Annotated in this window: 47 protein-coding genes and 2 pseudogenes (2 of these 49 running past the window's edge); 26 read left to right on the forward strand and 23 right to left on the reverse strand. The window is 47.9% G+C overall.

What is annotated here, in order from left to right:
- A protein-coding gene (locus M0L20_RS23205; RefSeq protein ID WP_248479382.1) for a hybrid sensor histidine kinase/response regulator transcription factor crosses the window boundary here: on the reverse strand, positions 1–2,058 show its 5' portion. 2,088 nt of this gene lie to the left of the window's left edge; 2,058 of the gene's 4,146 nt are visible here — the first part of the coding sequence; its start codon is at positions 2,056–2,058; its stop codon lies beyond the left edge, outside the window.
- Positions 2,059–2,936: 878 nt separating this feature from the next.
- On the opposite strand from M0L20_RS23205, the gene M0L20_RS23210 reads away from it, so the two are divergent.
- The 11 genes from M0L20_RS23210 (at position 2,937) to M0L20_RS23260 (ending at position 21,608) form a co-directional block, all read left to right on the forward strand.
- Positions 2,937–4,649: a tetratricopeptide repeat protein gene (locus M0L20_RS23210; protein WP_248479384.1), complete on the forward strand. Its 1,713-nt coding sequence runs from the start codon at positions 2,937–2,939 to the stop codon at positions 4,647–4,649.
- A gap of 270 nt (positions 4,650–4,919) precedes the next feature.
- Positions 4,920–5,594: a response regulator transcription factor gene (locus M0L20_RS23215; protein ID WP_248479386.1), complete on the forward strand. Its 675-nt coding sequence runs from the start codon at positions 4,920–4,922 to the stop codon at positions 5,592–5,594.
- Between the two features lie 2 nt (positions 5,595–5,596).
- Positions 5,597–6,985, forward strand: a complete 1,389-nt coding sequence (locus M0L20_RS23220) for a HAMP domain-containing sensor histidine kinase (protein WP_248479388.1) — start codon at positions 5,597–5,599, stop codon at positions 6,983–6,985.
- A gap of 85 nt (positions 6,986–7,070) precedes the next feature.
- The gene (locus M0L20_RS23225; RefSeq protein ID WP_248479390.1) at positions 7,071–8,510 is read left to right on the forward strand and encodes a TolC family protein; all 1,440 of its coding nucleotides are present in this window, start codon (positions 7,071–7,073) and stop codon (positions 8,508–8,510) included.
- Positions 8,511–8,515: 5 nt separating this feature from the next.
- Complete coding sequence (locus M0L20_RS23230) at positions 8,516–11,773, forward strand: efflux RND transporter permease subunit (protein ID WP_248479391.1); 3,258 nt, start codon at positions 8,516–8,518, stop codon at positions 11,771–11,773.
- Between the two features lie 13 nt (positions 11,774–11,786).
- Complete coding sequence (locus M0L20_RS23235; RefSeq protein ID WP_248479392.1) at positions 11,787–12,920, forward strand: efflux RND transporter periplasmic adaptor subunit; 1,134 nt, start codon at positions 11,787–11,789, stop codon at positions 12,918–12,920.
- Between the two features lie 1,059 nt (positions 12,921–13,979).
- Complete coding sequence (locus tag M0L20_RS23240; RefSeq protein WP_248479393.1) at positions 13,980–14,861, forward strand: ATP-binding cassette domain-containing protein; 882 nt, start codon at positions 13,980–13,982, stop codon at positions 14,859–14,861.
- A 113-nt stretch (positions 14,862–14,974) separates the two neighbouring features.
- The gene (locus M0L20_RS23245; RefSeq protein WP_248479394.1) at positions 14,975–17,695 is read left to right on the forward strand and encodes an ABC transporter permease; all 2,721 of its coding nucleotides are present in this window, start codon (positions 14,975–14,977) and stop codon (positions 17,693–17,695) included.
- A gap of 333 nt (positions 17,696–18,028) precedes the next feature.
- On the forward strand, positions 18,029–18,448 hold the full coding sequence (locus tag M0L20_RS23250; RefSeq protein WP_248479395.1) for a BLUF domain-containing protein: 420 nt from the start codon (positions 18,029–18,031) through the stop codon (positions 18,446–18,448).
- Between the two features lie 69 nt (positions 18,449–18,517).
- On the forward strand, positions 18,518–18,940 hold the full coding sequence (locus M0L20_RS23255) for a BLUF domain-containing protein (protein ID WP_232563100.1): 423 nt from the start codon (positions 18,518–18,520) through the stop codon (positions 18,938–18,940).
- Between the two features lie 127 nt (positions 18,941–19,067).
- Positions 19,068–21,608: an ATP-binding protein gene (locus tag M0L20_RS23260; protein WP_248479396.1), complete on the forward strand. Its 2,541-nt coding sequence runs from the start codon at positions 19,068–19,070 to the stop codon at positions 21,606–21,608.
- A 46-nt stretch (positions 21,609–21,654) separates the two neighbouring features.
- On the opposite strand, the gene M0L20_RS23265 is transcribed toward M0L20_RS23260, so the two are convergent.
- The 5 genes from M0L20_RS23265 to M0L20_RS23285 all read right to left on the reverse strand — a co-directional run bounded on the left by M0L20_RS23265 (position 21,655) and on the right by M0L20_RS23285 (position 25,663).
- The gene (locus M0L20_RS23265; RefSeq protein ID WP_248479398.1) at positions 21,655–22,383 is read right to left on the reverse strand and encodes a hypothetical protein; all 729 of its coding nucleotides are present in this window, start codon (positions 22,381–22,383) and stop codon (positions 21,655–21,657) included.
- Positions 22,384–22,535: 152 nt separating this feature from the next.
- Positions 22,536–22,976 carry a response regulator gene (locus tag M0L20_RS23270; protein ID WP_232563103.1) on the reverse strand — a complete coding sequence of 147 codons (441 nt, stop codon included), beginning with the start codon at positions 22,974–22,976 and terminating at the stop codon, positions 22,536–22,538.
- A gap of 480 nt (positions 22,977–23,456) precedes the next feature.
- The gene (locus M0L20_RS23275) at positions 23,457–24,584 is read right to left on the reverse strand and encodes a sensor histidine kinase (RefSeq protein WP_248479399.1); all 1,128 of its coding nucleotides are present in this window, start codon (positions 24,582–24,584) and stop codon (positions 23,457–23,459) included.
- A gap of 260 nt (positions 24,585–24,844) precedes the next feature.
- A complete protein-coding gene (locus M0L20_RS23280; RefSeq protein WP_248479401.1) occupies positions 24,845–25,096 on the reverse strand; it encodes a hypothetical protein in 252 nt (83 codons plus the stop codon).
- A gap of 204 nt (positions 25,097–25,300) precedes the next feature.
- On the reverse strand, positions 25,301–25,663 hold the full coding sequence (locus M0L20_RS23285) for a hypothetical protein (protein ID WP_248479403.1): 363 nt from the start codon (positions 25,661–25,663) through the stop codon (positions 25,301–25,303).
- A 255-nt stretch (positions 25,664–25,918) separates the two neighbouring features.
- On the opposite strand from M0L20_RS23285, the gene M0L20_RS23290 reads away from it, so the two are divergent.
- The 6 genes from M0L20_RS23290 (at position 25,919) to M0L20_RS23315 (ending at position 31,447) form a co-directional block, all read left to right on the forward strand.
- Positions 25,919–26,467, forward strand: coding sequence for a DNA-3-methyladenine glycosylase I (locus tag M0L20_RS23290; protein WP_248479405.1), 549 nt, complete (start codon positions 25,919–25,921; stop codon positions 26,465–26,467).
- Between the two features lie 506 nt (positions 26,468–26,973).
- A complete protein-coding gene (locus tag M0L20_RS23295) occupies positions 26,974–27,270 on the forward strand; it encodes an HPF/RaiA family ribosome-associated protein (RefSeq protein ID WP_248479407.1) in 297 nt (98 codons plus the stop codon).
- 99 nt (positions 27,271–27,369) lie between these two features.
- Entirely contained in the window at positions 27,370–28,569 is a 1,200-nt protein-coding gene (locus M0L20_RS23300) for a baeRF7 domain-containing protein (RefSeq protein WP_248479409.1), read from the forward strand.
- 67 nt (positions 28,570–28,636) lie between these two features.
- Positions 28,637–29,701, forward strand: a complete 1,065-nt coding sequence (locus M0L20_RS23305; RefSeq protein ID WP_248479410.1) for an AI-2E family transporter — start codon at positions 28,637–28,639, stop codon at positions 29,699–29,701.
- A 97-nt stretch (positions 29,702–29,798) separates the two neighbouring features.
- Positions 29,799–30,521 carry a DUF3784 domain-containing protein gene (locus tag M0L20_RS23310; RefSeq protein WP_248479411.1) on the forward strand — a complete coding sequence of 241 codons (723 nt, stop codon included), beginning with the start codon at positions 29,799–29,801 and terminating at the stop codon, positions 30,519–30,521.
- 137 nt (positions 30,522–30,658) lie between these two features.
- Positions 30,659–31,447, forward strand: coding sequence for a hypothetical protein (locus tag M0L20_RS23315; RefSeq protein ID WP_232563112.1), 789 nt, complete (start codon positions 30,659–30,661; stop codon positions 31,445–31,447).
- Between the two features lie 22 nt (positions 31,448–31,469).
- Here the strand turns inward: M0L20_RS23315 and aac(6') are convergent, their stop codons facing one another.
- The 10 genes from aac(6') to M0L20_RS23365 all read right to left on the reverse strand — a co-directional run bounded on the left by aac(6') (position 31,470) and on the right by M0L20_RS23365 (position 42,248).
- The gene (gene aac(6'), locus M0L20_RS23320) at positions 31,470–31,913 is read right to left on the reverse strand and encodes an aminoglycoside 6'-N-acetyltransferase (RefSeq protein ID WP_248479412.1); all 444 of its coding nucleotides are present in this window, start codon (positions 31,911–31,913) and stop codon (positions 31,470–31,472) included.
- A gap of 53 nt (positions 31,914–31,966) precedes the next feature.
- Positions 31,967–33,034, reverse strand: coding sequence for a DUF3592 domain-containing protein (locus M0L20_RS23325; protein ID WP_248479413.1), 1,068 nt, complete (start codon positions 33,032–33,034; stop codon positions 31,967–31,969).
- A 19-nt stretch (positions 33,035–33,053) separates the two neighbouring features.
- Positions 33,054–33,788: a hypothetical protein gene (locus M0L20_RS23330; protein WP_248479414.1), complete on the reverse strand. Its 735-nt coding sequence runs from the start codon at positions 33,786–33,788 to the stop codon at positions 33,054–33,056.
- 40 nt (positions 33,789–33,828) lie between these two features.
- On the reverse strand, positions 33,829–34,473 hold the full coding sequence (locus M0L20_RS23335; protein ID WP_248479415.1) for a response regulator transcription factor: 645 nt from the start codon (positions 34,471–34,473) through the stop codon (positions 33,829–33,831).
- A 76-nt stretch (positions 34,474–34,549) separates the two neighbouring features.
- On the reverse strand, positions 34,550–36,469 hold the full coding sequence (locus tag M0L20_RS23340) for a tetratricopeptide repeat-containing sensor histidine kinase (RefSeq protein WP_248479416.1): 1,920 nt from the start codon (positions 36,467–36,469) through the stop codon (positions 34,550–34,552).
- A gap of 337 nt (positions 36,470–36,806) precedes the next feature.
- A complete protein-coding gene (locus M0L20_RS23345) occupies positions 36,807–37,649 on the reverse strand; it encodes a class I SAM-dependent methyltransferase (RefSeq protein ID WP_248479418.1) in 843 nt (280 codons plus the stop codon).
- Between the two features lie 382 nt (positions 37,650–38,031).
- Positions 38,032–38,442 carry a hypothetical protein gene (locus tag M0L20_RS23350; protein WP_248479420.1) on the reverse strand — a complete coding sequence of 137 codons (411 nt, stop codon included), beginning with the start codon at positions 38,440–38,442 and terminating at the stop codon, positions 38,032–38,034.
- A 30-nt stretch (positions 38,443–38,472) separates the two neighbouring features.
- Positions 38,473–40,323 carry a glycoside hydrolase family 2 protein gene (locus tag M0L20_RS23355; protein WP_248479422.1) on the reverse strand — a complete coding sequence of 617 codons (1,851 nt, stop codon included), beginning with the start codon at positions 40,321–40,323 and terminating at the stop codon, positions 38,473–38,475.
- A gap of 268 nt (positions 40,324–40,591) precedes the next feature.
- A complete protein-coding gene (locus M0L20_RS23360) occupies positions 40,592–41,083 on the reverse strand; it encodes a hypothetical protein (RefSeq protein WP_248479424.1) in 492 nt (163 codons plus the stop codon).
- A 13-nt stretch (positions 41,084–41,096) separates the two neighbouring features.
- Positions 41,097–42,248: a zinc-dependent alcohol dehydrogenase gene (locus M0L20_RS23365; protein ID WP_248479426.1), complete on the reverse strand. Its 1,152-nt coding sequence runs from the start codon at positions 42,246–42,248 to the stop codon at positions 41,097–41,099.
- Positions 42,249–42,679: 431 nt separating this feature from the next.
- On the opposite strand from M0L20_RS23365, the gene M0L20_RS23370 reads away from it, so the two are divergent.
- Entirely contained in the window at positions 42,680–42,925 is a 246-nt protein-coding gene (locus tag M0L20_RS23370; protein WP_232563123.1) for a hypothetical protein, read from the forward strand.
- A gap of 118 nt (positions 42,926–43,043) precedes the next feature.
- Here M0L20_RS23370 and M0L20_RS23375 read toward each other — a convergent pair whose 3' ends face one another.
- The 3 genes from M0L20_RS23375 to M0L20_RS23385 all read right to left on the reverse strand — a co-directional run bounded on the left by M0L20_RS23375 (position 43,044) and on the right by M0L20_RS23385 (position 44,670).
- Positions 43,044–43,895: an SGNH/GDSL hydrolase family protein gene (locus M0L20_RS23375; RefSeq protein WP_248479429.1), complete on the reverse strand. Its 852-nt coding sequence runs from the start codon at positions 43,893–43,895 to the stop codon at positions 43,044–43,046.
- 102 nt (positions 43,896–43,997) lie between these two features.
- Positions 43,998–44,342, reverse strand: coding sequence for a DUF1493 family protein (locus M0L20_RS23380; protein WP_248479430.1), 345 nt, complete (start codon positions 44,340–44,342; stop codon positions 43,998–44,000).
- A 4-nt stretch (positions 44,343–44,346) separates the two neighbouring features.
- Positions 44,347–44,670, reverse strand: coding sequence for a response regulator (locus M0L20_RS23385; RefSeq protein ID WP_248479431.1), 324 nt, complete (start codon positions 44,668–44,670; stop codon positions 44,347–44,349).
- A 447-nt stretch (positions 44,671–45,117) separates the two neighbouring features.
- Between M0L20_RS23385 and M0L20_RS23390 the strand changes: the two genes are divergently transcribed.
- Positions 45,118–45,858, forward strand: coding sequence for a succinate dehydrogenase/fumarate reductase iron-sulfur subunit (locus M0L20_RS23390; RefSeq protein ID WP_248479432.1), 741 nt, complete (start codon positions 45,118–45,120; stop codon positions 45,856–45,858).
- A gap of 185 nt (positions 45,859–46,043) precedes the next feature.
- On the opposite strand, the gene M0L20_RS23395 is transcribed toward M0L20_RS23390, so the two are convergent.
- The gene (locus M0L20_RS23395) at positions 46,044–46,625 is read right to left on the reverse strand and encodes an outer membrane beta-barrel protein (protein WP_248479433.1); all 582 of its coding nucleotides are present in this window, start codon (positions 46,623–46,625) and stop codon (positions 46,044–46,046) included.
- Between the two features lie 309 nt (positions 46,626–46,934).
- On the opposite strand from M0L20_RS23395, the gene M0L20_RS23400 reads away from it, so the two are divergent.
- From M0L20_RS23400 to M0L20_RS23430, 6 genes and pseudogenes are all read left to right on the forward strand, one after another.
- Complete coding sequence (locus M0L20_RS23400) at positions 46,935–47,135, forward strand: hypothetical protein (protein WP_232563129.1); 201 nt, start codon at positions 46,935–46,937, stop codon at positions 47,133–47,135.
- 224 nt (positions 47,136–47,359) lie between these two features.
- Positions 47,360–47,641 carry a hypothetical protein gene (locus tag M0L20_RS23405; RefSeq protein WP_248479434.1) on the forward strand — a complete coding sequence of 94 codons (282 nt, stop codon included), beginning with the start codon at positions 47,360–47,362 and terminating at the stop codon, positions 47,639–47,641.
- Between the two features lie 488 nt (positions 47,642–48,129).
- A complete protein-coding gene (locus tag M0L20_RS23410) occupies positions 48,130–48,993 on the forward strand; it encodes a manganese catalase family protein (RefSeq protein ID WP_232563131.1) in 864 nt (287 codons plus the stop codon).
- Positions 48,994–49,251: 258 nt separating this feature from the next.
- Positions 49,252–53,514, forward strand: coding sequence for a malto-oligosyltrehalose synthase (gene treY / locus M0L20_RS23415; protein WP_248479435.1), 4,263 nt, complete (start codon positions 49,252–49,254; stop codon positions 53,512–53,514).
- 38 nt (positions 53,515–53,552) lie between these two features.
- Entirely contained in the window at positions 53,553–54,521 is a 969-nt protein-coding gene (locus tag M0L20_RS23420; RefSeq protein ID WP_248479436.1) for a TIGR03885 family FMN-dependent LLM class oxidoreductase, read from the forward strand.
- 121 nt (positions 54,522–54,642) lie between these two features.
- Positions 54,643–55,401: pseudogene (locus M0L20_RS23430) on the forward strand (FRG domain-containing protein).
- Positions 55,402–55,484: 83 nt separating this feature from the next.
- On the opposite strand, the gene M0L20_RS23435 reads toward M0L20_RS23430, so the two are convergent.
- From M0L20_RS23435 to M0L20_RS23440, 3 genes and pseudogenes are all read right to left on the reverse strand, one after another.
- On the reverse strand, positions 55,485–56,480 hold the full coding sequence (locus M0L20_RS23435; protein WP_248479439.1) for a YhdH/YhfP family quinone oxidoreductase: 996 nt from the start codon (positions 56,478–56,480) through the stop codon (positions 55,485–55,487).
- Between the two features lie 59 nt (positions 56,481–56,539).
- Positions 56,540–56,608 (reverse strand): hypothetical protein, encoded by a 69-nt coding sequence (locus M0L20_RS30365; RefSeq protein ID WP_354004264.1) that lies wholly within the window; start codon positions 56,606–56,608, stop codon positions 56,540–56,542.
- 56 nt (positions 56,609–56,664) lie between these two features.
- A pseudogene (locus M0L20_RS23440) lies at positions 56,665–56,910 on the reverse strand (alcohol dehydrogenase catalytic domain-containing protein); the annotation flags it as partial.
- Between the two features lie 87 nt (positions 56,911–56,997).
- Between M0L20_RS23440 and M0L20_RS23445 the strand changes: the two are divergent.
- Positions 56,998–57,671: the 5' portion of a helix-turn-helix domain-containing protein gene (locus M0L20_RS23445; protein ID WP_248479441.1), read on the forward strand. It continues 178 nt past the right edge of the window; the window shows 674 of its 852 coding nt (coding positions 1–674); the start codon lies at positions 56,998–57,000; the stop codon falls past the right edge of the window.

Here is a 57,671-nt window from a genome sequence, read left to right on the forward strand (position 1 = left end):
GTTGCGACTGGCATCGAACTGACGAAAGGAGACCAGACGCAAGGGTAAGGCGGGTAGGGCGGGCTCGGCGTCAAAATCACGGGGATCGAAGGCAGTCACCCCGTTGAGTCCCCCGAAGTAAAGCCGTCCCTGCGCATCCTGATAATGGGCAATGCGGTTAAATTCGTTGTGGGTGATGCCTTCCTGCTCTGTGTAAGTACGGGTAGTGAGCCGAACCGGATCGAACTGCATGATACCGTTGTCGCTACTAAGCCAAAGATGGCCTCGCCGGTCGGCATACACCGCGTAAATGTTATCGTTGTTCAGGCCATCGGCCCGTCTGAATTGGCGATAGCGGCTTTGGGAGCGATCCCAGCGAACCAATCCGGCATTGGCCGTTGCCAGCCAGAAAAGCCCGCGTGGGTCCTGGTAAAAATGCTGATAGCTGTCGGCGGGTAATTTAAAAGAGCCTTTGCCCCCACTCCAGTAGCGGGCCGTAACGCCCTTTCGGGGATCGACCGTGTAGAGCCCTGTGCTAGCACACAGCCAAAGGGTGCCTTGCCGATCGGTATTGATGTGGAGTACATAGGCCTGCGCTAATTCAGGAAACTGATTGTAATCCCGGAAGGCAGTAACCTGGTTTGTGGTCGGGTCAACCACCCACAAACCGGGTTCGCCACCGGCCAGCAACCGGCGGGGATTGTTCGAAAAGGGGTGAATGGTCCAGATGGTTCCCGGACCGGGTATAGAGGTCACAGTGCGTTTCGTGGTTCGGTAATCGTAGGCGATCAGCGTGTAGCCCTCGCACAAATAAAGTTTACCATCCAAGTTTCCGCTCAAACTAACCAGCGACCGGGGCCTATCCAGCAGTAGGTGGGCCGATGCCCCCGAACGGTTGCTGGCAAATAAACCTATGCCGTTCTCCAGATTCGTGTAGAGCGTGTCGCCCACGGCGGTAATGCCCCGAACGGCGGGTTGTTTTCCGGTACCGGACTGGTAGAACAAACGCTCGAAATAGTGCTGGTTGAGCCGCATCTGGTAGAGGCCAAAGCTGGTTCCTAACCAAAAACTTCCGTTTCGGTCGCGAAAAAAACTTCGGTCATCAAGAAGACCACTGGCTAGTTGATCACTGACATCGAGGGCAATCCGGTCGGCCGAATCATGCAACTGGTACCCATTCCAAATCCGTCCGCTTTGATCAAAGGCGTAAGCAACACGTTGTTGCAATTTATTCGGTTGGAGAATAGTACGGGATCGCTCCTGCCGACGCCCCGATTCATCGATTTTGTACAGTTGTCCTTTGTACGGATACTTTTCGTCTTCTTCAACCCAGTAAAAGAATTCGGTACCAGCATGGCGCTGACCTAAACAGGTATGAATTGGTCCAGAGTGGACGTATGCATGCAGCACGCGTCCGTCCGGTGTTAGTTCCACTAATTGGCTCCTGTTGGCAATCGCCCAAACGGTATTTCGGGTGGTAACAGCCGCCAGCATCAGGGTTTTGTACCGGGGTAACGGCACAGTCTTTAAACCCGACTTTGGATGGTAGACATTTAATTTGGCGGGCTGATAATCGATGAAAAAGATTGTTCCGTCAGGGCTATTCAGGAGCCGTATCTGCGGCAATACCGGGGGATGATTGCGTCGGGTCTGGTTGAAGCGTTTCTCGAAGGAGGTCGCTACGCCTGTCAGGGGATTAAAAATGGTAATGGCCGATTTACCCTCAGGACCTAAGAGCCACAACAGTCCGTCGGCGTCCTGAGCGATGGATTGAATATCGTCAAAACCAAGCCCGTTTTTTCCCCGGGTATAAGTCGTAAACGTAGTCCCGTCGAAGCGGTTAAGCCCAAACCGGGTACCAAACCACATAAAATCTTGGCGATCCTGAAGGATAGCGTTCACTTCACGATGAGCCAGACCCTGCTCGGGGCCATAGCGTTGAACAAACGCTCCGAAATGCTGCCCTCCGGCCAATGAGCAGCAGCCAAGCAGCAAGGTATTGATCAAGCTAATTAATAGCCAATGGATATGCTTTACTATTTGATGCTGTTGATAGGTTGGCAACGTAAGGTAGGCCATTCGTTTACTATGTACTTCAAGTATGAGATTAAGTTGCTTTCCTACCCTCCCTTTTGCCTGCATAAATGAATCAGGCTTTTCTCCGCTGATAGCAAATGGCTAAGCCAGATAGGACAGCACGGTGATCGAGTCAAACCGAATGAGCATCTCATGGAATCGCTCGTCTTGAATACCCCGATTTGTAGTAGTAAAGTATTATTATTTTGTTTCTATCTGATACGAGTCGGCAAAGATTCAACTCGTTGGGCGAAATATGCACATTTTTGACTAAAACATGATCATATTTCTATTGTCTGAATTCTAGCTTTGAGCAATCATCCAATGTATAGGAGTTCCCCTTTTTACTCTGATCAATCTCAAGCCTATTGCGCCTTTGCTTACCCGCTCGTTTCGTGCATACCCAAACACCTAATCGTAGCTGACTTATCTGGCTGATCAAAAAAACTAGGTCAGCTAAGTCCGGCAAAGACCTCTCGGCAACCTTAAAGGCGACGGCAGTAGTAAAACCCGAGGCCGTTTTTATTACTGCCGAAGACAACGCGGAGATCCTGTATCCAGCCGGTCAAACCATTCTTACGACCGAGAAATAAGGAGGCCGCTACAGTGAAAGTTTACACGTTTAAGAAGCTTGTTTGACACAGGCCAGACAAGGCTAGGATAGATCCTTCTTTGACAGGATTAAAAGGATTTCCAGGATTCGCTGAACTGGATATTTTACAAAATAAATCTTTAAAATCCTGTTAATCCTGTCAAACATATAGCTTACTTCTAAGCCAATTCTAAGTAGTCTTTAAGCTTTCTCTTAAGTCTAAGCGGTAGTTTGCAGAAACTCCTCACACAGCCTGGTGCGGTAGAGAGGAGCATAAACCCAACTTACCATGAAGACGTACATAACTTTGTTCCTTTCGGGATTGGCTGTTACTACGTTAGCGCAGACGCCAACACCCGATGCTAATACGCTGATGAATCTGGGTCAGTTCGACGAAGCAAAAACGCTTCTTAGCCGAAATGCTCAGCAAAACCCTTCCATGCAAACCAACTTCGACGCTGGTTATGGCTACCTGCGCGCGGGCCAGCCTGACTCGGCCCGCGTTTGGTTTGAGAAAGGACTCTCGCTGGACGAAAAGCGCGTTCCGTTGAATCAGACGGGGACGGCCATTACGTACCTGGTCAAAAATGATCTGGCTAATGCAGGCCCTAAGCTTGAAGAAGTTGTCAGTAAGAGCAAAGGCAAAAACGCCGAGATTCTTTTCCGAATCGGTGAAGCCTTTACCGGTTATCTGTCTCCGGGTAACGGCTCAATCAAGCCTGTTTATCCAAAAGTCGTGGATGCTGCCAAAGCCATCGATTTCCTGAACCGAGCTGCTGATCGCGACAAAAAAAATGCATCTATTCAACTAGCGCTGGGCGATGCGTATTATCTGAATCGGGATGCGGGAACCGCTGTGTCGCGTTACGAAAGTGCTCTTGAATTGGGCATGAATGCGTCGCGCGTATACCAACGTATTGGTGACATCTACTGGCAGGGTAGAAACCTGAATCTAGCCGTCGAAAACTACCGAAAAGCCATCGACGCTAATCCGAGCTATTCCCCCGCCTACAACCAACTAGCGGAATTGTACTTCCTGGTAAACCGCTATAAAGAAGCAGCCAGCTACATCGATCAGTATGTAAACGTATCGAAAGACAAGCGACAGGAAACGCTCTTACGACAGGCGCAGTTTCACTTTCTGGCAAAAGATTACCAACGTACTGTCAACCTGATTGACAGCAACCGCACGGCACTGGCGCAGAACCCAATCGTGTATCGCATTGAAGGTTGGGCGTATTCGTCGCTTAAGCAACCACAGAAAGCAATCCAGAACATAAATACGTTTCTGGAAAAAGCACCGGATAAAGCCATGCCTGACGATTACAAATATTTGGGCAATGCGTACTTAGGCATTGAAAATCCGGGTAGTGATTCGCTCAAAGTAATCAATGATTCGCTGGGCATAATGAACTTGGCCAAAGCCGCTCCCTTCGATACAACGGAGAATCTGTACAGCGACATTGCCAAGTATTATTACCGGGCTAAGAAGCATCCGCAGGCCGTTGCGGCACTCGATTCAGCCGCTAAGCATGGGTTCAAAGCCGACGTACAGGATTTGTTCCGCTACGGCATGAGCAATTATACACTCGGATTTCAGCGGGATAGCTCAGGCAAACTCGTTCGGGATACGGCCCGCTTTGCGCTGGCCGACTCGGCGCTAGCTTTGGCGCAGAAAGCCTCACCTGAGTATGCACCTACTGTGTTGTACCGGGCCAAAGCGAACTACTATGCTTACGCACCGGAAGAAGCCGTTCGGAATGGTAAGGCAAAACCATATTTTGAAGAATTTATCAACATGGTAGCCGACAAACAAGAGGAGAGAAATCGCTACAAGAAAGATCTGATTCTGGCGTTTAAGTACCTGATTTCCTATAACGAACTGGTTACTAAAGATGCTAATGCCCGAAATGAATGGCTTCAAAAAGGGCTGGTGTTCTTCCCGGAGAATAAGGACCTGGCAAAGATTGCCGCTCCGGAAACTGATACGGTTGATCAGTAAAGCCTTTTTTCATAGTTGACTATATCTTATATACAATCGCTACCGGGGTGCCGATTCCTGGTAGCGATTTTGTGTCTTAGAAAAACGACGCAAACGATGAGAAGCTGCTACCGCAGAAAGCGGTTTTTATCGTGCAAAACACGGTATTCCTTCGCCGGCTCTCACTTGAGAAAAGAAGTGGTTTGTCAATCCGTTTGAATTGTTGTTTGGAAGCTTTCTTGGTTCAATCTATACGGAGTATACGGGTGTATCTCACTTCTTTATTTAAGTATGAAAGTATTGCTGGTTGAAGACGAAGTAAGTCTGGCTTCGTTCATTCGCAAAGGTATTGAGAGTGAAGGTTACGAAATTGATGTGGCTTACGATGGCTTGGTGGGCCAGCACTTGGCTGACAATAACAGTTACGACGTTATCGTTCTGGACGTTAACCTGCCTCACGTAAATGGCTTCACGCTTTGTCGGCACATCAAGCAGAACTCCCCCCGGCTACCCGTGCTGTTATTGACCGCGCTGGATAGTTTACCTGATAAAGAAAGTGGCTTTGGCGCGGGAGCCGACGATTATTTAGTTAAGCCCTTCGAGTTTCGCGAATTGATGCTACGGATTAAAGCGTTGGCTCGGCGAAACCACGCTTTTTCAGGACTAAAAACGGTGCTACGCGTAGCCGATCTCGAATTGGATACCGAAGCCCACTCGGTTAAGCGCGCTGGACAACGAATAGAATTGACCGCCCGTGAATATGCGCTTCTGGAATACCTGATGATCAATCAGGGGCGGACCGTCAGCCGGGTCGATATTGCCGAGAAAGTGTGGGATCTGCACTTTGACACAAATACCAATGTGATTGAGGTCTACATTAATTACCTACGCAAAAAGATAGATAAGGATTTTAGCCCTAAACTCTTGCATACGGTTATAGGCATGGGCTACGTGTTACGAAATTAACGATGCAGATAAAACACAAGCTGATCCTGTGGTTTTCGTCGCTGGTAGCGAGTATTCTGCTCCTTTTCTCGATCTATGTCTACAGCACCTATGCCAGCTTCCGGCAGCGGTCTATTGAAGATCGGCTGGAACGGAAAGCACGCGTAACGGAGCAGCTACTAACGCTCAGAGGATCGGTAGCGGGTAGCGTTATTACGTCGATGCCCGAACAGGTTGAGTTTGTGTATTCACCCGCCGACAGTCTAATTTACGCCAGTCAAGCCACCAACGATTTCGTCGCTGATTCCGCTTTTCGGCAACAGGTACGGCGGGAGCGACTTGTTCGGTTTCAGTACGAAAGTTCCGACCATATGTACCCCAAAGATGGTGTTGCGCTGACCTATGCGGGTGTTTCGCCTTCGCCAGATGGACGAGAGTATGTAGCTATTGCAACCGCCTACGATCAGGATGGCTACCAACGGCAAAAGAATCTGCGCGACCTGTTTGTTGTCGGCAATGTCGTGGCCATCAGTCTGGTTAGTTTACTGGGTTACTTTTTTTCCCGACAGGCACTTAAACCCCTCAACAAGCTGATTGATCAGATCAACACCCCGGCGGCCAGTACGTTGCCCTTCCGACTGCGGCCTGACAACGTCCACGACGAGGTAGGCGTACTGGCGCAGGCGTTCAACGACTTACTTACCCGACAGGAACGGCTAGTTGAGAACCAACGCTCATTTATCGCTCAAGCATCCCACGAGCTTCGGACCCCCCTGACGACCATCAAAGGCTGGCTGGAAACGTCGCTGCTCTACGATACCGATGCCGAAAACCTTAAGCGGGGCATGACCCAGGCCGTTACCGAACTGGATAAGCTGACGGCTTTGGCCAATGGGCTGTTACAACTAGCTCGCATTGATGGCGTTGATGCTCAGCTTGATCGTCAGCCTCTCGAACTGGTTGAGATTGTCCTCGATGCCGCCGATACGCTCGGTCAGCAACGGGCAGGGCAATCGCTGTCTGTTCAGCTCAGTGATGGAGTTCTTGAACAACCCACCCCTGTTATGGTTCTGGGCAATGCGCACCTCCTTAGAACGGCCTTATTAAATCTGCTGGACAACGCAGTGAAGTATTCAAATGGTCAACCCGTTACAATGTGTCTGGAAATGGATACCGAAGAACGCGCGCGCATCCGAATTGAAGACCAGGGTATTGGCCTTACTCCGGGTGAAGAAGAGCAGGTTTTACTGCCTCTAGTACGGGGTTCGAACGTGCAATCCATCGGTGGCTTTGGCATCGGATTGACGTTGGCACACCGTATTATAAGCTTGCATCAGGGGCGGCTCCAGCTACGCCCCAGGCCCGAAGTCGGGACCATCACGGAGGTTACTCTGCCTTTACAGAATGCTTGACCCGTTCTAATACAAACTAATTTGGCTCTAATTTGGCTCTAATATCCGGCCCGTAGCTTTGGGGTTATCCATCAGGTTAATCAACATGCACAGGCTGAAAAAACGATATATCGGGCTTTTTATCGCACTGGTCAGTGGCTGGGGCGGACAGAGTTTAGCGCAACCAGGTGCTCCGTTATCGACAGCCGCCAACCCGCTTACCTTATCTAAGGCGCTGGAACTGGCTCGCACCAATTACCCTAGTTTGCGGGGAAAACTGGCCAACATCCGGGCGGCTGAATCCGATGCGCAAGCGTTAAATCTATCTTTGTTGCCACAGGCGGGGGTTCAGGCACAGACGCTGAACGCTACATCGAATCAGGTTCGGGGTGCCTATGTATCCAATGGTGGACTCCTCTTACCCATTTCAGGCGTGCGAACCGATGGGTTCAGAAACCAAGCGGCATGGACAAGTGGGCTTTCGATGGTGATCGACTGGGAAGCCATCACGTTTGGCCGTCGGCAGGCCCGGAGGACTCAGGTTCAGCTGGCAGTTGAGCAAGCCCAGGCCGACTATGAGGGTGAATTATTTACGCATCAAGTACGGGTCTGCGATGCCTATCTGTTGGCGCTCAACGCGCAAAAATCGGTAGCCTTACAAACCGCTAACCTTCGGCGGTCGCAGGAATTACAACGAATTATTCGCGCCAGTACGGAACGGGGCCTCCGACCCGGTATCGACAGCGCCGTAGCCAATACCGAAGTGGCCCGCGCACAGTTACAGGTACTGGAAAGTCAGCAGTTAGCTCAGCAGCAGGTACTTCGACTCACCGAGTTGATTGGTCAGCCGAATCCTACTGTCCAGTTGGATTCGATGGTCTTTTACAACCAGCTTCCTCAATTGCCGCTAACGCCCGGTAGCAATTCGGCGTTGCATCCACAATTACGGGTTTATCAAAAGACGATTGACCTGGGGCGGGCGAACGAAGCCCTCTTAAAAACATCAGCCTTACCATCCATTTCGGTACTTGGCTCGCTCCAAGGACGCGGTTCGGGAATTAGCGAAGCAACCCAGGCTGACGGTACGTTCCGCATCGACCCGTCGTTGGGAGCAGGTCTGCCGCTACGGTCCTACAACTATATCGTGGGTGTGACGGCCATCTGGCGACCAACCGATTTATGGCGAACAAAATATGTCGTATCGGGCCAGCGGGAACGGGTCAATGCCAGTCAACAGGCGTATGAGCAACAGGCGCTAAGCATTCAGGCGGCTAGTCAGAATGCAGTTTTGCAGTTACAACTGGCCCAGGCTCGTGCGCAACAGGCTCCGCTTCAACTGGATGCCGCCAACCAGGCCTACATTCAGTCTCAGGCTCGATACGAATCTGGACTGGATAACATCCAGGCTCTAACCCAAACGAGTGCACTACTCAATCGGGCTGAGGTCGATCAAGCTTTGGTCACGAATAGTGTCTGGCGTGCCCTGCTCTTACGGGCTGCTACCGCTGGTGATTTAGATTCCTTTCTCCAACAACTTCCCCGCTAACTAACATGATCAAAGCCGCCTTAGCCAAACCCATTACTGTTATTGTCGCGCTGGCGGGCATCGTTCTGTTTGCGGTGTTGGCGCTACTCCAGATCCCGGTCGACATTTTCCCCCGGCTGAACCTGCCCACGATTTATATTGCCCAGCCCTACGGCGGCATGACGCCAGCCCAGATGGAAGGCTTTATTGCGACCCGCTACCAGAATCAGTTGCTGTACGTATCGGGGATTAAAAATGTTGAAGTAAAGAATATTCAGGGGCTCTGTCTGGTCAAGTGTACCTTCTACGAAGATGTCAACATGGCGCAAGTATCGGGCGAAGTGGCCAATCAGGTTAGCCGGGTGATGAACTATCTGCCACCCGGTACCGTACCACCCACCGTTGTCCGATTTGATGCGTCAAGCTTACCCGTTGGCCAGTTGGTGTTTAGTAGCCGCCGGGCATCGCTGGGCGAGATGCAGGATTTGGCTTCTACCCGCATCAGACCCTTATTTTCCCAAATTCCGGGGGCTTCCGCTCCTCCTCCATTCGGGGGAAATGAACGTACTGTCGTCGTAAAAGTGAATCCTGAGCGAATGCGCAGCTACGAACTGACGCCCGACGAGATTGTACAGGCGGTCGTAAAAAATAACCAGATTTCTCCCGCCGGCAGTGTACAAATGGGTGATTATACGGTGATGACACCCAGCAATACAGTGCTCGAGAAGGTAGGTGAGTTCATGAATATCCCCCTACGAAAAGGGGTTGGCCCTACCGTATTTCTGCGTGATGTCGCCATGGTGGAAGACGCGACCGATATCACGGTAGGTTATGCGCTGGTCAATGGTAAACGATCGGTTTACATTCCCGTGACGAAAAGTGCCGATGCATCAACGATGAGCGTTGTGAATGCGCTGAAAGCCAGATTGCCCGAAATGAAGGCACTGCTGCCGGATGATGTACAGCTTACGTACGAATTTGACCAGTCGGTCTACGTCACGCAGGCGGTGCATAGTCTGGCCGTGGAAGGCGGGTTAGGCGCAATTCTGACGGGTCTGATGGTACTGCTCTTCCTTGGCGACTGGCGCAGTTCGCTGATTGTAATTCTGACCATTCCGGTTTCAATACTGAGTGCAATTTTGCTTTTAAACCTGACGGGACAAACCATCAACATCATGACCCTGTCGGGGCTGGCGCTGGCAATCGGGATTCTGGTCGATCAGGCAACAGTGGTCATCGAGAACATTCACCAGCATCTGGAAATGGGAAAAGCCAAGGCTCGTGCTATTCTGGATGCTTGTCAGGAAATGTCATTTCCGTTGCTGCTCATCACGTTGTGCATTCTGGCAGTTTTTGCCCCGGCTTTTCTCATGAATGGCGTACCGCGCGGAATGTTCCTGCCCCTTTCGCTGTCGGTTGGGTTTTCAATTATTGTTTCCTACGTGCTGTCGCAGGTGTTTGTGCCGGTCGTGGCCAACTGGTGGTTGAAACAGCATGACCACGCCCGTCCGCACCAATTAAGCGTATTACCTGATCTGGCCAAACAGTCAGAGGCTCAGCAAGAACTACTCGAAGAAAAGCATCCTAAAAACGTAACTGGTTTTGAGCGATTCAAATTAGGTTACCTCCGGCTGCTGGACAGTCTGATGGCCCGCCGGGTACTCGTTATTAGTGTTTATGGACTGGTTTGTGCGCTGTTGATTGGCGTTGGCTTTACTCAAATTGGTCAGGATATGATGCCCCGCCAAAATCACGCGCACCAGTTCCAACTGCGTATTGTCGGGCCACAGGGATTACGCATTGAACGCACTGAGGAATTAACCAAACGAGTTATCAAGCAGATTAACGATTTGGTTGGTCCCAAAAACGTAGCCATTTCCTCGGCTTTTGTGGGGATGACACCGTCCAGTTACGGCACCAGCGCTCTGTATGTATTCAACGTCGGACCGCATGAAGCCGTTCTCCAGATCAATCTATCCAACGAATACCCGGTTGAGTCGCTGGATGCGTTGAAAGAGCAGATTCGGCAGCGGGTCCGGCAAAAAATGCCAAACGTCCGGCTGTCATTCGAACCCATCGACCTGACCGATAAAATTATGAGCCAGGGTGCGCAAACGCCCATCGAAATTCTGGTGGGGGGTAAAGACCTCACCGAAGGGCAGCATTATGCCAACCGCCTATTGACCCGCCTGCGCGAGATTCCGTACCTGCGCGATTTACGCATCAATCAACCGCTGAGTTACCCGACGGTATCGATTAAAATAGACCGCGAACGGGCGGCTCAACTAGGCCTGAGCACCGACGAGATATCAAAGTCGCTGGTAGCCGCTACCGCATCGAGTCGGTTCACGGCCAAAAACCTGTGGCTCGACCAGTCGAAAGGATTTGCGTATCAGGTGCAGATTCAGCTGGAGCAGGATCAGATGAAGTCCGTGGCCGACATTCAGGCGATTCCGCTGGTGAAAGGGCAGCTGCGACCCACGCTTGGCGACATAGCGACTATTACCCCCACGACCGTACCGGGTGAATACGACCGCATCGGTCCCCGACGGATCATTACTGTATCGGCCAACATCAACAACCAGGACTTAGGCACGGCCACGCGAGATGTACAGGCGGCTATCGCAGCGGCTGGTGACCCACCGAAAGGCTCCGTGGTTGAACTACGCGGACTGGCACAACTGCTTCAGGAGACGCTCAGCAGTCTGCAATTTGGCTTGGGTCTGGCGATTGTGGTGATCTTTCTGTTGCTAGCGGCCAATTATCAATCGTTCAAGGTGGCCAGTGTGGTGCTAGTCAGCATCCCGGCCGTACTGGCGGGATCGCTCACGCTGCTGCTCATCACGGGGCAAACCCTAAATCTACAATCGTACATGGGCATTATCATGTCGGTGGGTGTATCGGTGGCGAATGCGCTGCTGCTGGTGACCAACGCCGAATCATTGCGACTCCGCTACCGTGATGCCCGGGCGGCCGCGCGGGTGGCGGGCGCAGCTCGACTACGACCGATCCTGATGACGGCGCTGGCTATGATTGCCGGGATGATTCCGATGGCGAGCGGGCTGGGTGAATCGGGTGAACAAACCGCGCCACTGGGCCGGGCTGTGATTGGCGGTTTGCTTTTTTCGACCGTAGCGGCCCTGCTGATTCTACCCGTCGTTTTTGCGGCCATCCAGCGTAAAACCGAGTTCGATTCGCCCTCGCTCGACCCCGACGACCCAACCAGTACGGTCTACGACGGGCATGCTGTCGCCGAACCGTCCGAATCGACTATCACCTATTAATCATCGACCGACCATGACTATATATTCTGTTCTGCGCCCTTATTTGCACGTAGCGCTCATCACCGGTACGGGGTTTCTGCTGAGCCAGTGCGGCAACTCATCTGCCGAAAAAAACGCGATGGCCGAAACGCCGGTCGATGAAGAAATTCGGTACGAAGCCATCCGGGTTACGGCTTCCCGCCCCACTTCAGAACTGAGCCTGCCGGGCGAGTTGGAAAGCTATTACGAGACCGACCTGTATCCCCGCGTGAGCAGCTACGTGAAGGCGCTACACGTCGATATTGGCGATCAGGTCCGTAAAGGCCAGGTGCTGGCGGAACTGGAAGCCCCCGAGCTGACGGCGAATCTGACCGAAGCTTATTCGAAAGTAAAGGCAGCCGAAGCGGTTTACGGAGCCAGCAAAGGTACGTTCCTGCGTGTGCTACGAACCAGCCGCACGTTGGGCGCTATCTCGCCCGTTGACCTGGAAACCTCGCGTACGAAAGCTATTTCGGATAGTTTAGCTGTGGTCGCGGCTAACGCTCACTATAATTCCGTACAGCAGCTCGTGAGCTACCTCAAAATAACGGCGCCCTTTACCGGCGTTATCACCGACCGTCGACTGTCGCCCGGTGCGTTCGTAGGACCGGGTGGGCAGAACGGTGTACCTATGCTAAAAATCAAACAGCTTGACCGGCTCCGGTTACGCATCGCCGTTCCAGAAGCTTACTTGGGCGATATTCGTCGGGGCAATCCGGTACAGTTTTCGGTGCGTAGCTTTCGCAATCAAACATTTACGGGACGGATCAACCGTGTTTCCAACAGTGTGCGCCCCGAAACGCGCTCGGAAATGATCGAAATTGATTTTCCCAACAAAGGGGGCATGCTAAAACCGGGTATGTTTGCCTCGGTCCGGCTACCGGTCAGTTCGTCAGGCGAAGGCAGCTTATACGTACCTAAATCGGCCATTATTAGTACGCTGGACCGTACATTCGTACAGAAGATAGAGGACGGCAAAGCCGTTCGGGTAACGGTACAAAAAGGAGACGACACTGCTGGCCAGACGCAGGTTTTTGGCGACCTGAAGCCAGGCGACATTCTGCTGAAAACCGCCAGCGATGACATTAGCGACCAGGCCGCGGTAAAAACGCAATTGGTGAGTCAGTAAGGTAAATTGATCTGAGCTTTTCCTTGCTACATTCTTTGCTTACAGGTACATAGGTTTTTTCTCTAATCAATACTCATGTGCAATTAGAGTTAGTAGTCATTAATCCAGTATGAATGCACATCTTGATGACTTAGTCAAATACTTGACTTTTTAAAATGGAAAGCGTTTGAAGCTTATCGCGCTGAACTAGTTCAAGCCGCCAAATTAAAAGAGCAGCAGAGCATTTTCAGGGAGCAATAGTGCCGTCTTAATCGCTACGGATTGTTAATACCGAAGCTTTTAGGTCCGCGATGACCTTCAGTGAAGCTGCTTTTACCAGCATGAAAAAGCCCTGCTGCTCAGTGGCGCGGGAAGGATCACAAAGCCGAAATTGGTCACCAAACGGATAAGCATATTCTGTCGTTGCTGTCAATACGATGGGTCTTGCCCCGACGTATACCAACCCCTTGAGCAGGGGGTGCCTGGTGGGGCGGTTTGGAGACTTTTAGAGTTAAAGATAGCAGAGAGCGCTTGCTGACCACCTAGTTAATGGATGATTTTAAGAGAGTTGATCCCGTTAGGAATAGCAGGCGTGCATGATAGAAAGAGTAGTATCTTCTGTTTAATCATCTCGGAAAGCTATCTAAATCTTGGTTCCTTGCATACCTAGACGCACGAGCGGTTCCTTCGGTGGTGGTACTTACGTTATCTTGGCGCAGAGGATGATCCCCGACTAGAAGCCTTCGGAAACATAAGCCCCAAGTAGAAGGATTTTCTTGTACGTCTGGAAAAGATCGCTTTATTCGCCCATTTGTAGACGTTTACCGTTAAAATTGATTAACTGTAGCGCCGGGGGCTACAAGCTGAAAATCGATAGGGTGGATTATTATGACTGCCAACAGCGCCTACTCAAACCAACGCGTATGACCTTGAGGTAGCCCGTCATTCGGATAATGCCGCCGGATTACTCGGGTGACTTACATTATTGTATTAAGTAACTCTTTTATTGTTTATATGATATTTATTATCTTCATAGCCGTATTCTGTGGCTATATACTAGTGTTTGATAAGTAATCCACCATGCAGCTCACAATCGATAGTGTTTCTCTTGAATACGCCACTGGTTTTCGGGCTTTGACAGATGTGAATTTAAACCTTAGCAAAGGTCTTTTCGGTCTGCTGGGGCAAAATGGTGCGGGCAAGTCGTCGCTTATGCGCACACTGGCAACTTTACAGGTACCGACTAGTGGTACCATCTTGTTTGATGGTATGGACATTCACGAACATCCGCTCCAATTCCGGCAGCTGTTAGGTTATCTACCGCAGGAGTTCGGTGTATATCCGACAGCTACTGCTGAACAACTTTTGACCCAGATTGCCGATCTGAAAGGAATCGACGATCGGCACGTACGAACAGCAGTAGTTGAGCAGATGTTGCAACGAGTGAACTTATGGGATGTGCGACGGCGGGCTATGAGTCGCTTTTCGGGAGGAATGCTTCGGCGGTTTGGCATTGCACAGGCCCTGATTGCTAACCCTAAGGTCGTTATTGTTGACGAACCTACGGCGGGACTGGACCCTGCCGAACGTAACCGTTTGTATGATCTGCTAGCCGAAACCGGAGAAACGGCCATTGTTCTACTATCGACTCATCTGGTGGAAGATGTTAATACACTCTGTCAGCAAATGGTCATTCTTGGCCAAGGTCGGGTATTGGTTTCTGGCGAGCCAACTCAGTTAATCGATCGATATCACGGGCAGCTTTGGGAAGAAAAAATTCAACGCAACCAACTGGCTACCTACCAGCGTCAGTTTCCGGTTATCGCCCATCGATATGTGAGCGGTCAACTCATGGTGACTTTGCTAAATAAAAAACCATCTCCGCTTGGACGAGCCAAGACGCCTACGCTGGAAGACGTTTATTTCGCTACGCTGTTCACGCATTCTTTACCATCAGTCTAATGCAAGACTATTTGAAAATAGCTCGCCATGAACTGACTTATCATTTCAGCCGTCCCGTAACTTATTTACTAGTATTCTTATCGTTAGGACAAGGTATCTTGTATACTTTCCTGATGAGCCATTTTGAGACTACTGCGATTTCAAACCCTAATCTGCCTACTCATGCATACGGGATACTGGCCTCAGTTGGTATTGGTACTGTATCGATAGCTACGCTACTCGCCGGCCAGTCGTTAACCAAGGATTGGGATCAGCGAACGACCCCTTATCTATACAGCTTACCCGTGGCGCCGGGTTCGTTTTTGATTGGAGGATTTGTAGGCACGCTAATCGTTGTGCTGGTTATAACTCTGGGATATCCACTTGGCATTGGATTACTGCAATCAACAACTGCCTCGTCAGGTCCCTTTCTGTGGTTGGTGTTGCTAAATGGGTACATGGCGTTAACGGTAGGCCAGGTATTTACATTAGTCAGTATTGCCTTTTCACTGACGGTCTTATTCCGTAGCCTGGCTGGTGCCTACTTTACCCTAACCTTAAGTTTACTTTATCTAATCCTAACCGTAACAACAGGTAGTGGAACGTCGCCCGATAGCCTCTTCGCCTTGCTGGACCCGTTCGGTACACAATTGATTCAACAGATAGTAGCTGTTATTCCGACAAACGAACCACCATCCAGTCTCCTCAGTTGGCCTGACCCTTGGTACATTAACCGACTACTATGGTTGGCAGTCTCTCTGGCTCTCCTTAACAAGGCCATTAACACTTTTACTTTTAACTGGGCGGATGGGGGAGCGGGGGCTACGTTTAAACCGGCTCTTGTGACAACACAAGCGATAGACGGCAAACGCTTCGTTTTGCCAGTTCCGTCTAGAAGCTGCTTCACGAAACTAAGCCGAGTAGGTCGGTTAGCTCTCTTTGAACTAAAGGAGTTAAGTCGGCAACCGCTCGTGCAAGCCATGACCCTTAGTGTAATCCTATTCTCGTTTCTGGCCGGTACTATTTTACAGCCATCAGAAAATTTTATTGGATTGCCAACAACAGCAACTATGACGGCACTTCGGCACCCAATGGGCGCATTGATCAGCTTTTTTCTGGTACTAATGACTGGCGAGGTTTTACATCGAGAACGCAATCTTGGCCTTGGATCTATCTATGAGACACTGCCTCAACCCATTTGGGTTCGTTTGGTTGCGAAACTACTCGCCTTGTCTGCTGTGGCTGGCATCCTGGTTAGTTTTGTAGGACTCGTTGGGATCGTAATTCAGGTAAGCAGTCAGTTCCCTTTACAAGATATTGACTGGTCGCTTTACGGACAAGATTTGGTTATCGATACCTGGGTACGGCAGATTCAACTGATTGCATTGGTAATGTGTATTACAGCTTGGGCAAGTCACCGCCTTTTGGGCCATGCGCTGTCAATTAGTCTGTTGTTTTTATTGCTGTACAGTGAGCAAACGGATGCTTTCTCTCCCTGGCTGCTGTATAGCGTTCTACCTGGATCAGAGGCTTATTCGGATCTGACCGGTTATGGGAATATGAACTGGCTACGGATGCTGTTTAGTGGGCAGTGGACAGTCCTGGCTATTTTTTTTGTCGGGCTAAGCACGCTGCGTTGGTCCAGCGGAATTTCATCATCAGCAACTAAAAATCAGCGATCGTTCAGGTATTGGCTGGAGCGACGCTTCTTAGTAATGTTGATAAGTTGCTTGGTAGCGTTTATACTGTTCGTAGCTGCGTCGGCACGATACCATTCTTACATTGAAACCTTACCCCCTGTACCCATCCGGTACATGAACAAAACGGTTCGTTACCAAAGTGTCGATGGTCGACGGATTACTGTAATGCTTCGCTATGTTCATTCCTATCAGGCTTCTAAGTTTCTACAAAGCAGTGTAGCCGCTTTACGTCGGGGTGAGCAGCTTCTAGGGTCTTATCCCCATGACCAACTGCTAGTGGAAGAAACACCTAACAACCAATTACCTCCTATACAATCTAGCGCTGGCTACATCAGGCTTTCCGAGCAGCAGGGCTGGACGGCCCATCGGGATTCGACTCGCCTGGATTATATCGACTATCTACTAACGAGAGAGATACTTGGTCAATGGTGGCATCATCTACCCTTAGGTAAAGAAGCGAGTCAAAGTTTCTTTACCCAAAGTATTCCAGAATACATGGCCCTTCAGGCAGTCAAAGAACAGTATGGGCTTGAACGATTCGGCGAACGTCTAGCGCAGCGGGCTAAAGCGTACGCTAAAGACCTTGCAGAGGAAAAACAGTGGGAGCCTACTTTGATGGAAGCAACCGGCCAGCCCTATGTATCTCGTTATCGGGCAGCGCTAGTTTTTGCCAGCATAGGTCAGGTTTGGGGAGATTCCAGCTTGCAACGCTGTATCGACCAATTCTATTTTCACCATAAGCGTAACCGACAGGCACTCTTGCCTATTCATTTCACAAATTATCTTGCTGATCGCCTTCCGGACTCCTTGGGCTATTTGACAGACTATCTAAAGCAACGATACCAGTTTCGATTCGCTATTGGTCGGATAAGCCGTCAGCCAGCTGATTTAGCGGTTGACGTGTCTGCCCAAAAAATACAGTGTGACGGCTGGGGCCATCAGCGTTCCATTGCCCCCAACGATTGGGTACCAATTGTTTTACGGGATGCACAAGGCCGTCAACTGTATCGCACCTTAATACGGCCATCATCAGACCAGCCCCCCTTTCGTTTGCCCCTGATCGAGGGTAGTACCGAGGTAGTTATTGATCCGCTAGGTGCTTGGATGGCACGCAGCACGGTACTACCAAAAAACGCTTTTAGGCGCATTAGATAAATAATTTTATTCAAGCGAACCCATGCAGGCTATTCAATTACTAATTCGAAACAGTATCGAAATCAAGTAGTGGATTCGAAAGCATTTACGTAAATAATTTAATTATCAATGAATTAACATATATCATACTACCAAAGTAAAGACACAGATAATTGATTGACTTAGTGAGATATAGTTAGCCTAACGCTGACTGACGGCGCTGGCCAAAATGGGAATTATTTTATTGAGTTTGCGGGAGTATATTTATTGTAATTTTGTAGGCTAGTCGATGTCGGAATAAATTTCCGACTAACTGTTGTTGATAAAGAGTATTCTAAATCGTCATAGTATCCTGTGGAGCAGTGTATAGTTTACTTTAGTTCTTCTCCTGACTTATCCGATCAGCAGATTAAAACTATTGTCGAGCAGAGCCGATTGAACAACGCCAAATCGGGTATCACCGGGGTCATGCTGTACGTACGAGGTAACATCATTCAGGTTCTTGAAGGAGAAAAAGAAGCAGTGGAGATGCTCTATGAACGAATTCAGCTGGATAGCCGACATGCTCAGGTAATAACCGTGCTGTCGCGACCTATCTCGGAACGGTTGTTCAGCGCTTGGTGGATGGGTTTTGAAACACTGACGGATCGTCAACTCGAAGAGATAACAGCGTTGATTGATCTGGAAACGAAAGAGAGCCTTGCTGACCAACCGACCGACCATATTCTCTTGCGGACGCTAAAAGTTTTTTACGAAAGCAACCGCTATAATTAAGCGTTTTTAAACCCACAGATTAAAAATTCTGTTTAGCGAACAGTAAACTGTTCCGTTAGTATTTTAGAAATGGATTATTGCATTACTTACTTCAGCACCGCCGTCGAATCGACCACTGAGCACGACATAATGGATATCGTCGAGTTCAGTCGAATCAAAAACGCCCGATTAGGGGTTACGGGCGTGCTGCTTTATGTTAAGGGTAACATTGTGCAAGTGCTGGAGGGTGAGCAGCCACTCGTGGAAGAATTGTATAACAGCATCCGCAAAGATCCTCGGCATACAGATGTTAGAACAGTTATTAGCCAGCCTATATCCCAACGGTTATTTAGTCATTGGTACATGGGTTATGAAACGGTGACTACTCAGCAATATGAGGAGGTGGAGGGTATTATTTCGACTGATAACCAAGACAATAAGTCTTTCGATCCCAACCAGCCGGTTATTCTTCGCATGCTCCAGCGCTTTTTTGAACTTACTCATCGTCCCTGAAAAAACAAATGGTTTAAGACAACGACTGTGTGGATTCGAGTAGTGGCTGATGAACAACAAATTTTATTGACACAAAGAAAACCGATCCATTAAACGTTTCGTTGGTAAGCGACAAGCTGTGCCTTTTATGATGGATCAATCATCTTACTTCCCTTTCTTGCCCAATAGCCAAGCCGAACAGGAGCGCCTGCGGTATGCCATTCAGGCAGCTCAGGTAGGTACGTGGCATTTTGATATCAGTCAACAGCAGGTATGGTGGGATAAGCGTTGTCAGGAATTATTCGGCTCTCAAGAAAGTGGTGTTATTGCCTATCGTCAGCTTCTTGAGCTGGTCTATGAAGAAGACCGTCAGCGTTTTAGTGAAGCTATCAAAGTAGCTTTTGATCCTTCGTCAGCAGGCTACTACGATGTTCAGTTTCGTACGGTTGGCACCCAAGACGGTCAGCCGCACTGGTTGCATTGTCAAGGACGGGCTTATGTAGATGTTTTAGGAGCTGCCTATCGACTCTCAGGGGTTGCTCGCGACATTACCGTTCAGGTACATACACAGCAGCAACTCGAAGCCAGTAAAGCCCGCTTTCGGAGTATAGTCCTTAATTCTCCTACGCCTACAGTTCTTTTTGTCGGTCGAGACATGGTGATTGACACGGTCAACATGCCTATGCTTCAGATATGGGGTAAGGATGAGTCCGTAATGGGTCAATCGCTTTACCAGGCGGTGCCCGAACTGGCCAGCCAGCCATTGTTGGAGCAGTTACAGCGGGTCTACGATAGGGGAGAAGCTTATAAAAATACTAAGGGTAAGGCAAAGGTCGTTGTTGACGAGCAGTGGCAACAGTCCTGGTTCAACTTTTCCTATAATCCGGTATATACGGAGGAAGGGACTATCTTCGGTTTTATACACACAGCTACTGATGTAACGAGGGAGGTCCTGGCTCTTCAGCAATTACAGCGCAGCGAAGTTCGCTTTCGTAGCTTAATTGAGGAAGCGCCGGTTGCTACCTGCCTCTTGGTAAGCCGCGAGTTAAAAATTGAAGTGGCCAATGAGTTCATATCTGCTATTTTTAGTGGACAAAAAGAGTTGATTGGCCAGCCTCTGGTCGATGCTCTACCGGAGCTTCGGAATCAGCCGTTATTAGCCATTTTAGGTAAAGTTTTCGACACCGGAGAAACGTATTCAACGCAGGGAGCACGAGCCGATTTTTTTGTTGACGGTGCACCCCGAACAAATTACGTTGATTGCACGGCCAAGCCCCTGTTCAATGAGCAGGGAGAGGTATATGCAATCCTGGTAATGGCCACTGATGTTACGAAGCAGGTGCTTGCCCAGCAGGTAATTCAACGTAGTGAAGAGCAAAAAACGTTCTTATTGCAACTGACGGACCAGCTTCGCAGTCTCACCAGCCCGTCGGAAGTGTACTATCAGGCTGCTTGCTTGCTTGGACCATACCTTGGCGTTGACCGGATCGGGTATGCTCAAGAAAAGAATGACAGGCAATCTGTTCTGATAATGCCTAACTACACAAACGGAGTTGATGATTGGCAGGGTGAGCAAAGCTTTGCCGACTATGGACCGCTGCTGGCTGGCTTTGATGATAACCGTATTGTCGTTCGTCCTGATGTTGCCAATGATCCAACGCTTAGTGAACAACAGAAAGAAGCCCATCGATTATGGCAACTGGGTTCGACGCTTAACAAGCCATTGGTATTAAAAGATGGATCTGTTACTATTTTGTTCATCCATTATCGTCAGGCGCGTTATTGGACCGCTGATGAATTAATGCTCGTAGATGACGTTAGTGCTCGTCTGGTTATCGCAGTCGAACGCGCCAAAGCCGAGCAGGCTCTACGCGAAAGCGAACTGAAATATCGTCTTTTATCCGAGCAGCTGGAGCAGCGCGTATCTGATCGAACTCAGGAACTGGTTCAGGCGAATCAGGACCTTAAGCGTTCTAACGATAACTTACAACAATTTGCTTACGTAGCTAGTCATGACCTGCAAGAACCTCTTCGTAAGATTCAGTCCTTCAGTAGCTTATTAAGTGGACAGCTAGAAGGACCGTCAAACGAGACGGCTCAGAGCCATTTATTGCGTATTTCTTCAGCTGGCGCTCGCATGTCCACATTGATCAAAGATTTGTTAGCCTACTCTCGCATCTCGACGCGTCAGCAAGTCTTTGGTCCCGTTTCCCTGACAGGAATCATTACAGAGGTACTTAGTCTGCTCGACTGGCAAATTGAGCAAAGTGACGCTCAGATAAAAGTCGACGAAATGCCCGTTATAAAGGGTGACGAAACACAGTTAACTCAGTTGTTTCAAAATTTGCTAGCCAATGCGCTTAAATTCGTAGCTCCCGGAAAAAAGCCGCAGGTGCATGTTCAGTATTTCTTATGCCCACAAAAGGAATTACCGGCTGTGGTGCAACCGAGTATACAAACATCACATTACCACCAGATCAACGTCATTGATCAAGGCGTGGGCTTTGACATTAAGTATCTGGATCGCATTTTTCAGGTGTTTCAGCGGCTTCATAGCATGAGCGAGTTCTCGGGTACAGGGGTAGGGTTGGCAATCTGCCAACGTGTGGTGGAAAATCACGGAGGTGGAATTACCGCTAGTAGCGAGCCTGGACAAGGGTCAACATTTAGCGTTTACTTGCCTGTATAAATCGGAGCAGTAATGCTGGTGCGGCATTACATTATAAATGGAGTTACTAAGTCTCACGCAAATACAAGGTAGTGATTCCTTGCCGTAGCTGGATTGGGAATGTATCTAACTCCCGGTCGACTATCTTATGATCGTGCGGTACGGGTTCACTAATGTATTCTGGATCGATGAAAATTATATTTAGTCGCTCATGTACTTGGTGGCCAGGGCGTTCCGTGTGTTTAAGCAAATGCTCACTACTGGTAGTGGTTTTCATCGAAGCAAGATCATCAAAGTATCGGTACGTACAGTACCAATAGTAATACTTATGATGGTAATTCGAAAAGCAGGCCTGATAAGTATCAGGACGTTGACGGATTGTGCGTAAAATCTCGTCTGAACGCTGTAAATCTTTCTGTTCGTTGTAGCTAAGCTGTTGAAAAAGAGTACGGTTTAACAACTCATCACGGTAGTTTTTGATATGCTGTACTACCTGAATATGACTGACGGTACGCTCAATAGTATACTTATGTTTGTAAAAAAACGAAAGAGAAATAGCTGGTTTGTCATAGTTAACTAGTTTGAGGTTCTTAAAAGGTCTGCCGGGTCTATGGTAAGGCTTGTACTCTTTCATAAATTGTATTGGAATGAAATAGTACTCAAGCTGTTGATCGGCAGGCGGAATGTTACTAATCTGATTGACAAGTGGTGAAAGCTGTATAGCCTGATTTTTCAGTAAGGGCCGAATCGCTTGGATAGGCGCTTGTTCCTCTCGTTTAGTTGGTTTGTTAGGCATACGAATACAATGTATTATTTACTACAAAAGTAAATAATGTACAGAAATTAAAAAAGGATAGACCTGTTTGCTAAAAATAATTATTTACGCATTATTTTAAATAGCACAACTTATCTTTAGCAAATAGGTCTATCAGCAAAAGCGGGAGATTTCTAGTAGATGTCTTTACTTGTAAATCGGTTTGGGTGCAGACAGTTTGACCAGTAGGAAACAATTGATTGCAATTGACTTCGCAATTGCTCAATATTTGACTGTTTTTCAAAGAAGCCTTGAATTGTCAACTCATAGGCTTCTTCAACCAAATGTCGGTAAACCGGGTGAGTAAAGAAGATGAAAGGAATGGCCCGTTTACGTAATTCAGGATCTTCCTCTATCTGCCGACGTAATTCCAGCCCACTCATCACTTTCATACTTACTTCGGAAATGATTAGAAAGGGACGCTGATCACTGGTTCTTAAGTAATCAATAGCTGACTGGCCATTATCAAAAAATAGTATAGGATTGTTAGGAGCAAGCTGTTCTAAGATAGGCTTGAAATACACTTGATCATCCTCGTCATCATCGATAAAGATAATTGGACCCGTTTTTTCCACTGTTGACTAAAATTATGGTTGTATCTTAGTATCAACCTATAATTGTTTAGAATAGTTAGAAAAAAGCAAAGCCTTTATTGATCAGTGGGTAAAGTAGCTGGTAATAGCTGATTTATTATGACACTTTAATCGACCCGATTCTAAGTTTTACATAAATAATAAGCCAGCCCTCAAGCGAAGACTGGCTTACCTCCACTAAACAATTTATTCAACAGGTTGCAATACTACTTACAGATGAGTCAGTAATGAAATCGAACCATATATTGAACTGATTTTAGGTGTATGCAACAACAATACAGTTCACATTGTAAGTGAAATAGGTTTGACAAATTATGTTCGAGAAACCAGGTTTTGGAGTACGCTCATTTTTGTACTGCTTTGCTGCAACCTAGTTTACTTATACAGGAAGGCCCATTACACCGATAGCCAATAATGTCGTTCATTTAATTAGAACAATCTGAAAATAATGTGGGTATCAATCTAATCCGGAAATTGCGTGAGCAGACGGATCCGAATGAGCGTACCCCGTTCTGGAATACTTTCAATTTCCATGCTGGCGTTCAATAGGTCACAAAGTCGTTTGGTGATTTGTAAACCTATACCTTCTCCTTTACCTAAGGGCATGGTTTCGATTGTATGTTCCTGGTTCGGCTTCGCTGATACAGGTTGCCCTTCGTCCAAAGAAAGCACACTCGTTTCTTCGACCGTTGGCCTGAGCTGTTGGTGAAATAATTCCATTAGGCCGGCTGGTAAACCCGGTCCTGAATCATGAACGCTAAAGACCCACCGCCAATCGTTTTCAGTTGACCACGATACGGAGACAATCGCTAAACGCTCCGGCGTTGATAGTGTGTATTTTAAGGCGTTAATCACTAAGTTTTGCGCGATCCGGTACACTTTTTCCCGGTCCGTTTTTACCTGTAAGTTGGCGGGTCCGTCTGCACGCAAAATAATACCGCGCTCTTTGGCCATGTCCTGCGCTGTGCTTACTAACTCGGTTAAGAGCTGAGCAGCATCAAACTCTTCGATTTTAAGCGGTTCCTGACCAGCTTCCAGCCGGGCAAGGTCGATCAGGTCTGTTAGCGACGATTGAACATTGCTCAGGTTTCGGTTCAGCATTTCTGTAAACCGTTTACGTTCTTCCTCGGTCAGTTCGTCCATGTTGAGAACTTGAGCTGCTCCACTAATCAGGCCCAGACCGGAGCGAAGGTCGTGAGACGACGTTCGCAGCAATTCCGTTCGTTGACGCGAAAGTTCCTCCATCTCCTGCAACGCTTTCTGCAAACTAGTGGCTCGGTTAGCTGCTTCCAGGCGCTGAAGTTCGTCAAGTTTAGTAATGCTCTCACCAACGGTTTGATTGATAAACACCATAATGTGCTGCTGTATCAACAAAATGGTATCGGGATCGGTATTGGGGAACAACTGCCGAAAAAGCCTTAATTCCTCGAATAAACTCATCGATAAATGATGAAACTCGCGTAATAAATCGGGTAGGTGGTGCGACTTTTGCCAGCGGTGTAACCCGTGCGACTGAGCCGCAGCGGCTAAATCCAATTGAGGTTTGATGCCTCTCAGTTGCTGCTCCAGGATGTCAAGAATAGCAGGCATAAGGTTGTTGAACTCTTCCCTGCTCAGGAGGGCTATTTTGGAAAGTCTAGGATCAGTTTGTGCGATTGAACGCCAATTATTTAATATGGCCTCACGACGGCTGAAGAGAAAGGCAATCAACTGATCAACAGTTTGAGGAGAGCTAAAAGGAGGTAAACTCATAAACGGATAGAGAGAAAGTGTATCAGACCCGTTACGGACTGATCGTTTCAGTAAATAAGAGCCGTCAACCAGTTCTATTGCTGATTTTACCGGAACGATCAGTCCGAGGTGGATTCTTCGTTGCTGCCTGGTGCTAGCTTTGTTCCTGACACCGTTTTGGCACCCATTTCTGCTGAGCCCGCCTGATCATCTGTATCGTTGTCGAATCCCGCATCGTCTTCCACATCAGCGCCTACGCCCAAATCATCACTTGTCTCTACATCATCTCCCGTCCGGTCTGACGAGCCTGCATTGGCTACACTTGCGGCACCATTCGTAGTGGGAAAATACACTCTGATTTGCTTTTCCATTTGCTTAACCTTTATGTCTAAACTACGGGGCTGAACGGATAGCGATTCCAGTAGCCGAAAATTAGCATTTGGTTTTAAGCAGGGCGGCTACGTTAATGACTTCACTCGAAAACGTAACGGTCGAATTAGGTTTTCGACAATACGACACAGGCCGGAACAAAGAATAATCCTTCATTCCGGCCTGTGTCACTGGGTCTATGTTTGTTAGCTGACGATAAAATTGACGGCCTGCTTCAGCGTCCGTTCGTTATGCGTCTCCGGATCTGTGTAGGAGCGTTCGCCAACCTCGATGGTCAATTCTTTACCGATCAGTTGTTTCGTATCCAACTCTTTTCCTTCTTCCACCTGAATACCTACCGCTTCAAACAAACCAATGATGGCGGGCATACCGGCGGCTGACTGATAAAATCGGTGTGAAATATAACCGTCTTCGTTCTCGAATCGAACAGCGAAAAAGGGAATTTGCTTATGTTCGCTGGAACCTTCTTCGATGTCTGTAATACTTACGTTCTGCTGACCGTCGGCCAGTAATGATTTAGCTTGTCCTTTTTCTACGGCAATTTTCATAGCGTTGTTTATATTTCATGTGTAATATACAACACTCTGAAAGTTCATTTGTTTTGGCTATGAAGTATTTTCTGGCCTCTATTTCACTCTAAGTAATAATCACGGCAGTGCCTTACTTTATCTATATGTTTTACTTGTACTATATTTGTATTTGTAGTGAGATCGGGTATGCCCACTCGGTTCATAAAACCGATACCATAGATTATATTCAGGTTTGAACGGTTTATTGCAACCTATTATCCATTTCTAGATACCATGTCTTATTGTAGCGCCATTGAATCCATGTCGGCCGAAAAAAAGGCTTTACATAAAGCCTACCACGATCACTTATATGGTTTCCCGATTGACGATGACAACGAATTGTTCGGCAGGTTGATCCTGGAAATTAATCAGGCTGGTCTTAGTTGGGAAACCATCTTAAAGAAGGAAGCTGGTTTCAGGAAAGCGTATGACAATTTTGACATTGCTACAGTGGCTGCCTATTCCGACGAGGACCGGGCGCGCCTAATGGCTGATGCAGGAATAATCCGTAATCGGTTGAAAATTAACGCTGCTATAGACAATGCAATAACGATACAACGATTGCAACACGAGTATGGCTCATTCAAAAACTGGCTAGATTTTCAGCATCCCAGAACCAAAGAAGAATGGGTGAAGCTGTTTAAGAAAACGTTCCGGTTTACTGGTGGTGAAATCGTCAATGAGTTTTTACAGAGTACTGGCTATCTGCCAGGGGCTCACGAGCCAAACTGTGCAATCTATAGTAAAGTACTGGAAGCAAAGCCTCGCTGGAGCCAGCATTGAGAGTGTAACTTTTGCGGTCAATGCAACTGTATCCCAAATCGAACAAGCGGAGGTGTCGAACCGGGCGGTACCCTCGACACCGTAACCAACCAAGTGGCTCTTACAGAGCTGGTGTCTCTTTCTCGTTACTGCCCGAATCCATATTAGGCCGGTTTTATTATCCTTCCTGCACTTCTTTTATTTCTTCCTGAACAGTTCTGATCTGTACTGTCACAGCATCCTCATATCCTTGTCGGTCTGAGTGTACTTGTCTCTTCTAAAATCGCCTTAATTCAAGTTCAAAGTATAGTCCTGGTCAACCATTTGGCCGGGCTTTTATAAGTGAGGCAAAAAAAATTGGTTTAACCGAGACATCCATAAAACCTTTAAACGGGGCTCTAATGAGCCAAAATCTACTTTTTTAGACCTAAGAATGACAAGCTAAATCGAGCTGCTTTTAACAATCCAACGCTTTACTAAGTTGAAAATATAGATTAAAACCTGATTAAAAATCTAATTAAGCAACCATGGAAAGCACAGTTGACACGATCAAAATTGATCTACAGACCGTAGGGTTTGACAGCAGTCCTCAGTTGACGGAGCAGGTTAAAAGCGAACTTAACCGATTGTTACGGTTTAGAAAAGACATAGTAGCCGCTGATTTTTACCTCAGTGAAGACGGTTCTAATCCACAAACTAATAAGCTGGTTCGCTGGCGGCTGGGTGTACCGGGTAATGATCTTTTTGCCGAAGCCCGAACCGCATCCTGGTCGAGTAGTCTGCGTGAAGCTGGTGAAAAGTTACGTCGTCAGTTCGTCGATTAACCGCGTGTATTACCCGGTCTGCCGCTCTATTGGTTTTTGCTGACAGGCGGAATGGGTATGCCGAAACGGTCACTTCTTATTTTATTAACCGCTGTAATTATGACTCTTTTTGATATTGATCAATTCAACCAGCTAGCCCAAAAACAGGCTAACCTGTGCGTATCCATTTACACCCCTACTGATCGCCAGTCAACGGACGGGTACCAAGCCAATAAGATTAATTTCAAGAATGCTTTGACCGAAGCTCGTACGCAACTGACGGATCAGTATGGCCTGTCTGCGGCAGCGGCTGAAACATTTCTGGCTGAAGGTGTTCAGTTGCTCGACGATCAGGAGTTCTGGATGCGCTCGTCCGATATGCTGGCTTATTTTATCGTTGATGGCGAAGGCACAGCTATCAAACTGCCCCTGCCGATTGAGTCGCAAGGTTGCTGGGTAGGGAGCCGCCCCTATTTGCTACCGCTTATCCCGGAGTTGAATGACGACGGTCATTTCTATCTGCTGGCGCTCAACTTAAAGGAAGTTTCTTTATTCGAAATCAACCGCTCGGCTATTCAGCTCATCGAGCTGCCAGACGATATGTCGACTTCCTACACCGAAGAAATTGAGGATGCCGATAATCAGAAAGCCTTACAGCATCGAAGCGGTATCGGAGAAGCCGGCGCGATGTTCCACGGGCAGGGCAGTGGTTCGGACGAAAACCGTAAAGTAGCCATTTTACAGTACTACCACCGGTTAAGTGCGGATATTGATGCGTTGCTTAACCGAAATCCGTTGCCGTTGCTTCTGGCGGGTGTCGATTATCTGATTCCTATTTACAAACAGGTGAGCAAGTACGCGCACATCGTGGAGCCTCATTTAATTGGTAGCTATTCAGCAGATGACATGCTTGCGCTTGCCGCCGAAGCCTGGGATTTGATGGAACCTCATTTCTCGCAGAACAGGCTTGCGCGCAAGGAAGAGTATGGGCTCTTTACTTCTAGAGGCCAGAGCGATAGCGATACCGAAACCGTTATTCTGACGGCTCTCAGCGGTGGTATTGATACGTTGTTTGTCCAGTCGGGCCAAGACGTGTGGGGAACGTACGATTCCGACGCCTTTACGCTGCAAATTGACGAAACGACAACTCCTCAGAATTACTCGCTGATCAATGAGGCAGCCAAAAAGACAAAAGAATATGGTGGCCGGGTTTATCTGGTCGACTCGGAATCAATGCCAGCCGCTGGTTCTGTTGTTGCGGGCATTTTCCGTTATCCATTGACGGAAGTGTCTCAAGAAAACGAATCAGCGGCTAACTAAATATCCTTTCTGGGTGATCGATTGTTAACAAACGTATAGTTGACAATCGATCACTTCTTTGCTTTTTATGGATAAGTACTCATCGCCCTCGGATAATGGTCTGTTCGGCCAACGCGTCTCTATTGCCGTCGGTATCACAATTTTGTTTGCAGCGATCGTTAGCTTGTTTATCATCAGCTTCGACGTTTTTTTGCTCCTTATCGCGGCTCTACTGGTAGCTCTTCCTCTGCGGGCAGCGGCTCGCAAACTGCACGAGACAACTGGTCTGAAAGAAGGGCTTAGCCTGATTCTGGTTATCCTGGGTGTGCTGGCTTTGCTGAGCGGAATGGTCTGGTTATTAGCCGCCCGAATCAGCGAGCAGATTGTTCAGTTTAAGCAACAGGCTCCGCAGGCTTTGGAAGCCGTTCGCAATCAACTGGAATCCTCCAGCCTGGGTCAGCAGCTACTGAGCAATATTCCGTCGGTTGAAGAGATTCAACAAAATAGCGCAAAGTTGATGGCACAGGCGTCGGGCATTTTGTCCGGTACATTCGGTGCGCTGAGCAATATCTACGTGGTGTTATTCATGGCTGCGTTTATTGTCGTTGATCCTAAGCTATACCGAGATGGGATTATTCTGTTGGTACCGAAAGCCGGGAAAAAACGAACGGCCGAAATCCTGGATACGCTGAACCATACACTCGTTAGCTGGCTTCTGGGTCAGCTTTTTTCAATGGCTGTTGTCGGCATCCTGACGGCGATTGGTTTGTGGGCACTGGGCGTTCGACTGGCGGGAGTACTGGCTCTATTTGCCGGACTGATTTCGTTTATTCCGAATCTGGGACCAATTATTGCTCTATTTCCGGCGCTGCTGCTGGCTTCTCTCGACGGTATGGATCAAGTGCTTTACGTGCTGATTTTATACCTTTCTGTTCAGACAATTGAGAGCAGTGTAGCCACGCCACTGGTTCAGAAAAAGATGATCAACATGCCGCCCGCTTTGGTATTTGGCTCTCAGCTGGTAATTGGCGCATTCGGCGGTTTGCTGGGTCTGACCCTGGCAACGCCTATTATGGCAATAATTATGGTAATTGTTAAGATGGTCTACGTGCAGGATATTCTTGACGACGATTCGGTACAGGTAGCGCCCTGATTAGCCCTTGCAGCAGCCATTAAGCCGCAACCATAGTAGTTCGCATGTATGACACTGCTTTTGATAAACGGGTAATCTTTACTAGTACCAATTGGTCATGCTCATTGTCGCTTGTATTTTGTCCATCATCTTCGGGTTGCTTGGTTTTATCGTTACCAAAAGCAACGCGCAATACATTCTGACGGGTTATAACACGATGTCAGAGCAGGATCGGCAAGCTGTATCGATTGATGCTTACCTGAAATTTTTCAAACGATTTCACCTTACGCTGGCGCTGTCGTTGCTGGGCGGTGTCTGGTTGCTTAGTTTGAAAAATAACAATTGGGCCAGCTTATTTATGACCGTTTATCCGCTGGTCGCTTATTTGTATTTTTTAATCCGGGGAACATCGTTCTACCAAGGGCCTACCCAGCAGAAAGTAGGGTCTTATCTGACGGTGGGCCTACTGGTCCTTGTGATCGTCGTGCTGATTATTAGTAGCCTCAAGGATCTTAAAAGCAGTGAGCTAATTATAAACGGGCAAACGTTGGAAATAGCGGGTTCTTACGGATTCGCGTTGAACCGGCACGACGTTTACAAACAGAAACTGGTCAACCAACTCCCTGCGATAGCCTATAAAGCAAATGGCTTCGCGGCAGGAGATTATGCAAAAGGGCGTTTCAAGACGAAAGACGGACGAACAGTCTGGTTGTTTGTCAATAAACAGGCAAGCCCCTTTTTGCTGATCACGAGTGCGAAAGGTGATATTTACTATAACCACGACAAAACAAGCGTGCGCGTGTTGAGTCAACAGTTGGCGCGGTGGCTCGAAGCCCAATAAGGCTGTTTTGTAACACTGTCTGTGTCTAAATTTACCCCATCTGAACAACTCCAGCGAGAATTGGTATAGTGAATGAACCACCTCGAAAAGACGCTTTCGCCGTCAGGTAAGACGGTGGTTGGTTCACTCTGCTGTTTATGAAACAAACGCTTTACCTTCTGTTGCTTTTCCTACTGGCTTCTTCGTGCGCAAGCATCCGGCAGCGCGACGATACAACGCAGCTTAATCAGGTTTTTCAGATACCGCGTTATCAGGATTTGTACGCACATACGCAAAAAGGAAGCGTACAAACGAAGCGGTTGCACCGGCCTGCCAAAGCGGGGCTTTATCAAAAACACGACACCTTGTTCGTTGAATTTCTGGCCGAAACACTGCTCGAATCCGACAGCGATCCGAAGACAATCGATCAATCCGATTCGTCCGCGATTTTCTTTTTACATTACAACCCAACCCTGAACAAAATCGAAGAAAAAAGCCCCTGGTTTCGCTATCAGACTACGGCCCTGGATATAGACTTATTTACCATGCCTTTCAAATACCGATTTAGTACGGCGAATCAACCGGGCCAGTTGGAGGACAAATTGAATGTGGGTGTTTATATGGGCGGGCGGTACGATCTGGGGCGCTACCGAACGATTTATTTCCGAAAAAATCACCGTTCCGAAATCTCGACGTTCAGCGTTGGTCTGGGTGGATTTTTCTGCATCAGTTCGGCCCGAGTTGATCCGTTCAGCACCCTCGGGCAGGTTCAGGACGAGTATTATGCGCTGGGTGTCAATTACGGGGTATCAACGATAATCAGTATCCGCAGTTTTTCGGCGGGGCTTGCGCTGGGTTTTGAACAGATTACAGATCGCAACCGCGCCTTATGGATCTACCAGCACAAGCCTTGGTTAGGCATAACCGTTGGTATCAATCTGAACTAGCAATTCGTTAAGAATTAGCTTATTACTGAATCTTTTTGATAAAGAAAATAACCCGTTCTACTTCCTCAAAGCCAACTTTGTTGTGAAAGTTTTCTCCCAGTGCATTGCCCAACATCACGTCTGAAGCCAACTCACTGCACCCCTGCGTCGTTGCCCATTGTTCGGCCCGCTCAATAAGCGCCCGACCGATTCCCTGCTGTTGCTGATCTGGCGCAACGTAAATGCCTTCTACGTAAGCAACGGGTGTTCGGTCTGCGCCCGGTACATAATCTGAACGGAGCGAAAGATTGATAAACCCAACGGCTAGTCCACCCTCGTTGCGGGCTAGAAAACCCGTTTGACCGGACGATTGAATAATGCTGTCTAATGTCTCCCGCATTTCGTCGGTTGAATCGTCTGGCCACAGCGCTAGCGCCAGTGGTAACCACTCCTCAACCGTATCTTCGCTTACTTCTTCAATCCGCATCAGAACAATCCGTTTACGCCTTCGATGAACGACTAGTGGCAAATTAAGCTCTTTTACCGAATTGATTTGGTTTTGGTACGCAACAAAACGAACAGAAAGAAACCAGCCAGTACTATTGCAAACAGTGGCCCTCCCCATTGATCCGAAAACGATTGAATAGCGCCTTCGGCTGGTGACGAAGATTCATAGACAACAGTGACAATTTCACCAATTTCGTAAGCCGGTGGGCTTGAATAGGTTGCTCCCACGCGTTCGTACTCAACTCCGTCAATAGAATAGCGAAACACGGGCGCTTTGGCACTTCCTCTTGTACTGCGAATCAAAGCAACAACTTTTCCTGTTGTTCGTTGACCGTGAACAAGCAGTCGCCATGACGTACCGGCCTGTTTCAGACTGAAATAAATAATAACCAGTAAAAAGGCTCCCAAAAACAGCCGCCAAACTCTCGAAGACGACGTATCAGCAGTCGTTACTGCTTGATCGGGTAACAGGTATTGAATCGCGTCGTCAACGGAGATCGCACCCGTCGCTACCTGATCCAGTCGTTGATGCAGCATTTCCGGAGCAAACTTGATTTGCCGGGTTTTGCTACGTACTAGTGCTACTACACCGATCACGCTAATTAGGGTTACAAGACTACCAAACCCGCCAAACAAAAGCATGGGTAACCAACTTAACCAGAACGATTTAATTGTAGCTTTTTCGGGCTGCTCCGGGTCGTACTGAACCGTAACGGTATCTCCGATACGATAGGCGGGCGGGCTTGAGGCAATGTCGCTCTCGAACGAATACTGATTTTCGTTGATCTGATAGGTTACGACAGGGGCCATTAGTCGATTTTCCGTTCGTTTCCGTGTTCTTGGAACTAGCCGAACGACGGTTCCACTTGTTTCGCGACTCTGACTGGCGATTGCCCGTTGGCTTGTGGTTACCCGATAAGCATGTCGGATCAGAAACAAGCCTGTCAACAGAAAACAGGATAAAACAACCCAGGTTATTAGGCTTTTGAGTCGGTATAGAAAAGACGAGTTCTGAAGGAGTAGCTGGCGACGGGCTTCGGTGATATCAAGAGTATGCTCAGCAACTCGGTTCAAGATCTGTCGAAGGTCAGAAGTAGTCATCCCTGGGCACAAACGATTGTTATCGACTAAACTCAACACGAATCACCTCGACAATGGGATTGAGCAGTTGCATATCAGCCGATGACGACAAAAATTCTCCATCACCCATTAGCTTATTATACGCTTTTTCCTGAGCGGGCGTGCGGGTAGGCGGAGGACCCAAGGATAGGGATAGCGTGAATCGATTATTGGTTAAACGAGCCATTTTGCCGCCCTGCCAGTCAGATAGTGCTCCGCCGTAGTCCCAACCGAATCCCCATAGCTTGAATGGCTTACCGTTACGCTTTTCTAATGCTTTGAGTGTTGTACCAATGCGCAATCCATCAGCTGTTGTCCAGCGGGAAGGAGCCAGATTCTTAATAGGGTTTCCTTCATCGTCAAGCAGTTGAGGACGAATTGTGATTGCTTCCGGTTGCGTGCGTTTTTCGTCGTTATACGTAATCTGTACTTCGTCGGGAGTACCCTTATACAGCACGGTCCCCAGAAATGTGTCTCCCTCTGGACCGTACAAGGTGTCACCTGCCGTAACAACCGACGAACCCAGACGCTTGAGCAGATCCACTTCCGACGTCGTGGCGGTAACAGGGCCAACTCGTTCACCGGGAACAATCAGGAAGTCGTTGGAGCCGTCAACGGTACCCTTATTTTCTGTTACATCTGTCGAATCCGTACGGGATGATGAATCTGGTTTCGGCTGACAGGCTAACAACATCGCGCAATATAGCACTAGGGTCGACAGGTGAACAGGATTCATGAGCTGGGGTTATTCAATGAGCAAATTAACTCGCGGACACTTATTTGAAGAGTCCGGTTTTTAACGCTTTGGCAACGGCTTCGGACTTAGAATTGACGTGCAGCTTTTCATAAATGTTGACAATGTGCGTCCGGACCGTACCCATGCTGATGTGACAGTGGTGGGCAATCAGTTTATAGCTATCACCTTCCACCAATCGGTGCAGCACTTCCTTTTCTTTATCCGTCAGTAAAAAGGAGTCCGGTGAGGCAGTACCCGACTGCTGAAAAGCGCCCAGTACTTTCAAGGCAATGGAGGGCGTCATGGCGGCTCCCCCTGACATTACTTCGCGAATAGCATCGATAATTTTGTCTGCCGGTGTTTTTTTGAGAAGATACCCTACGGCACCAGCCGAGATTGCCGCGAAGATTCGTTCGACATCGTCAAAAACCGTTAACATTAAAATCTTCGGAACGCGTCCTTCCGGTATGCTTTTACGAATCAGTTGTACCGCTTCAATGCCCGTTCGTCTGGGCATATCGATATCCATCAAAATGACATCGGGCTGATTGTACCGGACATTCGCAACCACATCGAGCGCATCAGCGTATTGACCCACCGTTATCAAATCGTCGGTCGTATCGAAAATCAGAGCGAGCGTTTCGCGCAGCGAATTGTTGTCATCGAAAATCGAGATGCGAATCATGGTGCAGTGAGTCCGGTAAAGGTGAACAAATGTAACGAGTCAATCCACTCGGGCAAATCGGATAAATGTATGACTGTCACGGGTTAACCACCAGTTGTAGCCGCGTTCCCTGACCGGGTGCCGATTGGACGGCCAAGTGACCGCCGATAGCCTGCGCCCGTTGGTGCATACTGGTCTGGCCCGTTCGCTGACTCGAAGGGTCTGGCTCAAACCCTTTCCCATTGTCTTCGATCAGGATTTTCAACTGTTCGTTCTGGTACTCAAAGCGTAAAACAGCCTGCGTTGCCTGCGAATATTTAATCAGATTATTAATGGCCTCTTTGCCAATCAGGTACAGATTGCGACGCACTTCCATCGGAACGGGGAACTGGTCAAGTGAGGCATCGACCGTAAAGCGGAACTCGATGCCTTTGGACTCCATCAGTGGCTGGGCGTACTCCTGAAGCCGCAGCGCGATACGGTGCAGCGAGTCATTCCCCGGATTGATGGTCCAGATAATTTCATCGATTGATTCCAGAATCTGCCGGGCGTCCGTATTAATTTTCTGGATAGCCCGTTCGACCTGTTCCGGTCGATTTTGGGCAATAAGCCCGTTAACCATGCCGCTGAGCAGCGAAATACTACTCAGTGTACTTCCGACTTCATCGTGGAGATCATGAGCAATCTGCTTACGAAGCGTCTGTGCTTCTTCGAGACGCCGGAGTTTAGATCGGTTTAGTAACCAGGCACTGGCGGCAACACCCAGCAGCAATAGTAGAACACTGCCAATAAGCATGAATCGGGTCCGCTCGGCTTCCTGACGTCTTAGCAGTGTCTCCTGTTGGAGTAGTTTAATCTGCGCTTCTTTTTTTTCGGTTTCGTACTTGGCAACCAATCGCTGTACTTCGGCGTTGGTCCGCACCGTAGTGGCTGAATCAACCTGTTTATTTTTCTTGAGCTGAAACGCGTAGGCGAGGTGGTATTTATTTTGTTCACCGTACAAATCCGCCATCTGCTGGACGAACTTCTTTCGTTCGTCTTTGTAATCGTTTTCTTCGGCTAGTGCCAATGCTTTTTTCAGGTAGTCCTCGGCCTGAACGTATTCTTTTTTTGCCTGGTACAGCGTGGCTATTGTCGCGTAAATCGTGCTAATGGCCAGCTTATTATGCTCTTTTTGAGCAATTTGTAAAGCTCGCTGTGCGTAGGGTAATCCTTCACCGGGTTTATTGAGCATCCGTAGCGAGGTAGCTAACCCATCGAGCGCATCAAACTGAAGCAGCTCAAAATGAAGCTGTTTGCCTAGCTTTAAGCATTCCTGGAAATGAGGTAACGCCCGCTGCGGTTGTTTGATATCGTTGTACAGATCACCCAACTGATTTTCGAAAATGGCGATACCGCGCAGATCACCATTTTCACGAAATATCACGCCCGCTTCGCGATAGTAAGGAAGTGCCTGTTGTATTTTACCCAGCTTGACGAGTGTACCCCCTACGAGTCGGTGGGTTGTCGGTACACGTGGCCGCAGATTATACTGTTCCTGTAGCTGAATAGCCTTTAACGCCGTTTGCAGAACCATTGGGTCGTTTCCAACCTTCTCGTAACCGACAGCAACGTTACCCAGCGCACCATAAATAACAGAAGGAGGTAGGTTGTGCTGCTCAGCAACGTCCAGGGTTTTCTTGAAATGGCCGAGTGCCTGTTCGTAATTTGCTGTCAGGTAACTCACCATTCCCCGGTTTCGATACGCACGCACCACCCCAAACCAGTCGTTGAGTCGGTTGGCTACGTCGGCCATTTGCCTGCTCATCGAATCGGCGCGGGCATAATCCGCTTTCTGGTAAATTCGAGTATAAATCACCTTATCCATTACCCGGACGTAAGTCGTATCAGTTGATGCATGCGTACGCAGGTAGGTAAGTAACGAATCGGATGTTGTTGAAGAAGGGACCTGCGCCAAGCAGGAAAAGCTAACCAGTAATCCGGCTAATGTAAAAGACAAATTCCGACCCGTCATCATGGTAAATTATGGTATGGAGATTGTTCAATAAACGGATTGCAGATACGCTCATGCCTATTTTTAAATCGCTGAACTGGTCCTTTGTTCTTGCTATAGTCAAGAGCGCAGGACCCATAACGATTCAGAACGGTAGCACTAATCCGTATGTCGTTTATTGCAGTACAAAAAGCAACAAATTATTATCTACTAGTTGATTGTTTTAGGCTACGGTAATTCCGAAGCCAAACCTACTGATCTACACGCAGTATTTTCAGAAAAGCAAACGGTTGCTACATCGATCAGCGTCCTGGGTTCGATGTGGCAACCGTTTGGTAGATAGCGAGTTGTTTAGACAGCCTTAGCGTTTATAGGCTACGACAATGTCTTGGAAGGTAGTGGCATCTTTTCGACCACACCAACGACCGGGATAGATCGAGGTACGAGCGGATAACCCATGCTGATTTAAGGTGTCTGTTACCCAGGACTCATCAAAGGCCGTACCCAGATCCGGATCCAACGGGTTAAAAATATAACGGCCCTCTAATTCGTACTGGAAATTGTATTGACTTGTTTTTTCTGCCATGAGTCTGCGCGACTCCTCGTTGAGCAAAAAGAACGTAGCGAAGCAGCGACCACCGGGTTTAAGCACGCGACTGATTTCTGCAATGTAATGAGCAGTCTCCCGGACAGGCATGTGCGTGAACACAGACGTCAAAAAAACGAAATCAAAGTGGTTGTCTTCGAACGGAAACCGGTATTCATGCGCTTGATATTGTCCACTCGGATGGTAATGACTGTTGTACACATCAGCCAATTGAAAATGAAAATTGGGAAAACGGGGAGTAATCATTCGCTGGCACCAGTCGATACCCTGACTGACAATATCAAAACCCTCATAACTTCCTGGCGACGTTAGGTAGTCGGTTAAGGGAACAGCCATTCTACCAATGCCACACCCTACGTCGAGAACAGATTCGTTAGGTTTCAAACCACCCAGTTGAATAAAATGCTGTTTGAATTCCTGACCAACGACCCGGAAGTCGCCCGCTCCGATAAATATCTTGGAGCGGGGAGGAGTTAGTCTGTCACGTAAGCCAAAAAGTAGCTCGCTGTAATCGACAACACTCGTATAAGTTCTTTTTATGGGCTTTTTTAAAGCACCGGGGATAAATTGCCGTAACATATTGAAGCTGGAAAACATTAAAAATGGATAGATTAAAGAAACGTCTGGCTAATACCGTTATGCACATAGCCTACAGTCCAGTAAGACTATGAATAGGTTGGACGCACGCTGTGTGAATGCCTTCCGCTAAGTACTTACGCTATTTCCCATACATATACCAAGACGATGACTTAATTCAATAGTCACTATTAACTACTATTATTTCTTTAATTGTATATAAATAGTTTACAGTACGAATGTAATATAAATTTATATTATTATTTTCTTTTAACAAGCAATACGTAAATATACTACTGCTAGCCTCTGTAGAAACTAAAAAACCTCTGTCTTGCTGACTTAAAACAGAGCAGCAAAGCAGAGGCTTTTGACTTTTATGCGTAAATAAATTGTTAGAACCTTCTCAAGATTTAGGTTCCTGCTTGGGTTTTTCCTCTTTTGGCTTTAGCGTGCCACGAGCAATCGGCTCAGGTTTCGATTTTGGATTGGTGAACCGGAGCAACGTAGCCGTTGGTAAAGAAGCTTTGGGTAGACGAACAATAAGCAATTGATAAGATCGGGTACCGATGATCAGATTGTAATAAACCATATTGCCCGATTCCTGAGCCAGCCCCCAGTTAGCTATAGGCTCCTTTGTAAGCAACGTTTCGTCCTCTTCTGTCAAAGCCGCAAAAGCGGTGTCGGGCTGAAATTGCTTAGCGGTAATTCCTTCAATGACGGAAATAACCGCTTGCGGAGTAGCCGCCGGTTTAGTTTGGCCGTTGACAGCCAACCCAATAACCATCAACGGCAAAAATAAGAGCAAATTTTTCATCGCTTTAGTATTCGTTTTCTCGTTGCTCAACTAGGGTGTCGGCTGCGTTGTTATTTGATGTGTATTCCGCGAATTGAGCAGACCGGCGGGTACTGTTAACTCACCTGTCTGCGGATCAATCAATCCGTTTCGTTCATCTTCAATATTCGTTGCCTGCGTGTAAATATCACCCGCAACGGGATGCTGGCGTAGTTCTTCTTTGAATTGTCGAATGCGCTCTGCCCGATCTTCCGATTCGTTGGGGCCGCCGTAGTCGGCAAAACCAAAGCCACCCCATTCGCTCACCAGTAAAGGTACCTGCCGACGGTAGAAAAAAGGATCGCCAACTACCAGCGGAAAAGCAGCCACACCGATAAGTTCGCCCGCCGTTAAACGACCAAGCAGCTCACGCCAACGCGTCAAATCAGGCGTGTAAAGGTGAGCGGTCAGCAAATCGGATTTCAAGCGCCCCTCATACGAGATATGATGCCATCCATCGTTGTCGACTACCAGGTATTGTGGATAAGCGATTTGCATGAAATGGTACATATCCATGATGTACTGTCGCGTTTCAGGGTTGACGGCAATGTCCTGCGCTCCCCAGTCTTCGTTGTAAAGACTCCAGATGACAACCGACGGATGCGTACTGATCAGAGAGACCATGCGCAAAAGTTCAGCCCGGTGGTTTTGACGACTTCGCGTGGTTGAACTATGGGGACTTGGCACCTCGACCCAGAGTAGTAACCCTAGCTTATCCGCCAAATTGTATATCCGGGGATCAACACCGGCAATGTGAACCCGTACCAGATTGCAGCCCAGCTCTTTCATAGCCAGCATGTGCCGCTGCATTTCCTCGTACGTAGCCGTACCCGGCTGGTAGAGAATACCGTCCAGATAGATCGGCTTGTTGTTCAGGTAAATATAACGGCCACGGGCTTCGATTTTTCGTAAGCCAAATTCGGTTTCAATCTGGGCGACGTACCCTTCTGAGTCAATCAACTGAGCCACCAGTTTGTACCGCGTTGGCGATTCGGGCGACCATAACTCGGCACCTTCCATGTCAAGCACTACTCGCTGCTGTTTTTGACCGGCCTCTAACCGCAGTGGATAATCGGAGGTAGCCAGTAGTTCGGTTTCTTGCAGATCGAACGCTTGTAGCCGGAGTGTGTAATCGCCAGGGTCATGGATGCGCGTCAGGACGCTGAACCGAACCAGCCGATCTTCGACGACACTAACCACACCCACCCGCGAACGGAGCCGGTTCCGTTCGACGGTTTCGAGCCAAACACTCCGAACAGCCCCCGTGTACGTCTGGTACCAGATACCACCGCGTTTGTAGACGTGCGACTCCTGCTTTCCCCGTGGGATCTCAGCGTCCATCGTGTCCGCAATGCGAACCGTCAGCCGGTTGTGCTGCCGTAAACATTCTTCGGGAAGCTCGTATGAAAACGAGGTGTATTCGCCCAAATGGATCTCTTCGTCTTCGATGGTTTTAAGCGGGTGTCCATTGAGCCAAACGCGGGTTTCGTAGCCACAAGCCCCAAAGGTGAGTTGGATCATCGAGCGGGAAAGCGGTTCGCTGCGGTTAGGCAACGAAAACTCCCGTTCGTACCAGGCTACCACCTTATCCTGCCAGGTGCTTGGTGTATTTTGTCCTTTTGCCTGCGCCATGTGAGCCTCGATTGAACCAGGCCAATGCGCGGTTCCGTCGAACGAGTAGCGAACATACCACCGTTCGTGTAAGCCTTTATCTTCGGGGTCCAGAGCAAATTTCCATTCCCCATCAAGCAGCAGGTAAGTATTTGGCCGGAGGACCGACCGGGGTAGTTCATTGATTGGTTCGGCAACGGTGGTATCGGAACGACTAGCCGAAAAACTGGTGTTAGGTGGTTTAACTTCCATATGTCTAGGGCGAAATAATGAAAACCGCCCTTTAGCCTGTACTGTTTCACGCAGCCAGTTACGCAATACGTTTGTTTCCTGGTGTATTGAGAGACTACCTACATAAAAGTCAGGGTATCAGCTATTCAGGCAGTTTTGTGGCCTCTGCAAAACCGACTTGAAAATGCAGCTGGCTAAAAAAAATGTTACAACCTGAAGCCAGATGGTTATAGCGTCAGATTGTAACAATGTCTGCTTTCAGGTTTGAAGCGTGTGTCTACAAATGCGGTTAGTCCTCTTGGGAATCGTTTTTTCTCGACAGCAGGGCAACAACAGCGGTAGTTATCACCGCTCCGATCAGGATTTTTTGGACTAATCCTTTCCGGTTGTGCTGCCATTGTGCTTTCCAGCCCCTTTCGGCGAAGATGTTAGGGATGTGCCCCTTTTTCAAATCGTCAATGACCCCTTCTACGGCACCGATGCGGTCAGCTAGTATCAAAGGCAGCCAATGACCGTATTCGGATTCACTGCTGCGAAATGCGTACCGCCGGATCTGTCCGCTTAAGCCTGAGGGCGGAACCGATGTTCCAAAAACCGCGCTAACGTTCGGGCGCTCAATGGAGCGTAACACTTCTATATCAACCGGTTGCTGGGGCGGACGCTCCCAGCTGTATCCTTTCTGTTCGGCATCGGTGCGGTGCTTAATCGGATACGTTGGATCGTTCTTGGGATCGATGTCTATTCCCCAACCTGGAATATGCGAATAATCTTTGTTTTCCATAATGCTTTCCTGATTATCTGGCTGAAGGTGGAATGAGAACGGGTTTGATGCAATTGTCCAGCTTATCGGAAAAAATGCGATAAGCATCGGCAACTTCTTCCAGCGGAACGCGGTGCGTGATCAGTGCTTTCGGGTTAATAACTCCGTTCTGCACGTGTTCAATCAAGCGCGGCAGAAGGCGCTTTACCGAAGCCTGGTTCGCCCGGATCGTAATGCCTTTGTTGACCACATTGCCAATCGGAACCAAGTTGTCAGTAGGGCCGTACACGCCCACAACCGAAACTATACCTCCTTTTTTAACCGAATTGATGGCCCAGTGGAGCGCAGTGGCCGAACCCGCCTGAATCAGCAGCTTACGTCCGGTAATGGTCTGTAATGGACTTCCTGCGGCTTCGGCACCGACGGCATCGATGCACACATCGGCCCCCATCCAGTCGGTCGTTTTTTTAATGAATACCACGGGGTCGTCCATTTCTTTAAAATTATACGCTTCACAGGGCGCATAATCTCGAACGAACTCCAATCGGTACTCTACATGATCGAGTACGATAACCCGACCGGCCCCAAACAACCAGGCACATCGGGCAGCCATTATACCTACCGGACCCGCTCCAAAAACAACTACGGTATCACCGGGCTGAATGCCCGCCATTTCAGCGGCCTGGTAGCCAGTCGGTACCACATCGGTCAACATAACCGCATCGTCCGGGTCCATGCCTGGGGGAATAACGCTAGGGCTAACGTCTGCATAAGGAACGCGTACGTATTCAGCTTGTCCGCCATCGTATCCGCCAGCGGTGTGCGAATAACCAAAAATACCGCCGACTGCTGAAGCTTGCGTATTTGATTCATGACAATTGCCGTACAGGCCCTGCTGACAAAAGGCACACTTTCCACAGGCAATATTGAACGGGACAAGTACATGATCACCGACTTTGAGCTTCTGTACTTCGGGACCTATTTCTTCGACAATGCCCGTAAACTCATGCCCGAAGGTCATACCAACGCGGGTATCCGGCACGTTGCCGTTATAGAGATGAAGATCCGACCCACAAATACAGGAGCGAGTTACTCGCACGATAGCATCCTGAGGATGCTTTATTTCAGGATAAGGTTTTTGGTCGATACGAACCCGTTGTGGGCCTCGGTAATTCATGGCCAGCATAAGTCTCAATCGGTTTATGTTTTACTATCATCACTGATTAGATGGACACATTAATCCATGCTAACCAACCTGTATAAGCAGGGCACAGGACATGCTTTCGTGACAATAGTTAACGTACGAAGTGACCAATAAACCGGTAGTCGGTTGAGACGTTCGTATTCAACGAGCAGAAATAAGGGAACGGTACTTCCCGTTTCCTGATGCGGGTCCGCCATTATCCCAAAGAAAAAGGTCTATAACGCTTAACTCCTTGATGAATTGACGAAACGATTTACGTTTTTTACAGACAATAATGCGTGATTCTTTGATAAAATAGGCAGGTAGTGAAACTTTATAAAAAAATATACACTCTAATCGAAATAGCTAAATAAAAAGTTACTATAATTGAGGAATTTGTTTACTGATTACAAACACACTTAATTTAACCTCCTATGAATGTTTTATTTACATTTAACCCCAACCGGGTACAGTCTATACCCAAACAAATGGACCATATCCCTCAGAAAGGAACTGGGGTCCATTTCAGCGTCGAAACGCTCAAGGACGCGAGTGGTGAACTGGTGTTTTCTAAGGATGAATACAACGGTGTTTGGTTCTTAGTCGAAGGGAGCCAAACTATTTTTACGCAAGACATGAATTATTACGTAGAAGTAATCTTGTCCTTGGATGAAGACTAGCCCTGGTTTATGAAATTTGTTCAGGTAGGCTTGTATGCTGTGAGCAAGCCCCTTACTCATTAGTACTCAAAATCAAGTCTTTAGCTAGCGATGAGTAAGGATGTACTTTAATTACTTCTTACCGGGGTGCTAGCTCCTTACCATTTTTATATTTCTTTAAAACCTTGATTAGCTCGCGGCTAATCAAGGCGTATCCTTTGTCCGAAGGGTGCAAACCGTCGTACGTTTTATTGATAGCTCCGACCGGGTAAGGGTATTCATCCGTCGCAGGATTGAACGGTACATCGGTGAATGCCGGATAAGGATAATTGGTGTATACACCTCGTTGCGGGTCTTTCAATCGCTTGTAGTTCACCAGCTTCTTTAGTTGCAAACCGCGCAGGTGAAAAAGATCAACTACGGGTAAATGTTCGTAGTGTCCAATCGAGTCAATGGCCTTTGCAAACGATTCAAGATGCTGCCCATTCTTTTTCCGATAAGAGCCGTAGGCATTGTTTTTAAAACTGAACAGGTACACAAAGTCCACCCGCTGCATCGGGGTGATCAGGATAATGGATGCCTGAGGATTCAGCGCACGGAGCTTATTGATAATAATGCGGAAAGATCCATAGACGGTATTATTTCCGGTGCTGCGTTGGTAGTCATCCAGCCGGCCCAGGGGGCGGCCAGCCCACCAGTCATTTGTACCGAGAAAGACCGAGTAAATGTCCGCTTTGACTAATCCCAGGGTATCAATAGAACGGGCAATGCCGCCCGAAGTCCATCCGTTATGCCCTTGATTTGTGTAACGAATAAATGGTAGTTTTTCTACCACGCGCGTCATGTAACCCTTCGTTACTCGATTTTCGGTTTCATCCAGATGATCGTTCAGATAAGTAATCGAGTCGCCAATTGCTACCCAGCTAATTTCATTGGGTTTGGACGAACTGATCAGACAAGCCAGGGTCAGGAGCAGGAACAGCTTTTTCATACGGGTCAGTTAAGACCGCTCAAGCTATACAGAAATCGTAAAGTCACCAACAACGCCATTCGTAAAATACGATTTGTCGGCATCATGTTTAATTTACTAAAACTAAATCAGCTTGGGCCATGTGCGCGTTAGAACGGCTTTACTGAGATCGGCAAGCGTTATGTCGTAAACGGGTCTCGTCAGTGGTGGTAAACCCGCGATCTTTCTGACAAGGAAACTTAAACCGATAAGGTCCAATCCTTCCGGATAGAAGTACATGGTACTATCGAAACCCGTTGGATCAATTGAAAACTCGTCGAAGAAAGCGGCCATGAATTCATACGCATCATCACCCGTCATCCGCAGATCTTTCTCCAGCGTCGTTTTGCCGCTTAATGGAAAGGAATGGCTCCCTCGAATTTTCTCCACGAAACTGATCACCTCCGGTAAGACAGCGCAAGATTCCACAGCACTAGACCGGATTAGTTGTATTCTGATCGATCAGCCATTTATGGCGAAGCTTCAGCAGAAGTTGGTTTAATTCATCAATAGCACCCGGCTTCGTGAAAAAATCATTGGCTTTCAGCTCAGTTGCCCGCTGCTTGTCCGCATAATTATCCGAGGTTGTCAAGATGACAATGGGCATGGTGTCGTACTTGGCGTCCTTGCGGAGGAACGCGAGCGCTTCAAGTCCACCCATGAATGGCATGTTCAGATCGAGTAGAACTAACTTGGGTAAGCGGGTGGTAACAGCTAAAGCGTTGAGCAGTTCCTGTCCATTGAAAAACGACTTCAATGTAAATTCAGGGTTGTACTGCTTAAAACCTGTTGTACTAAAAATCGGTCGTCTTCATCATCATCGACCAGAAACACGCACGGTGCGGATTGTAAAGTCATTATACAAGTTAATCGGTAGCTAGCTTATCGGGTGTACACACCCGCCTTGATCGTATAAAAATAATACAATAGGTGATTTTTAACAACTTAATCGATAAACAAAGCAACGCTTCCTATCCGAATGAAGACAAATGAGCGCAGGTTTCCTGCATGGTTCCTCTGACTTTTTTGTCTTAATACCAGGCGATTTGTGAGATTACCATTACCTCATTAAAATAAAGTTAGGACAATCGATTGGGCGTAAGAGAGGTATAAAAGCTGGTTTCGGTATCAACAAAGTCCACCCAACAGACTGGCTGAAACTTAACGTAGTTCAACGTAGCTCCTCTTATTAACAATCGATTCCATGAATATAACGCTAAAAGTCTGGCGACAGAAGAGTACAAGTAAACCTGGAAAATTAGTCGAGTACAAACTGGCTAATATCGATTCAGACATGTCATTTCTGGAGATGTTCGATATCCTGAACGGCCAGTTAACGATGAAGGGTGAGGAGCCGGTAGCTTTTGACCACGATTGTCGCGAAGGTATTTGCGGTTCCTGCGCAATGTATGTCAATGGTCGGGCTCATGGTCCTCAGACTGGTGCCGCCGTTTGTCAATTATACATGCGTAGCTTCAACGACGGCGATACCATCATCGTGGAACCTTGGCGGTCAAGGGCGTTTCCCGTCATTAAAGATTTATCAACTGACCGTTCAGCCTTTGATCGCATCGTACAGGTGGGAGGCTATATTTCTGTTAACACAGGTTCGGCACCGGAGGCAAATGAAATTTTGATTTCGCGTCAGACTCAGGAAATGACGATGGATGCTGCTGCTTGCATTGCTTGTGGAGCGTGTGCCGCTGCCTGTAAAAACGCGTCGGCTATGTTGTTTGTCGGTGCGCAGATCTCCCGCTTTGCCTTGATTCCCCAGGGCCAAGCCGAGCGTCGCGAGCGTGCCGAACGAATGGTGGCTCAAATGGATTCCGAAGGTTTTGGCGCATGTTCATTTATCGGTGCCTGCGCCGTTGAATGTCCCGCATCAATACCCCTAGAAGTCATCACACGGTTGAACCGGGAATATTTGGGCGCTAAGCTTCATTAGTAACGTATCGTTTGTGCTTAAAGAGAAAAGTCAGCGATATCAGATGATCCGTAGTTTATTCATCTGCTTTTTGGGTACACGAAGCAGTCAGTCACCTAAACAGTGTAGTTAAGAGGATCATTGTTAATTAGAACGGCGCTCTTGGACCTTTTTAAGAGCGCCGTTCCAATGATTCATTCTATACTTTATCGTAATCGGTAATTGATACCTACGCTTGCCTGCCAACGGCTAAAATCAGGTGTCAGATAAGACGAGGTTATCCAACTCCGCTCAGCCGTTGCTTCTAACGACCAGCGTTTTCCTAATCGGTAGTGCGCTCCCAAACCAGCGTTGGTCTGCCAATTGCTGTTACGCACACCATTCATCGTTGCGTAGGGATCAATTGGATCATACCTATCATATTTGCTTTGCCCATACAATGCCCCCAGTTGCGCAAAAAGGGCAAACCGGTTTCCCCGCAGAAAATAGTATCGAGTCGATAAACCTGCTCCTGCATAGCGAAAGGGGTACGATCGAGGGAAGTCGGATGAAGTTGCTTTTACGTAACGACCTTCGAGTGCAACAGACCATCCATCAGCCAGGAAATAGTGGAGCCGGGGACTGAAAGAAGTCGTTGTTTGGCGACTCCCGCTGTATCCTTGTCCAGCAGAAAAGCCGACGTTCCAATGGCCTTTTCCCAATAAGTCATTTTGCTTGTCATTGGGCAAGGATTGGGTTGTACCGACTAAAGGTAGAGCCACGTAAAGAAGTACTAGATGCCATCTCATAATAAACACGGTTTGTTTACCACAGAGATACGTCCAGTGCTGATGTAGTTGTAAGGTACACACAGCATTTAAGCCTTTTTAACATCTATCGAGTCAATAAAACGGTTGCCTTATCAGCAAAACAGACTCCCTCATCTCAAAAGTTTGTTGTGTAAACAAGAAAGCCGTTGGTGTAAATGGACGCGGAATTTTACTTACCTATTAACGCACGGTTGAGTAACGAAATTAAATCTTGCTTAAGGATGGGTTACTTTTTATAGACGCGTGCATTAAAGGTGATTTATTCACCATTATTAATACACATACCTGATGAAAATCATTAAATCAGCCTTGTTTGTTGCTGCCATGTTTACCTTGGCTTTTTCCTGCCAATCGAAGAAAACGGAATCCGAACAAACGGCTCAAGACACAGCTACCGTTGTTGAAAGCGAAACGATCGTAAGTGGTGATAGCATGGAAGTTATCACGGATTCGGCTAAAATTGTTATGCCTGATTCTATAAAAAAATAAGTCTAATAGCACTGCTTTATATGCCAACCCCCGACAAAGTTTGTCGGGGGTTTTTATTTTTTAAAACGTATTATTTATGTTAAATCTATAGAAAAGATTAGCTAAAGTCGTCAAAGAATGTTAATTAATTTTTAATTGCTATCTCCAAACACCCACCTGTATGTATTGTTAATGAGAGTGTAATAAAAATACTCATTCGCTACATTATTTTTCTTTCTATTGCCATGAAAAAAATGCTCATTCCGTTTGCCATGTTGGCTTTATTAGCTATCAATTCTGTCCATGCTCAGGATGTCAAAAAAAAGGCTGCTACCGCTGAAGCAAAAGCGCAGGTTGCGGCTGACAAGGCTGACTTGAAGATGAATAAAGCTGCCCGGAAAGCCGACAAGATGGTGGGCGACGAAGCGGCTTTAAAAGCGGATCGTAAGGCTCATATGAAAGCCGAAGAGAAATTGATCAAGGATCAAGCTAAGAAAGACGTTAAAGTGGTTAAAGAAAAGCTATAGTATTAGTTAACCCCATTCACTTCCTACGCTGTGCCCGTCTTTTCGAGACGGGCATTTTTTGTTGACAAAATCAACAAGAGCTTCTAGAAAATACTTACCTGTAAAACCGAATTGGCCAGGGCAAGAGTAAAGGTTCACCTACGGCGATGAGGTAATGGCCATTTCCGCAAACGAAGCGGACAGCGTTATGACGTTAGTTTTTCAAATCTTACCCTGTCGGTTTACGATACCGGAAAAGTTCAGTCAGCTTTAAATCCGATTCTAAAGGTCTAATTATAAGAATGCTATCTCATTGGAAAGCTCATCAAATCATTTTATTGCAACCTGCTTCACATGATTATTTTATTGTTCTCGCAGCGAGGTAGCAGGTACCGTTTCCTTATTCCTTTAAAAATTTTAAGGACAAAATTCAGATCCATACATTAATTAGACGGATCTCGAACGAGTGGGATCACAACGTAAACAAACCAATAAACCGCTAAAAAACGATGTTTTATCACGACAAAAAGCTCCAGTATAAAGTACGAGTTGATAAGCCTAATCCGCAATTTGCCCGCGCCTTGCAACAGGCCATTGGTGGCGTAGAAGGAGAGATACGAGTTTGCTTGCAATACCTATTCCAGGCTTGGAACTCGCGTGGTCCAGTACGCTACCGCGATATGCTGTTGAATACAGGTACGGAAGAAATATCCCACATCGAGATGCTGGCTACGGCGGTTTGTTTAAACCTTGAAGGAGCGTCGAGCAGTGTTATTGATACCATCGTTGGCAACGACCCTATTTTAGAAAAAATTGTTGGTGGTGGTGATCCCCGGCAGTTTCTATCCGGTGGATTAGGCGCGTTGGCTGCAGATGCTAATGGCGTACCATTCAACGGGTCCTGGGTAGTAAGCTCGGGAAATACAGCCGCTGATATGTACGCTAACGTAATGGCCGAAGCAACTGGCCGGACCCTGGCAACCCGGCTTTACGAACTAACCGACGATGCCGGTATGAAAGACATGCTGTCTTTTCTAATCGCGCGGGATACCATGCACCAGCAGCAATGGCTGGCCGTTCTGGAAGAGTTGGGCCACGGCAATCAATATGGCGTGTTACCCATTCCGAATAGCTTCCCTCAGAGCCAGGAACACCAGGAATTTAGCTATGCATTCGTGAACACGAACATCGATCCAGATAGCCCGACTGTTGGTCACAACACCCGGTGGACACAAGGAACATCACTCGACGGTCGTAGCGAATTCCGCGAAATCAAGGCACAACCGCTTGGCGACGAGCCTATGCTGGCACCCCCTATTCCGCAGGGTCACGCCCAAATTGAGCAGATCGAGAAGGCCAACGACAAAAGCTAGATCGCTAGTTTGCCCATACGCTGAGCCATTGGTCGGTCTACGGACAGAGTGATGGCTCAGTTCATTTAAGCCCTTTTTGGGTAGCTTATTTACTCCCTTCATAAACAGGGCCATTCGCTTACTTAAGCAACTTTGCTCAAATTATGGTCGGCTGACTTGGTCTAAAATGCGTTATATCCTTGGTCAGCCAGTGAATCTGGTCTTTCTGGCCTACTATTTCGATCGTTCTGGCTACAGGATGCCAGATCAACTAACGTTATGAAGAACCTAATTTCAACGTACCGACTTCAATTTCATAAAGACTTTACCTTTCGCGATTTCGAGCGTATTATTCCGTACCTGGACAAGCTAGGCGTCAAAACGATTTATGCTTCACCAATATTTGAAGCGGTACCCGGCAGCCAGCACGGTTATGATTCCGTCAATCCCCAGCGAATCAACCCTGAGATCGGCACGGAAGAACAGCTCCAATCAATTCATCAGCAGCTAGCCGAGCGTGGTATCAACTGGCTACAGGACATTGTGCCTAACCACATGGCTTTCGATCCAGCCAACCGCTGGCTGATGGACGTGCTCGAGAAAGGACAGCTATCCTTATACGGCAACTTCTTTGACATTGACTGGGCGAATCCCGTTCACGATGGCAAATTGATGGTGCCATTTTTGGGCGCTTCACTTGAAGACGCGCTTCAAAACAACGAACTAACTGTTGATTATCAGGATAATCGTTTGGTCCTGGCTTACTACGATACGGCTTATCCAATACACCTGCGTTCGTATGCTGCTATTCTGAGAGCCGCCGGAAATAAGTCGGACCAGGTACCAGATGAATTACTGACCCAACTAGACGAGCTGCAAAAAATAACCGATGTCAAGCGTTACGCGCTGCGTTGCACAGCCTTTCAGATTGATCTGGACAAATGGCAAAGCGACATTAAAGCAAGAAATTACCTGAAAGCTTGTTTGAAAGCGGTGAATACTAATCCGGCGTTGCTCAAACAGGTTGTGGATGAGCAGGTGTATCAACTTTGCTTTTACGGCGAAACGGATTACCAGATCAATTTCCGGCGCTTTTTTACCGTCAATAGCCTCATCTGTCTGAATATTCAGGACCAAACCGTCTTTGAACACGTCCATAATCATACCAAGCACCTACTCGAAAGGGGTGTATTTCAGGGCCTGCGCATTGATCATATCGACGGCTTGTACGACCCGACTCAGTATCTGGAACGACTGCGAGAACTGGCAGGAGACGATGCTTATATTGTGGTCGAGAAAATTCTGGAAACCGGTGAAGACCTGCCTGCCAACTGGCCTATTCAGGGGGCAACGGGCTACGAGTTTCTGTCACTGGTCAATAACCTATTTACAAAAACGGGTAGCCAGCGGAAGTTTACCCAATTTTACACCAAGTTGCTCGGCGAGAAGCAGGTCGTTCATCAGGAATTGCACGACAAGAAAGCGTATATCCTCAACGAGCACATGCAGGGTGAGCGCGAAAACCTTTGCCGACTATTCCTGGATCTAAAGCTTATCGACGAAGACCGGTTGGCCAATCTTCCGGAAAATCGGCTAAAAGAAGCCATTGGTGAGTTTCTGATTCAGTGTCCGGTTTACCGGTATTATGGTAATCAACTACCGCTGGACGAGACCGAGTCAGGGGCTATTCAAGGTATTCTGGATCAGGTTCGTAAAAAAGCAACCCTTTCGCCAGCCGCCGATCTTCTGGAAGAAGCCTTATTGGTCAAACCGAAGGAAGGCGATGATGAATACAACCAGCGGGCCTTGCGTTTTTATCAGCGCAGTATGCAGTTTACAGGTCCGTTGATGGCCAAAGGCGTAGAAGATACGCTTATGTACACTTACAATCGCTTTATAGGCCACGACGAAGTAGGTGATTCACCGGAATTTTTTGGGTTAAAAACCGACGATTTCCATCAGAAGATGCTCGACCGGCAAGCGCGTTGGCCGTTATCACTCAACGCTACATCGACCCACGACACCAAGCGGGGCGAAGATGTTCGGAGTCGGCTCAATGTACTGACGGATTTGGCCGATGAGTGGTTCGACGAAGTGCAGACCTGGCAGCAACTCAACAATGATTTAAAGCAAGACGATTCTCCAGATGTAAACGACGAATATTTCATTTACCAGACGCTGATTGGGTCTTACCCAATGCCTAGCATCGATGCTCCCGCTAAAGCTGGTAAAAGTGCGTCGGCTCCTAGTCAGGATGAAGAAAGTTTTCCGGAGCGATTGAGCGAATATTTACAAAAAGCCCTGCGCGAAGCCAAACGGAAATCAACCTACACCGAGCCTAACGAAGCGTACGAGGAAGCCACAAAAACGTTTGCGCTAAATCTGTTAGATAAGAAAAAGCCGTTCTGGAAGCGGTTTGAATCGTTTCATCGACAAATAGCGGATCTGGGGATTATCAATTCTTTGGCGCAGTTGGTACTCAAATGTACGTGTCCTGGTCTGCCCGACGTGTATCAGGGTTGCGAAGGGTGGGACCTTAGTCTGGTTGATCCTGACAATCGGCGCCCCGTCGATTTTGATCAGCGTCAGCGTTGGCTGGACGAATTAACGACTGGCGACTCTGATAACCGTTGGCCGGAGTTATGGGAGAGCCGTTACGATGCCCGCATCAAACTGTTGCTGGTCCATCTTCTTCTTTCCGAGCGAAAGAAACAAGCCGATCTCTTTGCCAATGGACATTACATTCCGCTACAAGTGGAAGGGCGCTACAAGCAACACGTACTGGCCTTTGCCCGGCGTTATGGACAAAGCTGGTGTGTAGTAGCCGTTCCGCTGGGATTAGCGCAATTGTGCCGTGAACAGCAGACCGATGCGGTTTCTCTGGATTGGGCAAACACTCGAATAGTCTTACCGGATGAAGCACCTACTGAATGGCAGCATCAGTTAGTTAAGCGAACGGGTAAAATCGAAAAAGGCATCGCGGTTTCAGACGTGTTTGACTTTATACCGCTGGCCGTTATTAAGCTCAACCAGCCAAGTTGTACGCGTAGCGCTGGCATATTATTACCGATCACATCATTACCATCGCCTTATGGCGTCGGTGATTTTGGTCCCGAAGCCTCGTCGTTTGCCGATTTTCTCAGCCGCAGTCGCCAACGTTACTGGCAGGTATTACCCCTCAACCCCATCGATCCCGGACAAGGTTATTCGCCCTACAGTACCAACTCAAGTATGGCCGGAAACCCGTTACTGATCAGCCCTGATTTGCTGGTTAAAGAAGGTTTGCTGACTCAGGAAGAGCTAAAAACAGCAGTTTTGCCATCAACGAGTCGGACTGACTTTGCCGACGTTCAGCGGGTAAAAGAACAGCTGTTTGACAAAGCCTATCAGACCTTTAAACATCGGCAGACCTCCGCTCAAACAAAGCAATTCAGTCAGTTCTGTCAGAACGAATCGGCTTGGCTGGATGACTTCGCCTTGTATTTTGTCTTAAAGCAGCAGCATAATAACCAGCCGTGGTATACGTGGCAAGAGGAATACAAACTCCGACGGAAGAAAGCGCTCGACGCTTTTACGAAGCAGAATGAAGATTCATTAATGAAGGTTAAATGGCTTCAATTTGTTTTTGCCAGCCAGTGGAATCATTTGAAATCCTATTGCAACAGTTTGGGCATTGAACTGTTTGGTGACCTGCCTTTCTACGTTAGCTACGATTCGGTAGATGTATGGGCGCATCCAGACCTGTTCAGTATTGACGGCGAGGGCAACATGACCCGTGTGGCGGGGGTTCCGCCTGACTATTTCAATGCCAATGGTCAGCTTTGGGGTATGCCTACTTTCCAGTGGGATGTTCTGAAAAAACAAGGCTACAGGTGGTGGATTGATCGGCTCTGTAAAAACATGGAACGATACGACCTGTTGCGGCTAGACCACTTCCGCGCCTTCGCTGACTACTGGGAAGTACCCGCCGACGAAAAGACAGCTATCAATGGGACCTGGCAGCCCGGTCCGGGAGCCGAACTATTCACGGTCCTCCGCGACGAACTAGGCGAACTACCGTTTGTGGCCGAAGACTTAGGTAAGATTGATCAGGCGGTTTATGACCTGCGCGACGCGTTTGGATTACCAGGAATGGCAGTACTCCAGTTTGCCTACGGTGAGGACATGCCTAAGTCGGTCAATAACCTGCACAATCACATTCCAAATGTAATTGCGTACACCGGGACGCATGACAATAACACGAGCCGGGGTTGGTTTCGGCAAGATAATAAGAAGACGCAACAGAAGCAGTTGGAGCGCTACGTTGGTCTTTCCGTAACAGCCGACAACGTCCATCAGATTTTGTCTCGGATGGCCTACGCATCGGTCGCTCAAACGGCCATTCTGCCCATTCAGGATGTACTAGGATTAGATGAGTCCGCCCGCATCAACAACCCAGCTTCGGCTGACAACAACTGGACCTGGCGATTAGTACCCGGCCAGATTACCGCTCAAACTGAAGAACAGCTACGAGAGTGGACGGAGATCTATAACCGCTTTTAGAATAAAATACAGTACGCAACTTATTTCATCGACAGTACATGATTAAGATTGGCTATCACGCTTCGCACGAGCAATTTAAACCTAGTGTTTTATTAGACTACGTAAAACGGGCCGAACAGGCAGGCTTTACCGCATCGTCCTCGTCCGATCATTTCAACCCCTGGAGCAATCGCCAGGGCGAGAGTGGCTTTGCCTGGTCATGGCTGGGAGCCGCTTTGCAGGCTACCTCGCTAAGCTTTGGCGTGGTGAATGCGCCCGGACAACGATACCATCCCGCTATTATCGCTCAGGCGGCCGCTACGCTGGCAGAAATGTTTCCCGAGCGTTTTTGGATTGCGGTAGGAACAGGCCAGTCGCTCAATGAACACATAACTGGCGACAAATGGCCGTCGAAAGCCGATCGTAACGCCCGCTTAAAAGAATGCGTCGACATTATGCGAGCGCTGTGGGCGGGTGAAACGGTCTCCCATAAGGGCCTTGTTACGGTTGAAGAAGCTAAACTCTACACCTGTCCGGACGTAAAACCGCTACTGTTTGGCGCAGCGGTAACGAGTAAAACAGCCGAATGGGTTGGTAGCTGGGCCGACGGGCTGCTGACAATATCGCAACCGAAAGAAAAGTTGCAAGAGGTTGTTGACGCTTTCCGGCGCGGTGGTGGTGAGGGCAAACCGATGCATTTGAAAGTTCAGCTATCTTACGCAGCAACCAAAGAAGCCGCTCAGCAGGGAGCTTACGACCAGTGGCGGTCCAACATTTTCCCCAACGCGATGCTAACGGAATTGCGGACGCCTGATCAGTTTGATATGGCGGGGGAGATGGTAAATCTGCAAGAGGTTGATAAGATGGTACGTATCTCTGCCGATGTTCAGCAACACATGGCCTGGCTACAGGACGACTTGAACATGGGTTTCGAACAGCTGATTCTGCACAACGTCAATCTGGAACACGAGCAGTTTATTGCTGATTTCGGTCAACACGTATTACCATCGCTGCAACCTAAAAGTTAAGACGTGGTCGTTACTTGTCCTTGCTCCGGGCCGTTTACCTATTCTACTTTCCTCTGTTATGAATCAAGTACGCGCCACATCCTGGAATCAGCTCATGGAGTATTTGTACGAAGACGCCTGGATGCCAACCATCCAACGTTTTCGGCCGCCATTTGCCTTTCGGGGATTACCTGACGAGTCGTATACGCTGAACACATCGTTGATGCGGATGAGCGAAAACTGCGATCAGATCGAAGGCCATTTGTTACGCAACTTTAAGAAGTATGCGCTTCATAATGTAGTTGACTGAGATTCCTTCTGGTACTGGCTTTCGGTCGCACAACATCATGGCTTACCAACGCGCCTGATGGATTGGACATTTTCGCCTTATGTGGCTCTCCATTTCGTTACGGCGGACGTAGAACTCTACGACCGAGACGGCGTTATTTGGTGCCTGGATTATAAAAAAGTGCATCAAGAACTGCCAAAAGCCCTGAGTCATTTGCTGGCGGAAGAAGGAGCAGACGTGTTTACAATAGACATGCTGAGTGATATTCTTTCGTTGCGGGACTTTGACGCTCAGGCCGATAACACTTTTGCGTTGTTTTTCGAACCGCCATCAATTGATGATCGTATCGTTAATCAATACGCCCTGTTTTCCGTTATGTCTAACCCAACGATCGGTTTAGAAAGCTGGTTAAACGAACGACCCGATACGTACCGAAAAATTCGGGTTGCCCAAGAACTGAAATGGGAAATTCGGGATAAGCTTGATCAGGCCAACATTAACGAGCGAGTCCTTTTCCCCGGATTAGATGGTCTCAGTCGCTGGTTACGAAGGCAATACATGCAGGCCGTAGATCGCCAGGTGCTGAATAACTCAGACGAGCTATTGCGGTAAATGGAAAAAATCCAAACTGGTGACCGATTGCATCGTACATGAATCAATATAATCGGTCACCAGTTTGGGTTTGAAATAAAGTTTCAATCGATTCTGACCAAAGTGCGTCCCTGCATCTGGCCTTTCAAAATCGTCTGAATAGCTTCAGGAAGCGCAGCTAAGCCAATCTCATACGTCATCAATTCGAGGGCAGCGGGTTTCCAGTCATTAGCTAAGCGCTCCCAAACAGCCGCTCGCTGATCAATGGGAAATTGCACGGAATCGATCCCTACTAATTGAACACCCCGTAAAATAAAAGGAAAGACAGAAAGAGGTAGATCCCCACCGTTGACGTTACCGCAGCAGGTTACGGTCCCACCGTATTCGGTGCTCTTAATGACCGTAGCCAATACATTACCACCGACGGTATCAATAGCTCCGGCAAAACGAGATTTTAACAAGGCTTTACCAGACGTATCGTCCATATCCGAACGCGGAATAATGTCAGTCGCTCCGAGTGAAGTCAAAAAGTCGTGGGCAGTTGCCTTACCGCTCACGGCTATTACGGCAAACCCCAGTCGGTGCAAAATACCGACCGCAACCGAGCCTACGCCACCCGTAGCGCCTGTCACCAAAACGGTTCCATGATCAGGAGTTAAACCGTTTTTGAGCAGAGCGGCTACACTCAATCCGGCTGTGAATCCAGCAGTTCCGTAGATCATACTCTCCCGCAGTGTCAGCGATTCAGGCCGTCTAACAATCCAGTTTGCTGGTACACGAATGTACTGAGCGAACCCTCCGCTGGTATTCATTCCCAGATCGAAACCGGTAACAATAACTTCGTCACCTGGTTGCCAGTGGGCGCTATGGGAAGCCTCGACAACCCCCGCAGCGTCTATTCCCGGTGTATGCGGATAGCTTCTCGTTACACCTTTGTTACCCGAAGCGGATAGAGCATCTTTGTAATTCAACGAAGAATAGTGAACTCGAATCAATACGTCTCTAGCGGGCAAATCGATTACCTGTTTCGTAGAGATTGTGGTGTCGTAGCCACCTGTTTCATTCGAAGAAACGAGCAGGCACTGAAAGGTTTTATCCATAGTCAACGAGCAACGATTATACGGCAGTAAATCTAAACGTTAATGGCTTAACGCATGTTTTAATCTAACGTAATGACCAGTTTGCCTTTTGTTTTACCCGTCTCCTGCTGTAAATGGGCCTTTTCCATGTTATCGAATGAATAGGTCTGCGAAACGTGGGATTTGAGCGCTCCCTGCCAATTTTAAAATCGGTGACCTGCTCGCCCACCTCAGTGATGGTACCGGAAATATCCCAACCGATAATAAGCGGACGGTTATCCCGCAGCCGTCCGGCAATGCCTTTGCCCGCTCTGGTTTTTACGTCAACAGGATTAATACTAATTGCTTTTACCTTGATAAGGACTTCATCTTCCTTTATTGTTGGCTTTGGCACGTCTGTGATTACAAGTTGATCGACACCCCCAAATTCATTTAGTACGATTGCTCTCATGTCATTAGTTGATTAAAGGTGCAAACTTATACCGTATCATCATAGCATATACGGTATAAGTTTTCTTTAAATCAGTACTTTTAAACCATGAAACGAGAAAGTCTTCATCAGCCGTTCGAGATCGTTTATAAAACGCTTGATGAGTATCCAAAGGAGGAACATCGGCATTTGTTCTTTGAACTGGTCTACGTTATTTCGGGTACGGGGATTCAATGCATCAACCAGAATCGGTTTTCGTACCGAACCGGTCATATGTTTTTGCTGACGCCGGACGATTGTCATTCGTTCGATATTGAAACGACAACGGAGTTCTTTTTCCTACGCTTCACGGATATCTATATAAAATCAAAAGCATTTCACACCGAAGACATTCAACGGCTTGAGTTTATTCTCCAAAACGCTAACCACCAACCGGGCTGCGTTTTGAAAAACTTACCAGATAAACAGTTGGTACGACCGATAGTAGAAGCTATTATTCGTGAGTATGTCAATCGTGACCTGTACAACCAGGAGTTGATCGGCCAGTTAGTAAATACATTGATTGTGATTGTAGCCCGTAACATCGCGCGCTACATGCCCGAAAAGACGAACGCCCAAACGGATGAGCGGGCTTTAGCTATCCTAAATTACATTCAGAACCATATCTACGAACCCGAAAAAATCAGGGCGGAAGCAGTTAGCCAACATTTCGGCATCTCCGAAACCTATCTAGGGCGATATTTCAAGAAACACACGGGTGTAACTCTTCAGCAATACATTAC

Origin of the sequence: Spirosoma liriopis, assembly GCF_023196085.1 — a bacterium.
Classification (GTDB): Bacteria; Bacteroidota; Bacteroidia; order Cytophagales; family Spirosomataceae; genus Spirosoma; species Spirosoma oryzicola.

What these genes read in the sequence shown, in the direction of transcription:
- M0L20_RS23240 (WP_248479393.1), top strand. Translation starts at nt 13,980, where the DNA reads ATGCAGCTCACAATCGATAGTGTTTCTCTTGAATACGCCACTGGTTTT.
- M0L20_RS23260 (WP_248479396.1), top strand. Translation starts at nt 19,068, where the DNA reads ATGATGGATCAATCATCTTACTTCCCTTTCTTGCCCAATAGCCAAGCC.
- M0L20_RS23340 (WP_248479416.1), bottom strand. Translation starts at nt 36,469, where the DNA reads ATGATGACGGGTCGGAATTTGTCTTTTACATTAGCCGGATTACTGGTT.
- M0L20_RS23345 (WP_248479418.1), bottom strand. Translation starts at nt 37,649, where the DNA reads ATGTTTTCCAGCTTCAATATGTTACGGCAATTTATCCCCGGTGCTTTA.
- M0L20_RS23300 (WP_248479409.1), top strand. Translation starts at nt 27,370, where the DNA reads ATGACTCTTTTTGATATTGATCAATTCAACCAGCTAGCCCAAAAACAG.
- M0L20_RS23275 (WP_248479399.1), bottom strand. Translation starts at nt 24,584, where the DNA reads ATGCCTGCTATTCTTGACATCCTGGAGCAGCAACTGAGAGGCATCAAA.
- M0L20_RS23280 (WP_248479401.1), bottom strand. Translation starts at nt 25,096, where the DNA reads ATGGAAAAGCAAATCAGAGTGTATTTTCCCACTACGAATGGTGCCGCA.
- M0L20_RS23405 (WP_248479434.1), top strand. Translation starts at nt 47,360, where the DNA reads ATGAAAAAAATGCTCATTCCGTTTGCCATGTTGGCTTTATTAGCTATC.
- M0L20_RS23305 (WP_248479410.1), top strand. Translation starts at nt 28,637, where the DNA reads ATGGATAAGTACTCATCGCCCTCGGATAATGGTCTGTTCGGCCAACGC.
- M0L20_RS23335 (WP_248479415.1), bottom strand. Translation starts at nt 34,473, where the DNA reads ATGATTCGCATCTCGATTTTCGATGACAACAATTCGCTGCGCGAAACG.
- M0L20_RS23390 (WP_248479432.1), top strand. Translation starts at nt 45,118, where the DNA reads ATGAATATAACGCTAAAAGTCTGGCGACAGAAGAGTACAAGTAAACCT.
- M0L20_RS23370 (WP_232563123.1), top strand. Translation starts at nt 42,680, where the DNA reads ATGAATGTTTTATTTACATTTAACCCCAACCGGGTACAGTCTATACCC.
- M0L20_RS23325 (WP_248479413.1), bottom strand. Translation starts at nt 33,034, where the DNA reads ATGACTACTTCTGACCTTCGACAGATCTTGAACCGAGTTGCTGAGCAT.
- treY (WP_248479435.1), top strand. Translation starts at nt 49,252, where the DNA reads ATGAAGAACCTAATTTCAACGTACCGACTTCAATTTCATAAAGACTTT.
- M0L20_RS23375 (WP_248479429.1), bottom strand. Translation starts at nt 43,895, where the DNA reads ATGAAAAAGCTGTTCCTGCTCCTGACCCTGGCTTGTCTGATCAGTTCG.
- M0L20_RS23290 (WP_248479405.1), top strand. Translation starts at nt 25,919, where the DNA reads ATGTCTTATTGTAGCGCCATTGAATCCATGTCGGCCGAAAAAAAGGCT.
- M0L20_RS23230 (WP_248479391.1), top strand. Translation starts at nt 8,516, where the DNA reads ATGATCAAAGCCGCCTTAGCCAAACCCATTACTGTTATTGTCGCGCTG.
- M0L20_RS23285 (WP_248479403.1), bottom strand. Translation starts at nt 25,663, where the DNA reads ATGAAAATTGCCGTAGAAAAAGGACAAGCTAAATCATTACTGGCCGAC.
- M0L20_RS23395 (WP_248479433.1), bottom strand. Translation starts at nt 46,625, where the DNA reads ATGAGATGGCATCTAGTACTTCTTTACGTGGCTCTACCTTTAGTCGGT.
- M0L20_RS23365 (WP_248479426.1), bottom strand. Translation starts at nt 42,248, where the DNA reads ATGCTGGCCATGAATTACCGAGGCCCACAACGGGTTCGTATCGACCAA.
- M0L20_RS23295 (WP_248479407.1), top strand. Translation starts at nt 26,974, where the DNA reads ATGGAAAGCACAGTTGACACGATCAAAATTGATCTACAGACCGTAGGG.
- M0L20_RS23225 (WP_248479390.1), top strand. Translation starts at nt 7,071, where the DNA reads ATGCACAGGCTGAAAAAACGATATATCGGGCTTTTTATCGCACTGGTC.
- M0L20_RS23215 (WP_248479386.1), top strand. Translation starts at nt 4,920, where the DNA reads ATGAAAGTATTGCTGGTTGAAGACGAAGTAAGTCTGGCTTCGTTCATT.
- M0L20_RS23220 (WP_248479388.1), top strand. Translation starts at nt 5,597, where the DNA reads ATGCAGATAAAACACAAGCTGATCCTGTGGTTTTCGTCGCTGGTAGCG.
- M0L20_RS23350 (WP_248479420.1), bottom strand. Translation starts at nt 38,442, where the DNA reads ATGAAAAATTTGCTCTTATTTTTGCCGTTGATGGTTATTGGGTTGGCT.
- M0L20_RS23420 (WP_248479436.1), top strand. Translation starts at nt 53,553, where the DNA reads ATGATTAAGATTGGCTATCACGCTTCGCACGAGCAATTTAAACCTAGT.
- M0L20_RS23210 (WP_248479384.1), top strand. Translation starts at nt 2,937, where the DNA reads ATGAAGACGTACATAACTTTGTTCCTTTCGGGATTGGCTGTTACTACG.
- M0L20_RS23310 (WP_248479411.1), top strand. Translation starts at nt 29,799, where the DNA reads ATGCTCATTGTCGCTTGTATTTTGTCCATCATCTTCGGGTTGCTTGGT.
- M0L20_RS23435 (WP_248479439.1), bottom strand. Translation starts at nt 56,480, where the DNA reads ATGGATAAAACCTTTCAGTGCCTGCTCGTTTCTTCGAATGAAACAGGT.
- M0L20_RS23265 (WP_248479398.1), bottom strand. Translation starts at nt 22,383, where the DNA reads ATGCCTAACAAACCAACTAAACGAGAGGAACAAGCGCCTATCCAAGCG.
- M0L20_RS23410 (WP_232563131.1), top strand. Translation starts at nt 48,130, where the DNA reads ATGTTTTATCACGACAAAAAGCTCCAGTATAAAGTACGAGTTGATAAG.
- M0L20_RS23315 (WP_232563112.1), top strand. Translation starts at nt 30,659, where the DNA reads ATGAAACAAACGCTTTACCTTCTGTTGCTTTTCCTACTGGCTTCTTCG.
- M0L20_RS23255 (WP_232563100.1), top strand. Translation starts at nt 18,518, where the DNA reads ATGGATTATTGCATTACTTACTTCAGCACCGCCGTCGAATCGACCACT.
- M0L20_RS23360 (WP_248479424.1), bottom strand. Translation starts at nt 41,083, where the DNA reads ATGGAAAACAAAGATTATTCGCATATTCCAGGTTGGGGAATAGACATC.
- M0L20_RS23400 (WP_232563129.1), top strand. Translation starts at nt 46,935, where the DNA reads ATGAAAATCATTAAATCAGCCTTGTTTGTTGCTGCCATGTTTACCTTG.
- M0L20_RS23235 (WP_248479392.1), top strand. Translation starts at nt 11,787, where the DNA reads ATGACTATATATTCTGTTCTGCGCCCTTATTTGCACGTAGCGCTCATC.
- M0L20_RS23330 (WP_248479414.1), bottom strand. Translation starts at nt 33,788, where the DNA reads ATGAATCCTGTTCACCTGTCGACCCTAGTGCTATATTGCGCGATGTTG.
- M0L20_RS23355 (WP_248479422.1), bottom strand. Translation starts at nt 40,323, where the DNA reads ATGGAAGTTAAACCACCTAACACCAGTTTTTCGGCTAGTCGTTCCGAT.
- M0L20_RS23245 (WP_248479394.1), top strand. Translation starts at nt 14,975, where the DNA reads ATGAGCCATTTTGAGACTACTGCGATTTCAAACCCTAATCTGCCTACT.